Origin of the sequence: Silvimonas amylolytica (assembly GCF_014645555.1) — a bacterium.
Taxonomy (GTDB): Bacteria; Pseudomonadota; Gammaproteobacteria; order Burkholderiales; family Chitinibacteraceae; genus Silvimonas; species Silvimonas amylolytica.
On the sequence record NZ_BMLY01000006.1, the window covers coordinates 230,687 to 288,357 of the forward strand.

General features: G+C 57.6%; 52 protein-coding genes (2 of these 52 running past the window's edge). 31 read left to right on the top strand and 21 right to left on the bottom strand.

All coding sequences use genetic code 11. The features are described from left to right. Positions 1-980 carry the 3' portion of an adenylosuccinate synthase gene (locus tag IEX44_RS16865; RefSeq protein ID WP_188696669.1) on the top strand. Its footprint begins 316 nt before the window's first position, so only the last 980 of its 1,296 coding nucleotides appear in the window; the start codon falls outside the window, past its left edge; it ends in the stop codon at positions 978-980. Between the two features lie 86 nt (positions 981-1,066). Here the strand turns inward: IEX44_RS16865 and IEX44_RS16870 are convergent, their stop codons facing one another. Further along, a complete protein-coding gene (locus IEX44_RS16870; protein ID WP_229679247.1) occupies positions 1,067-5,182 on the bottom strand; it encodes a PAS domain S-box protein in 4,116 nt (1,371 codons plus the stop codon). A 242-nt stretch (positions 5,183-5,424) separates the two neighbouring features. On the opposite strand from IEX44_RS16870, the gene IEX44_RS16875 reads away from it, so the two are divergent. Both IEX44_RS16875 and IEX44_RS16880 read left to right on the top strand, forming a co-directional pair. Continuing rightward, positions 5,425-7,908, top strand: a complete 2,484-nt coding sequence (locus tag IEX44_RS16875) for a two-component system response regulator (protein ID WP_229679248.1) — start codon at positions 5,425-5,427, stop codon at positions 7,906-7,908. Between the two features lie 135 nt (positions 7,909-8,043). Further along, positions 8,044-8,253: a (2Fe-2S)-binding protein gene (locus IEX44_RS16880; RefSeq protein ID WP_188696675.1), complete on the top strand. Its 210-nt coding sequence runs from the start codon at positions 8,044-8,046 to the stop codon at positions 8,251-8,253. A 100-nt stretch (positions 8,254-8,353) separates the two neighbouring features. Here IEX44_RS16880 and bfr (IEX44_RS16885) read toward each other — a convergent pair whose 3' ends face one another. Both bfr (IEX44_RS16885) and bfr (IEX44_RS16890) read right to left on the bottom strand, forming a co-directional pair. Continuing rightward, positions 8,354-8,839, bottom strand: coding sequence for a bacterioferritin (bfr, locus tag IEX44_RS16885; protein WP_188696678.1), 486 nt, complete (start codon positions 8,837-8,839; stop codon positions 8,354-8,356). Positions 8,840-8,850: 11 nt separating this feature from the next. Beyond that, entirely contained in the window at positions 8,851-9,321 is a 471-nt protein-coding gene (bfr, locus tag IEX44_RS16890) for a bacterioferritin (protein WP_188696682.1), read from the bottom strand. A gap of 137 nt (positions 9,322-9,458) precedes the next feature. On the opposite strand from bfr (IEX44_RS16890), the gene IEX44_RS16895 reads away from it, so the two are divergent. From IEX44_RS16895 to IEX44_RS16910, 4 genes are all read left to right on the top strand, one after another. After that, positions 9,459-10,247 (top strand): inositol monophosphatase family protein, encoded by a 789-nt coding sequence (locus tag IEX44_RS16895; RefSeq protein ID WP_188696686.1) that lies wholly within the window; start codon positions 9,459-9,461, stop codon positions 10,245-10,247. Between the two features lie 40 nt (positions 10,248-10,287). Further along, entirely contained in the window at positions 10,288-10,485 is a 198-nt protein-coding gene (locus tag IEX44_RS16900; protein WP_188696689.1) for a DUF3460 family protein, read from the top strand. 171 nt (positions 10,486-10,656) lie between these two features. Next, on the top strand, positions 10,657-11,853 hold the full coding sequence (gene purT / locus IEX44_RS16905; protein ID WP_188696692.1) for a formate-dependent phosphoribosylglycinamide formyltransferase: 1,197 nt from the start codon (positions 10,657-10,659) through the stop codon (positions 11,851-11,853). 2 nt (positions 11,854-11,855) lie between these two features. Further along, complete coding sequence (locus IEX44_RS16910; protein ID WP_229679249.1) at positions 11,856-12,245, top strand: group II truncated hemoglobin; 390 nt, start codon at positions 11,856-11,858, stop codon at positions 12,243-12,245. Between the two features lie 91 nt (positions 12,246-12,336). Here the strand turns inward: IEX44_RS16910 and trmL are convergent, their stop codons facing one another. Then, positions 12,337-12,804, bottom strand: coding sequence for a tRNA (uridine(34)/cytosine(34)/5-carboxymethylaminomethyluridine(34)-2'-O)-methyltransferase TrmL (gene trmL, locus IEX44_RS16915; protein ID WP_188696694.1), 468 nt, complete (start codon positions 12,802-12,804; stop codon positions 12,337-12,339). Between the two features lie 144 nt (positions 12,805-12,948). Between trmL and purU the strand changes: the two genes are divergently transcribed. From purU to gspK, 8 genes are read left to right on the top strand one after another with little or no spacing between them, the layout of a single operon-like run. After that, positions 12,949-13,800 carry a formyltetrahydrofolate deformylase gene (purU, locus tag IEX44_RS16920; RefSeq protein WP_188696698.1) on the top strand — a complete coding sequence of 284 codons (852 nt, stop codon included), beginning with the start codon at positions 12,949-12,951 and terminating at the stop codon, positions 13,798-13,800. A gap of 12 nt (positions 13,801-13,812) precedes the next feature. Further along, positions 13,813-14,382, top strand: a complete 570-nt coding sequence (locus IEX44_RS16925) for a hypothetical protein (RefSeq protein WP_188696701.1) — start codon at positions 13,813-13,815, stop codon at positions 14,380-14,382. Next, a complete protein-coding gene (gspF, locus tag IEX44_RS16930) occupies positions 14,379-15,581 on the top strand; it encodes a type II secretion system inner membrane protein GspF (RefSeq protein WP_188696704.1) in 1,203 nt (400 codons plus the stop codon). Before IEX44_RS16925 ends, gspF begins: the two co-directional genes overlap by 4 nt. An 8-nt stretch (positions 15,582-15,589) precedes the next feature. After that, complete coding sequence (gene gspG, locus IEX44_RS16935; RefSeq protein ID WP_188696709.1) at positions 15,590-16,042, top strand: type II secretion system major pseudopilin GspG; 453 nt, start codon at positions 15,590-15,592, stop codon at positions 16,040-16,042. Positions 16,043-16,066: 24 nt separating this feature from the next. Then, complete coding sequence (gspH, locus tag IEX44_RS16940) at positions 16,067-16,561, top strand: type II secretion system minor pseudopilin GspH (RefSeq protein ID WP_188696712.1); 495 nt, start codon at positions 16,067-16,069, stop codon at positions 16,559-16,561. Then, positions 16,554-16,925 (top strand): type II secretion system minor pseudopilin GspI, encoded by a 372-nt coding sequence (gspI, locus tag IEX44_RS16945; RefSeq protein WP_188696715.1) that lies wholly within the window; start codon positions 16,554-16,556, stop codon positions 16,923-16,925. Before gspH ends, gspI begins: the two co-directional genes overlap by 8 nt. Then, on the top strand, positions 16,909-17,511 hold the full coding sequence (gene gspJ / locus IEX44_RS16950; RefSeq protein ID WP_188696718.1) for a type II secretion system minor pseudopilin GspJ: 603 nt from the start codon (positions 16,909-16,911) through the stop codon (positions 17,509-17,511). Before gspI ends, gspJ begins: the two co-directional genes overlap by 17 nt. Then, positions 17,508-18,452, top strand: a complete 945-nt coding sequence (gene gspK / locus IEX44_RS16955) for a type II secretion system minor pseudopilin GspK (RefSeq protein ID WP_188696720.1) — start codon at positions 17,508-17,510, stop codon at positions 18,450-18,452. The genes gspJ and gspK overlap by 4 nt, the downstream gene beginning before the upstream one ends. A 29-nt stretch (positions 18,453-18,481) precedes the next feature. Here gspK and IEX44_RS16960 read toward each other — a convergent pair whose 3' ends face one another. From IEX44_RS16960 to IEX44_RS16985, 6 genes are all read right to left on the bottom strand, one after another. Beyond that, a complete protein-coding gene (locus IEX44_RS16960; protein WP_188696722.1) occupies positions 18,482-19,873 on the bottom strand; it encodes a sensor histidine kinase in 1,392 nt (463 codons plus the stop codon). Further along, positions 19,863-20,561, bottom strand: a complete 699-nt coding sequence (locus tag IEX44_RS16965) for a response regulator transcription factor (RefSeq protein ID WP_188696724.1) — start codon at positions 20,559-20,561, stop codon at positions 19,863-19,865. The genes IEX44_RS16960 and IEX44_RS16965 overlap by 11 nt, the downstream gene beginning before the upstream one ends. Positions 20,562-20,643: 82 nt before the next feature. Further along, on the bottom strand, positions 20,644-21,762 hold the full coding sequence (hemH, locus tag IEX44_RS16970; RefSeq protein WP_188696727.1) for a ferrochelatase: 1,119 nt from the start codon (positions 21,760-21,762) through the stop codon (positions 20,644-20,646). A gap of 105 nt (positions 21,763-21,867) precedes the next feature. Continuing rightward, a complete protein-coding gene (locus tag IEX44_RS16975; protein WP_188696728.1) occupies positions 21,868-23,871 on the bottom strand; it encodes a transglutaminase TgpA family protein in 2,004 nt (667 codons plus the stop codon). Then, positions 23,868-24,848 carry a DUF58 domain-containing protein gene (locus tag IEX44_RS16980; RefSeq protein WP_188696731.1) on the bottom strand — a complete coding sequence of 327 codons (981 nt, stop codon included), beginning with the start codon at positions 24,846-24,848 and terminating at the stop codon, positions 23,868-23,870. The genes IEX44_RS16975 and IEX44_RS16980 overlap by 4 nt, the downstream gene beginning before the upstream one ends. A gap of 11 nt (positions 24,849-24,859) precedes the next feature. Then, positions 24,860-25,771, bottom strand: coding sequence for an AAA family ATPase (locus tag IEX44_RS16985; protein WP_188696735.1), 912 nt, complete (start codon positions 25,769-25,771; stop codon positions 24,860-24,862). 285 nt (positions 25,772-26,056) lie between these two features. Between IEX44_RS16985 and IEX44_RS16990 the strand changes: the two genes are divergently transcribed. After that, a complete protein-coding gene (locus tag IEX44_RS16990; protein WP_229679250.1) occupies positions 26,057-27,004 on the top strand; it encodes a histone deacetylase family protein in 948 nt (315 codons plus the stop codon). 78 nt (positions 27,005-27,082) lie between these two features. Here the strand turns inward: IEX44_RS16990 and mfd are convergent, their stop codons facing one another. Beyond that, on the bottom strand, positions 27,083-30,487 hold the full coding sequence (gene mfd / locus IEX44_RS16995) for a transcription-repair coupling factor (RefSeq protein ID WP_188696758.1): 3,405 nt from the start codon (positions 30,485-30,487) through the stop codon (positions 27,083-27,085). A gap of 140 nt (positions 30,488-30,627) precedes the next feature. Between mfd and rlmB the strand changes: the two genes are divergently transcribed. Next, complete coding sequence (rlmB, locus tag IEX44_RS17000; protein WP_188696918.1) at positions 30,628-31,374, top strand: 23S rRNA (guanosine(2251)-2'-O)-methyltransferase RlmB; 747 nt, start codon at positions 30,628-30,630, stop codon at positions 31,372-31,374. Between the two features lie 88 nt (positions 31,375-31,462). Here the strand turns inward: rlmB and mltB are convergent, their stop codons facing one another. The 3 genes from mltB to hrcA form a co-directional block, all read right to left on the bottom strand. Beyond that, the gene (mltB, locus tag IEX44_RS17005) at positions 31,463-32,554 is read right to left on the bottom strand and encodes a lytic murein transglycosylase B (protein ID WP_188696761.1); all 1,092 of its coding nucleotides are present in this window, start codon (positions 32,552-32,554) and stop codon (positions 31,463-31,465) included. A 74-nt stretch (positions 32,555-32,628) separates the two neighbouring features. After that, positions 32,629-33,165 (bottom strand): GNAT family N-acetyltransferase, encoded by a 537-nt coding sequence (locus IEX44_RS17010; protein ID WP_188696765.1) that lies wholly within the window; start codon positions 33,163-33,165, stop codon positions 32,629-32,631. After that, positions 33,162-34,172, bottom strand: coding sequence for a heat-inducible transcriptional repressor HrcA (gene hrcA, locus IEX44_RS17015; protein WP_188696768.1), 1,011 nt, complete (start codon positions 34,170-34,172; stop codon positions 33,162-33,164). Before hrcA ends, IEX44_RS17010 begins: the two co-directional genes overlap by 4 nt. Before the next feature lie 129 nt (positions 34,173-34,301). On the opposite strand from hrcA, the gene IEX44_RS17020 reads away from it, so the two are divergent. The 5 genes from IEX44_RS17020 to IEX44_RS17040 all read left to right on the top strand — a co-directional run bounded on the left by IEX44_RS17020 (position 34,302) and on the right by IEX44_RS17040 (position 40,372). Then, entirely contained in the window at positions 34,302-35,180 is an 879-nt protein-coding gene (locus IEX44_RS17020) for an NAD kinase (RefSeq protein WP_184098405.1), read from the top strand. A gap of 17 nt (positions 35,181-35,197) precedes the next feature. Further along, positions 35,198-36,856: a DNA repair protein RecN gene (gene recN / locus IEX44_RS17025; protein ID WP_188696773.1), complete on the top strand. Its 1,659-nt coding sequence runs from the start codon at positions 35,198-35,200 to the stop codon at positions 36,854-36,856. Continuing rightward, a complete protein-coding gene (tadA, locus tag IEX44_RS17030; RefSeq protein WP_188696776.1) occupies positions 36,849-37,388 on the top strand; it encodes a tRNA adenosine(34) deaminase TadA in 540 nt (179 codons plus the stop codon). Before recN ends, tadA begins: the two co-directional genes overlap by 8 nt. A 290-nt stretch (positions 37,389-37,678) precedes the next feature. Further along, positions 37,679-39,427 carry a glycoside hydrolase family 18 protein gene (locus IEX44_RS17035; protein ID WP_188696779.1) on the top strand — a complete coding sequence of 583 codons (1,749 nt, stop codon included), beginning with the start codon at positions 37,679-37,681 and terminating at the stop codon, positions 39,425-39,427. Between the two features lie 78 nt (positions 39,428-39,505). Further along, the gene (locus IEX44_RS17040; RefSeq protein ID WP_188696782.1) at positions 39,506-40,372 is read left to right on the top strand and encodes a L,D-transpeptidase; all 867 of its coding nucleotides are present in this window, start codon (positions 39,506-39,508) and stop codon (positions 40,370-40,372) included. 2 nt (positions 40,373-40,374) lie between these two features. Here the strand turns inward: IEX44_RS17040 and IEX44_RS17045 are convergent, their stop codons facing one another. Then, positions 40,375-42,300, bottom strand: coding sequence for an AI-2E family transporter (locus IEX44_RS17045; RefSeq protein ID WP_188696784.1), 1,926 nt, complete (start codon positions 42,298-42,300; stop codon positions 40,375-40,377). A 446-nt stretch (positions 42,301-42,746) separates the two neighbouring features. Here IEX44_RS17045 and IEX44_RS17050 point away from each other — a divergent pair, with 446 nt between their 5' ends. Further along, positions 42,747-44,708, top strand: a complete 1,962-nt coding sequence (locus IEX44_RS17050) for an alkyl/aryl-sulfatase (RefSeq protein WP_229679251.1) — start codon at positions 42,747-42,749, stop codon at positions 44,706-44,708. Between the two features lie 69 nt (positions 44,709-44,777). Here the strand turns inward: IEX44_RS17050 and IEX44_RS17055 are convergent, their stop codons facing one another. After that, positions 44,778-45,743 (bottom strand): autotransporter domain-containing protein, encoded by a 966-nt coding sequence (locus tag IEX44_RS17055; protein WP_188696790.1) that lies wholly within the window; start codon positions 45,741-45,743, stop codon positions 44,778-44,780. Positions 45,744-46,076: 333 nt separating this feature from the next. Between IEX44_RS17055 and IEX44_RS17060 the strand changes: the two genes are divergently transcribed. The 8 genes from IEX44_RS17060 to IEX44_RS17095 all read left to right on the top strand — a co-directional run bounded on the left by IEX44_RS17060 (position 46,077) and on the right by IEX44_RS17095 (position 53,406). Next, the gene (locus IEX44_RS17060; RefSeq protein ID WP_188696792.1) at positions 46,077-46,820 is read left to right on the top strand and encodes a GntR family transcriptional regulator; all 744 of its coding nucleotides are present in this window, start codon (positions 46,077-46,079) and stop codon (positions 46,818-46,820) included. A gap of 24 nt (positions 46,821-46,844) precedes the next feature. Next, on the top strand, positions 46,845-48,587 hold the full coding sequence (locus IEX44_RS17065) for a fumarate reductase/succinate dehydrogenase flavoprotein subunit (RefSeq protein WP_188696796.1): 1,743 nt from the start codon (positions 46,845-46,847) through the stop codon (positions 48,585-48,587). After that, positions 48,584-48,832: a 4Fe-4S dicluster domain-containing protein gene (locus tag IEX44_RS17070; RefSeq protein ID WP_184099330.1), complete on the top strand. Its 249-nt coding sequence runs from the start codon at positions 48,584-48,586 to the stop codon at positions 48,830-48,832. The genes IEX44_RS17065 and IEX44_RS17070 overlap by 4 nt, the downstream gene beginning before the upstream one ends. 224 nt (positions 48,833-49,056) lie before the next feature. Next, entirely contained in the window at positions 49,057-50,463 is a 1,407-nt protein-coding gene (locus IEX44_RS17075; protein WP_188696799.1) for an ABC transporter substrate-binding protein, read from the top strand. Positions 50,464-50,473: 10 nt separating this feature from the next. Then, the gene (locus IEX44_RS17080) at positions 50,474-51,307 is read left to right on the top strand and encodes an ABC transporter permease (protein ID WP_188696802.1); all 834 of its coding nucleotides are present in this window, start codon (positions 50,474-50,476) and stop codon (positions 51,305-51,307) included. Beyond that, positions 51,304-52,146, top strand: a complete 843-nt coding sequence (locus tag IEX44_RS17085; protein WP_188696805.1) for an ABC transporter ATP-binding protein — start codon at positions 51,304-51,306, stop codon at positions 52,144-52,146. Before IEX44_RS17080 ends, IEX44_RS17085 begins: the two co-directional genes overlap by 4 nt. A 1-nt stretch (position 52,147) precedes the next feature. Next, complete coding sequence (locus IEX44_RS17090) at positions 52,148-53,110, top strand: HEAT repeat domain-containing protein (protein ID WP_188696808.1); 963 nt, start codon at positions 52,148-52,150, stop codon at positions 53,108-53,110. After that, positions 53,107-53,406, top strand: coding sequence for a DUF971 domain-containing protein (locus IEX44_RS17095; protein ID WP_188696811.1), 300 nt, complete (start codon positions 53,107-53,109; stop codon positions 53,404-53,406). The genes IEX44_RS17090 and IEX44_RS17095 overlap by 4 nt, the downstream gene beginning before the upstream one ends. A gap of 79 nt (positions 53,407-53,485) precedes the next feature. On the opposite strand, the gene IEX44_RS17100 is transcribed toward IEX44_RS17095, so the two are convergent. From IEX44_RS17100 to IEX44_RS17120, 5 genes are all read right to left on the bottom strand, one after another. Then, positions 53,486-54,463, bottom strand: a complete 978-nt coding sequence (locus IEX44_RS17100; protein ID WP_188696814.1) for a TauD/TfdA dioxygenase family protein — start codon at positions 54,461-54,463, stop codon at positions 53,486-53,488. 270 nt (positions 54,464-54,733) lie between these two features. Next, positions 54,734-55,432 (bottom strand): amino acid ABC transporter permease, encoded by a 699-nt coding sequence (locus IEX44_RS17105; protein WP_188696817.1) that lies wholly within the window; start codon positions 55,430-55,432, stop codon positions 54,734-54,736. Positions 55,433-55,434: 2 nt separating this feature from the next. Continuing rightward, a complete protein-coding gene (locus IEX44_RS17110; RefSeq protein ID WP_229679252.1) occupies positions 55,435-56,160 on the bottom strand; it encodes an amino acid ABC transporter permease in 726 nt (241 codons plus the stop codon). 99 nt (positions 56,161-56,259) lie between these two features. Further along, entirely contained in the window at positions 56,260-57,081 is an 822-nt protein-coding gene (locus tag IEX44_RS17115) for an ABC transporter substrate-binding protein (protein WP_188696826.1), read from the bottom strand. 371 nt (positions 57,082-57,452) lie between these two features. Next, a protein-coding gene (locus tag IEX44_RS17120; RefSeq protein WP_188696829.1) for a pectate lyase-like domain-containing protein crosses the window boundary here: on the bottom strand, positions 57,453-57,671 show its final stretch. The gene runs 1,602 nt beyond the window's last position; 219 of the gene's 1,821 nt are visible here — the last part of the coding sequence; the start codon falls outside the window, past its right edge; its stop codon occupies positions 57,453-57,455.

Sequence of the window (57,671 nt, forward strand, 5' to 3'; positions counted from 1 at the left end):
TGATCCTGCCGTATCACGTTGCACTGGATCAGGCGCGTGAAGCCGCCAAGGGTGAAGCCAAGATTGGGACCACTGGTCGTGGTATTGGCCCGGCCTATGAAGACAAAGTCGCCCGTCGCGCCATTCGCGTGCAGGACTTGTTTCATCCGGAACGTTTTGCCGCCAAACTCAAGGAAAACCTGGAGTACTACAACTTCCTGTTGACCCAGTACTTCAAGGCTCCCGCGCTGGATTTCCAGACCGTATATGACCAGACTCTGGCATTTGTCGAACGCATTCGACCGATGGTGTCCGACGTCTCCCGTACGCTGTACGATCTGAACAAAGAAGGCAAATCGCTGCTGTTCGAAGGCGCGCAAGGCACTTTGCTGGATGTGGACCACGGCACTTATCCGTACGTGACTTCCTCCAACTGTGTGGCCGGTGCAGCTGCCCCGGGCGCTGGCGTGGCGCCACAGATGCTGCATTATGTGCTGGGCATCGTGAAGGCTTATACCACCCGCGTGGGTTCCGGCCCTTTCCCGACTGAACTCTTTGACGAAGTCGGTGCCGGTCTGGCCAAGCGTGGTAACGAGTTCGGTTCCGTGACAGGCCGCCCGCGTCGTTGCGGCTGGTTTGATGCGGCTGCACTCAAGCGTTCCATCCAGATCAACGGTGTGTCGGGTCTGTGTGTGACCAAGCTGGATGTCATGGATGGCATCGAAACCATCAATCTGTGTACCGGTTACAAGATTGACGGTAAGGTCGTCGATATCCTGCCCATTGGTGCAGAAGAAATTGCCCGTTGCGAACCGGTGTACGAAGAAATGCCGGGCTGGAGCGAGTCCACCTTCGGGATCAAGCGTTTCGAAGACCTGCCGGCCAACGCCCGCGCTTACCTCAAGCGTGTGGAAGAAGTGTGCGAAGCTCCGGTCGATATCATCTCGACCGGTCCGGATCGCGAAGAAACCATCGTGATGCGTCACCCGTTCGGCGCTTGATCGGCCGAAGCCTCAAAAAAAGCCCCGCAATGCGGGGCTTTTTCTTTCTGCCTGACACGGGCAACGAGGTCTTCAATCAGATGGTTTCAGCTGCGCAGTTGTGCCAGCAATGCCTCGCACTGCGCCCGCGCCCGTTGAAAGTCCAGCTGGTTAATGGCATCGCTGATTTTTGCGCCCTGATCAGGATAGGCTGCGTTCAAGCCGGCTTTGAGCTGATCAAACACACGCATCGCCTCCATATTGGCAGACGCCAGCAATTGCGACAGGGTTTCAAGATCGCTGGCCAGAGCTGAGTCCGGGGCGGCACCAGCGTTTGAATTCTCGCCATTGGCTTCCTGCAGGATCGCCTGCAAGGCTTTGACGTTGCCGCAGGTTTCTTCCAGCGCCGCATTGATCTGCGCCAGCTTTTCTCCCAGCATTTTGTCATCCAGCCCCTCACGCACGTCACCTTCCACCTGACGAACCTGCAAGGCCAGATCCGTTGCGCCGACCGTCCCGGCCGTGCCCTTCAAGGTGTGCAGAAGACGTGCCAATGCATCCTGTGGGCTTCCCGGCCACCACTGCGCCAGTTGTTCACTCATTTGTACGCTGGTGCTCAAAAAGCTCCCCAGCGCCCATTCAAACAAGGGCAGATCGCCACCCAGTCGCGCCAGCGCCGCGGCGATATCCAGTCCACGCTCTCCGGCCAGTTTGAGGGCCGCAGGTGGAATCACACCGCCCGTGCGGACTTGGGCCGGTGGCGGCTGGAGCGCGGGCTCAGCGCTTGTGTGCCGTGTGAACTGGCGAATCACTGCAACCAGCTGGTTCAGATCAAACGGTTTGCCGACATGATCATTCATGCCCGCATCCAGGCATGCCTGGCGGTCACTGGCCATGGCATTGGCGGTCATCGCGATAATGGGCAATTCGCGCAGACCCAGCTTGTGGCGAATTTCACGCGTCGCGGTATAGCCATCCATGTCTGGCATCTGGATGTCCATCAGCACGGCATCGTATTGTGGCTGCGCGTTTTGTATTGCGGTCACACCCTCAATGCCACCACCTGCGACATCCACCTGCGCGCCTTCGTTCTTCAGCAACTCTCTCGCTACTTGCTGGTTGGTCGGGTTGTCTTCTACCAACAACAGACGTAAACCGGTCAAGCGTGGGCCCGCGCCGGACTTGCGCGTCGGGATATTGGCCGGGTTCTGGTTGGCCCGCGCGTCAGCCACGGCATCAAACAGGGTGGAGATGGTAATGGGCTTGACCAGAAAACCATCCAGCAGCGCTTGTTCGCTGGCCAGTCGTTGCGCCAGCATCTCACGGCCGTGGGCGGTGACCATGACGATCAGCGGGCTGGTGCCCGGTGGTGCGATGGCGCGGATGCGCTCTGCGGTTTGCCAGCCATCCATTTCCGGCATGGCCCAATCCACAAAGATCACATCGTAACTGCGGCCACGCTCAATACTTTGCTTGAGCAGGTCGAGTGCTTCGAGGCCGGATGCAGCCAGATCCGCACGCCAACCCAGTGAGTCGACCATGCGCGAGATCACCTCACGCGCACTGGCATTGTCATCAATCACAAGGGCACGTACCCCGCGCAGGTTGGCCAGTGCGGGCAGGCTGTCTTCCAGCGAGACTTCCTCTCCAGTCGCCTTCAGCGTGATTTCGAAATGGAAATCGCTGCCTTTGCCCGCGGTGCTCTCCACGGCCAGTTGTCCGCCCATCAAACGGACCAGACGCTGGCTAATCGCCAAGCCCAGTCCGGTGCCACCAAAACGACGGGTTGTTGAGACTTCTGCCTGAGAGAAACCCTCAAAAATGTGAGTGAGTTGGTCCGGGGTCATGCCAATACCCGTGTCACGCACAGAGAAATCAAGCGTGAGCAGATCATCACGCCGGCGTTTGAGGCGCGCTGACAGGACAACTTCGCCGTGCTCTGTGAACTTGATGGCATTGCCGGAGAGGTTGATCAACACTTGTTGCAGTCGCAAGGCATCGCCAATGACCAGTTCCGGGATGGCAGGATCGATATCAAACAGGATCTCGATGTTTTTCTTGCCCACGCTCGCGGACAAAATGACCCCGATATCCTTCAGCAACTTGTCCAGCATGAATGGATGCGGGTCCAGTTCCAGCTTGCCTGCTTCTACCTTGGAAAAATCGAGAATATCGTTCAGCAAACCCAACAATGCCTTGGCCGAGGATTCGGCTTTCTCGGTGTAATCATGCTGGCGGCTGGTCAGTTCAGTCTGTTGCAGCAGTTGCAGCATGCCCAGGATGGCATTCATCGGCGTGCGGATTTCATGGCTCATGTTGGCAAGGAAGTCCGACTTGGCACGTGTGGCTGACTCGGCACTCTCTTTGGCCTGGCGCAGCACGGCTTCATCACGTTTGTGCAGGGTCAGATCCATCGCAATACCGAGGAAACCAAACACCTGGCCATCAGAGTCACGCAAACTACTCACCGTCAGCAGCACCGGGACACGGCTGCCATCTTTACGAACGTAGTTCCACTCGTTGGCGTCTGGCTTGCCCAGGCGGGATTTAGCCGCGAAGGCCTCAAAGCCCGGCTCGACCAGATAACCCAGTTCATCGGTCAGTTCCCGTGCGCGGCGTTCAACCTCAAGCGTATCGTGCAGGACGCCTGGCGTTTGCAAGTCAATCATTTCATCGGCCCGGTAACCCAGCAAACGCTCGGCTGCAGGGTTGAACAGCTTGATGACGCCGTCTGAGTCTGTGGCGATAATCGAATAGCCAGCGCTTTCCAGAATGGCGGCCTGCAAGGCAGAAAATGCCTGGATTTGCGCGGTACGGTCCTGGACTTGTTGTTCCAGCGTGGCATTGAGTTTGAGGATTTGCGCCTCAGCCTCTTTTTGTTGACTGATATCGCGCACGATTTTGGCGGCACCGTCAATTTGCCCGTTCGCACCGCGAATGGGGGATACGGTGACCGACACGGCGACGGTACTGCCATCTTTGCGTTTGCGCACGGTTTCAAAGTGGGGCACGATTTCGCCCTGGCCCACACGCTGCAGAATGTCGGCTTCTTCGCTGCTCCGGTCTTCCGGAATCACCAGTTCGCGAATGGTGTGGCCCACGGCCTCTGCGGCACTGTAACCAAACATGCGCTCGGCAGCGGGGTTCCACGTCACGACCACGCCTTCCAGTGTCTTGCTGACAATGGCATCGTTGGATCCTTCCACAATCGCAGCCAGCCGCGCCTGGTCAACCATTGCTTTAAGGCGGCGCTCCACGTTGATCGAATACAAGTAGATCACGCCCGCCAGCAACATGGCGCAGGCCAGCACAATCAATGCCGGCTCCAGTGGGGACAACAAATTAAGGTCATCCACAAATTTGGGCAACGCGGCAATTTGCGCGTGCCACACCTGGCCATAGCGATGAATGTCTGCCTCGTAGACGAAGCCTGCTTCCGGCTTGTGATCGCTCAGCGGCGATGCGAAAAAGGTGGTGTTCTTGTCATCGCTGTCTAGCGAAGACAACTTGACTGTGATCTCGCCATCGCGGTAATCGAAGTGTTTCATTACTTCGCTGACCACCAAAGGCGTATACACCCAACCCAGGGTGGCATCTTCCCGATCCGCCGGATTTGCGGGCAGGGCGCCTTCCCGGTAAACCGGCATCACCAGTAAAAATCCCAGGTTGGGTTCGCCCTTGGGCAAAGTGAGCCCGATGGGCCGGGTCAGCGTGGCTTGCCCGGTGGCGATGGATTCTTGCAATGCCCTCAAGCGGCTGGGTTCGGAGGCCAGATCAAGCCCGACCACCCGGTTGGCCACCACCTGCGGCACAAAATATTCCACTACATATTTGTCGCCCTGATGAGGTTGCATCTGAAAGATATGAAAATCCGGCTGGCCGTTGGCGCGATGGTTGATAACAAAAATAGATTCCTGATCGGCTTTGACCCTGCGTACAAAACCGTAGCCTCGTGATCCGGGGAATTCGGTATCCAGATCCAGTGAGTTGCCATATTGCGCAAAGCGGGCCTCGGCCTGGTCTTCGCCCATTGCGCCATATACCGCACCGCGCGCACCGCGTAATCCATATTCGTAAATACGCAGTTGGGTATTGATCTGCTCCACTGCGCGTTTTGAGCGCGACAAAAACCGCTGATGTGCAGCAGCGTCATTTTCTGATTGCTGATGATGAGCGAGCAGGGCAGACAACACGAGGCCCAGCGCAATAATGATTGCGGGCATCCACCGTGGGCTATTGATTTGCAAACGCTTTCACTCCTGATTGAGCCTATCCTGGTGAAGCTGACAGGAGCGGTGATGTGCCCTGTTAGACCACCATGAAAGCGACTCGGTGAAAATTCTGTACTTCCCTGTAATCGGTGCTATCCAGTAATTAATAAGAAGTCACCAGCAAAAAAATTGCATTAGTAAGTGACTGTATAGCAAAGCAATAACCGGACTGCCGCACTGGAGAGAAAACTTACGTGTTTGCTGTCGAAGAACAGTGGCCCCGACCAACCATCCTGATCGTTGACGACGCAATCGAGAATATCAAGCTGATAAGTCATGCACTGTATGGCATGGCTGATCTGCTGTTCGCTACCAATGGCCCGGACGCATTGCGTATCGCCGATTCCAGTCGCCCTGACCTGGTTCTTCTTGATATCGAAATGCCGGGAATGGATGGGTATGAAGTTTGTAATGCGTTGAAGGCCAACCCATACACCAGCGAGTGCGCGGTGATTTTCATCACGGCGCATGAGGGCACGTCTTACGAAACGCAATCGCTCGCCGCGGGTGGTATCGACTTTCTGACCAAGCCGATTAATGTCCCCATTTGCCGGCTGCGCGTCCAGAATCAACTCACCCTCAAGCGCCAGAAAGACGAATTGGCGCAAACCCGCCGCGATCTGGCTGATCTTGTCCACCATTTGCCTTCCTTTGTGGCGTTCTGGGGCGCGGATACCGTTAATCGTTATTGCAATGATCAGCTGGGACACTGGTTCGGGATTTCCGCTGCCCGCATGCTGGGCATGTCGCTGGATGGCGTGCTCAATGAAGAGACCATGACGCAGCTGCGGCCGCATTGGACCGGCGCGATGGAGGGTCGCACGATCTCGGTGGAAATGACCTTGTTTCCATCGTCAGCCCGGCGCCGCATTGCGCAAACCACGCTGGTGCCCAACTGGCAAATGGGGGTGGTGGCTGGCGTGTTGATGGTGCTGACAGACATCACTGACCGGATTACAGCCGAGCGCGCGTTGTGGGAAGAAAAGGAGCGCATGCGCATTACCCTCAACTCCATTGGTGATGCGGTGATCGCCACTGACCAGCAAGGGTTGGTGACCTTCATGAACCCGATTGCCGAGGAAATGACGGGTTGGCATTCGTCCGACGCGATCAGCAAGCCGATCGACAACGTGATGGAGCTGCGTGACGCCAACAACGGCCACGTGCTGCGCAATCCAATCTATCTGGCGCTCAAAGAAGAGCGCATTGTCGGCATGGCGCTCAATTGCAACCTTGTGGCGCTCAGTGGCCAGCAATCGGCCGTGGAGGACTCCGCCGCGCCGATCCGCAACCAGTCCGGTGAGATCTCTGGCGCCATCATTGTGTTTCGGGATGCCAGCGAAGCGCGGGCCATGGCTATCAAAATGAGCTATCTGGCCAGTCACGATCCACTGACTGGTTTGCCTAACCGGCTGCTATTGCAAGACCGGATTTCTCACGGCTTGCAGGTAGCACGCTGGAGTCAGACTCACGTTGCCATGCTGTTGCTGGATCTGGACTACTTCAAGTTCGTTAACGACTCGATTGGCTATACCGCTGGCGACGATCTGTTGCGGCAGGTGGCGCACAGGCTTGAAAACGAACTCTCCGCTACCGGCACCATCGGCCGGCTTGGTGGGGACGAATTTGTGGTTTTGTTGCCTGAATTACGCTCTATTACCGAGGCCGATGAGGTCGCCACCAAGCTGTTGGCTGCCATGAGCGAGCCATTTGAGCTGGATGGCAACCGGTTTGATCTGTCAATCAGCGTGGGGATCAGCCTGTTTCCGGATGACAGCTCTGATGAAGAAACGCTGATGCGTCATGCAGACGTGGCCATGCACCGTGCCAAGCAGGACGGGCGCAATCGCTACCGTTTTTTCTCCACCGAACTGGAAGACCTGGTGCTCAGCCGGCATTTGCTGGAGCGCCACTTGCGCGAAGCGTTACAGGAGAACCGGTTTGAAGTGTTCTACCAGAGCAAGGTCAATGCGCGTGAAGGGCGGGTCATCGGCGCTGAGGCTCTGGTGCGGATGTACAGCACCGAGGGCGAGTTGCTTTCACCGGGGCGGTTTATACCGCTGGCGGAAGAAACCGGCTTGATCGTGCCGCTAGGCAAAATGGTGCTGGAAATTGCCTGTAGACAGGCTGCGGCCTGGCATGAGCAAGGGCACGCGCTGAAAATGTCGGTCAACATTGCGGCCGCCCAGTTTGCTGCCGGTAATTTTCCGGAGGTGGTGGCTGAGGTGCTGGATCACACGGGCCTGAACCCGGACATGCTGGAGCTTGAAATCACCGAGGGTACGCTGATGAGCGAGGCTGACGTCGCCCGTGAGACCTTGATTGAATTGAAGGCGCTCGGTGTCCATGTATCGCTCGATGATTTCGGCACGGGGTATTCCAGCCTGGCTTATCTGAAGCGCTTTCCGCTGGATACGCTCAAGATTGATCAATCCTTCGTGCGCGATATGCTCAACGACAAGAGCGATATGGCGATTATCCAGACCATCATTGCGCTAGGGCAGACCCTGGGTATGGAACTGGTTGCGGAGGGGGTTGAACTGCGTGAACAGGCCGAGATTCTGGCCAGTATGGGTTGCCACATCATGCAGGGCTATCTGTACGACAAGCCCAAGCCCGCCACGGAGTGGAGTTTCATTGAACCGACGGGTGTAGCGCGATCTATTTCTGGCAATTAGCCGCGGTTTCTGGTGATCTTTTCATGTTGTTGTCATGAATATGTGCCGTTTGTCAGCGCCCCCTTTTTGTGACTGGATTGAGAATTGTTCTTGTTAGATAATGAGAACAGTTATCAGTAACGAGGTTGGGCATCGATGTACGTCTGTATCTGTAACGCAGTCACCGAAAAAGACATCCACAAGGCCGTCGAACAAGGTATGCGCACGTTTACGCAAGTGCAGATGGCAACGGGCGCGGGCACATGCTGCGGTCAGTGTACTGGTTGCGCCAAAGACACGATGCTTGATGCAATCGAAGCAGAAGCCATCCGTGGCTGGGAAGAAATGGATGCCATGGCGGCCTGATCGCCACACTGAAACGCACAGATTTCAAAAGAAACGGCCGGGTTTGTCCCGGCCGTTTCTTTTGTGTCACGTTTAACAACACAGCAAACTGCGAAGCTGATCAGCTAGGGCTGCCGCTACCCATCTGCGATTGCAGATAGTTGTGCGTGCCCACGGTGCCCAGCAAGAACAATTGCTGTTCAAGCCAGTGCGCGTGATCGACTTCGGTGTCATCAAGCAAACTCACCAGCATTTCGCGCGTTACGTAGTCTTGCTCGCGCTCGCACAGAGCGATGGTGTCCTTCAATGCCTTGGCGACTTCGTACTCGGTGTCGAGGTCGTTCTTGAGCATGGAAGGTACATCGGTACCGATGCGCAGGCGCGTCCGCGCGGCGACATTGGGCATGCCTTCCAGAAACAGAATGCGTTCCATCAGCCGGGTGGCGTGGCCGATCTCGTCCTGGCGTTCATGGTCAATGCGCTCGAACAGGCGGTGATAGCCCCAGTTCTTGTACATCTGGCTGTGCAGGAAATACTGATCGATGGACGTCAGTTCTGCGGCCAGCAGATGATTGAGTGCATCGATAACATTGGTCTTGCCTTGCATGGTGCCTCCGCTCAATCGCCAATCTGCGATTGCAGGTAGTTGGCCAGACCCACTTCGGGAATCAAGCCCAGCTGGGTTTCCACCCAGTCCACGTACTCTTCTTCTTCTTCCAGCAGTTCTGTCAGCATGTCGCGGCTGACGTAATCCTGGGCCTGCTCGGCGTTTTCAATGGCTCCGCGCAGGGTGGTCAGATAACCCGTGGTCAGCTTGAGGTCACAGGACAGCATCTCCTGCGGGTTCTCACCGATCATCAGTTTGCCCAGTTGCTGCAGATTGGGCAGGCCTTCCAGAAACAAAATACGTTCGATCAGTTCATCGGCACGCTTCATGGCGTGGATCGACTCGTGATACACATGGTCGTTGAGCCGCTTGTAGCCCCAGTTTTTGTACATGCGCGCATGCAGGAAATACTGGTTGATGGCGGTCAGTTCATTGGTGAGCACAGTGTTCAGCGCTTTCACCACATCAGGATTACCCTGCATGATGCTTTCCTCTTGTTGTCGGGCTGACCGTATATTCTAGAACAGCGCCATGGGGATCACTGCGATAATTCATCCGTTTCCTGCCGCCAGCAGATCGTGTTAGGCTGCGCGCCGACGCCAAAAAGGTATAGATCACCATGAGTCAACCCACGATTTCCCCGGATTTGATCGCCCTCGCTCACGAACTGGCGGATATTTCCGGTCAGACCATCCGCAGCTACTACCGCCAGGATGTCTCCATTGTCTCCAAAGCGGATGACAGCCCGGTCACTGTGGCTGACCGCGAAGCCGAACGCGTCATGCGTGAGCGGATTCGTGCCGTACGCCCCAATGACGGCATCATTGGCGAAGAGCATGGTGAAGAAAACACGGACGCCGAATGGGTCTGGGTGCTTGATCCCATTGATGGTACCAAGTCGTTTACGGTAGGCCGGCCGCTGTTTGTCACGTTGATTGGTCTGTTGCACTTTGGCAAACCGGTGCTGGGTGTCATCAACCAGCCCATCGTGAATGACCGCTGGATTGGTGGCGTCGGTGTACCTAGTACGCTCAATGGCAAAGTCATCGAGACGAGCAAGATCAGCGATCTGGGCGAAGCAAAAATAGGCACCACCGGGCCGGAGCACCTTGAGACTTGCGCTGACGTATTCAAAGATCTGGTTAAAACATGCCGTTATCCGGTCTACGGTGGTGATGGCTATTTGTATGGTCAAGTCGCGGCGGGTTGGCTTGATCTGGTGGTAGAAGAGGGCCTGAAGTTGCACGACTATGCCGCCCTGGCGCCGGTGATCATCGGTGCGGGCGGGGCAATGACAGACTGGCAGGGCGAGCCGCTGCGTCTGGGGAGTGCAGGGCGCGTGCTGGCTGCAGGCAATGCAGCGCTGCATGCACAAGTGCTCCCCGCTTTGCGCAGCTTGCCGGTATAATCACTGCATCGCAAAAAAACAAACACGGTGTTTTGCATCCATGGCTCAAGATATTAACTACGTTTCTGAATTCACCCAGTTCATGCGCGGCTACCTGTCCGAGCACAAGGACGTGGCTACGGGCCAGGTCGAAGGCCGTTCCCTGCTGTGGGACAAAGCCCCGATCAATCTGGATGAAAAAGCGCGCAACGACGCTTCGCGTGTGGCGCAAAAGTCTTATCCGTATCAGGCTGACTGATCGCCAGATCACCAGTGTACGTTCATGAAAAAAGGCCGGTTTCCCGGCCTTTTTTCATGTCTGTTGCAGGCGTTGAGCCGCTGGGCAAGTACGCAGCCACCCAGGCTGCGAGCGTGGTAAGATTCGGCCCTTCCAAATTCATGCCCAGTCTGATTGATCCAGGAGTTTGTCATGCGTATCGGAACACCGCTTTCTACCTCTGCCACCCGTGTCATGCTGCTTGGCTGCGGCGAACTGGGCAAAGAAGTCATCATTGCCCTGCAACGCCTCGGGGTTGAAGTCATTGGTGTCGACCGTTACCCGGACGCACCGGGCATGCAGGTTGCGCATCGTAGCCACGTCATTAACATGGCTGACCCGAAGGCGCTGCGTGCGCTGGTCGAGCAAGAGCGCCCGCACCTGATCGTGCCGGAGATCGAAGCCATTGCGACGGAAGAGCTGCTGCGCATTGAAGCCGATGGTCTGGCCGAAGTGATCCCGACCGCGCGTGCGACCAATCTGACCATGAACCGCGAAGGCATTCGTCGCCTGGCTGCGGAAGAACTGGGCCTGCCGACCTCTCCATATCGTTTTGCATCTTCGCTCGAAGAAATGCAGGCCGCGATTGCCGAGATCGGTTATCCGTGCCTGGTCAAGCCGGTGATGTCGTCCTCTGGCAAGGGTCAATCTTTCCTGCGTTCCGAAGCAGACGTCGTGCCAGCCTGGGAATACGCCGCCAGCGGCAGCCGTGTGAATCAAGGCAAAGTCATCGTCGAAGGCTTTATTGATTTTGAGTACGAAATCACCCAACTGACCGTCCGCGCTGTGGGTCAATCCGGCGAAGTGGAAACTTTCTTCTGCGATCCGATCGGTCACGTGCAAGTGAAGGGCGACTATGTGGAAAGCTGGCAACCGCAACGCATGAGCCCGCTGGCGCTGGAGCGTTCGCGAGACATCGCCAAAAAGATCACCAGCAACCTGGGTGGTCGTGGTTTGTTCGGCGTCGAGTTGTTTGTGAAGGGTGATGAAGTCTGGTTCTCTGAAGTGAGCCCACGCCCCCACGATACCGGCCTTGTGACACTGACCAGCCAACGCTTCTCAGAGTTTGAACTGCACGCCCGCGCCATCCTGAAGCTGCCGGTCGATGTATCCCTGCGTGAGCCGGGTGCCAGCGCCGTGGTGTATGGCGGCATGGAAGAAAAGGGCATTGCCTTTGAAGGCGTTGAAAAGGCGCTGGCCGTGCCTCGTGCGGATGTTCGCCTCTTCGGCAAGCCAGAAGCATTTGAGCGCCGCCGCATGGGTGTGGCTGTCGCCGCAGGTGACGACACTGATCAAGCCCGCGAACGTGCCAAGCTGGCCGCCAGCCTCGTCAAACCGGTCAAAGGTTGAGTGTGGAAGACGTCAAGCAACTCACCCCGTACGAGATGCTGGGCGGCGAAACGCCGTTGCGGCATTTGGTAGACCGTTTTTACGACATTATGGATACCGATCCGCGTGTGGTGCCATTACGGAAAATGCACGGACCGGATCTGACCCCTATCAGACAGAAACTGTTTGAGTTTCTGTCGGGCTGGCTGGGTGGGCCGTCGCTCTTTATCGAGAAGTACGGTCATCCGATGTTGCGTGCGCGGCATATGCCGTTTGCGGTGGATGAGGATGCTCGCGATCAGTGGTTGCTGTGCATGTATACGGCGATGGATGAGTTGTCGATGGAGCAGGCATTGCGGGATCACCTGGAAGATGCGTTTTTTCGCACAGCGGATTTTATGCGCAATCGGTAATCCAGTTGTCGCTGTACAAAAAAGCCCCGAAGTGATCGGGGCTTTTTTGTTTTGGCAAGGCGGCGAGCACGTGCACTGAGGTCCGAGTCAGTCAAACTCCACCTTCATACCCAGACTGCCGCCAGGCCTCAAATACGGTCACTGCCACGGCATTGGATAAATTCAGGCTCCGGTTCTGCGGAAACATCGGCAGGCGAATGCGGTTTTCCGGCGCGAATTTTTCCAGAATCTCAGGTGGCAAGCCGCGCGTTTCCGGGCCAAATACAAATACATCGCCAGGTTGATAGACCACCGTCTGAAACAGTGAGCTCCCCTTGGTCGTCATGGCAAACACACGGGCGTCAGCGGGCAGGGCAGCGATCAGTGCATCCCAGCCTTCATGCACCTGCATTTCGGCAAATTCATGGTAGTCCAGCCCGGCGCGGCGCATGCGGGCGTCATCAAGTTCAAAGCCCATGGGCTTGACCAGGTGCAAGGTGCAGCCGGTGTTGGCGGCAAGACGAATGACATTGCCGGTGTTCGGCGGGATTTCAGGCTGGAAGAGGACGATATGAAACATGTTCTGCTTGTTTTGTAATGAGTGAAAACGCGGCATGTGCACAGCAAATCCGGTCAGAATGCCGGCTTCGATGATTGTGCGATGCCATGGCGTGAAGGTTGCTGCTAGAATCACCGGCTGACAAAGTTTCAACCGGATTGCTGCATGAATACCGCCACGCTGCTGATCAGTTGCCCAGACCGCAAAGGTCTGTCGGCTGCCATCGCCAACTTTCTGTACACCTATAACGCCAACATTGTTCATTCCGATCAGCACCAGGACGTGACTGACGATTTGTTCCTGATGCGGGTGGAATGGGATCTGACGGATTTTACGCTGGATATGGCGGCTTTTGCGCCTGCTTTTCAGCCCATTGCAGATCGGTTCAATATGCAATGGAAGGTCGCGTTGACCACACGCCGTCCGCGCATGGCGATTTTTGTCTCGAAGTATGACCACTGTCTCGTGGATTTGCTGCATCGCCATCAAAGCGGTGAGCTTGGTTGCGACATTCCGCTGGTCATCTCCAATCACGAAGATTGCCGCGCAATTACCGAATTCTACGGTGTGCCGTACCATGTCATTCCGGTGACCAAAGACAACAAGGTCGAAGCCGAAGAAGCCCAGCGCAAACTGCTGGAAGACAACGGTGTTGATCTGATCGTGCTGGCTCGCTACATGCAGGTGTTGTCGCATGACTTCACCGCACGCTACCCGCAACGCGTGATCAACATCCATCATAGTTTCTTGCCCGCCTTTGATGGCGCCAAGCCGTACCACCGCGCCTTTGCCCGTGGCGTGAAGCTGATCGGCGCCACTAGCCATTACGTGACTGAAATTCTGGATGATGGCCCGATCATCGAGCAAGACGTGATCCGCATTTCGCATCGTGATGACGTGGAAGAGCTGGTTCGCAAAGGCCGTGATCTTGAAAAAGTTGTGCTGTCGCGCGCCGTCAAATGGCACCTGGAAAACCGTGTGCTGGTGTTTGCCAACAAAACCGTGATCTTCGCCTGAGCCTGACGCCAAGTGCTTGCACGTTTTCTACGGGACGCGCTCGATATTTGCCTGATGCGCGTCAAATCGCTCGAAGAATATAGCTACGCTGCCTGGTTGCCGGCAGTGTGGCTGTGTCTCATCGGCATGGCCGATGCTGCGTCGAGCACCGACCTGGACGCCAGTGCAGGCGCACGCTTGCTGTTCTTTATGGCGTTGAACTGGCTGGAAACCGTGCTGCTGGCCGTGTGGTTAATGCTTTGGTATCGCATTACCGAACGCAAGCCGCTCGAAGGGAGTTTGTTTCCACTGATGGTGCTGTGTTCTACGCCAGAACTGGTTGCGCCAGCACTCGCGCAATTGCCTGTTGGCCTCGGCAATCTGCTGCAATTTGTATTGATGGCCTATGGCATGGCTGTTTCCGTACGCGCACTGATGATTGCCACACGCCAGAAACTTGCCAGTGCCATCATCGCTGTTTTGTCCTTTTTGCCCGTGGCACTTTTGCTGGTGTCCGGGGCAACCGCTGTCGCTAGCCAGATGGGCTGGATTCACGACGAACCCCCAACCAGTGCACCAACCGCCGAGGAGATCGGGTTGTGACCGCTTTTCGCTACGTAGCGACCAGTCAGGACGGCGCCAATAAACGCGGCATGATTGAAGCCGATACCCAGCGCCATGCTCGTAGCATGCTGCGCGAGCAGGGTTTATGGGTGAGTGAACTGGGCGAAATCAGTACGGCTCGCGGTAAAGCCGGTCGCCGCAAGGGCCTGGGAGGGCAACGTCTGGCGGTATGGACTCGTCAGCTCGCCACACTGCTGGATGCCAGCCTGACGGTTGAACAAGCGTTGGCCGTGCTGATCGAACAAAGCGAAGATGAGCATGAAAAACAATTAGCTGGTGCGCTGCGCAGCGAAATCCTGGCCGGCGCCTCGCTTTCCCAGGCGCTTTCACGGCAGGGCAAGGCTTTTCCGGAGCTTTATCGCACGATTGTTGCCGCGGGTGAGGAATCAGGCCGGGCGGCAACGGTCATGCAACGACTGGCCGATTACCTCGAAGCGCGCGCTGCGCTGGCGTCCAAAGTGGCGTTGGCATTTGTGTATCCGGCAGTGGTCATGGCCGTATCCATCATTGTGGTGGTCGGTCTGCTGACTTGGGTGGTGCCACAAATGGTGACGGTCTTTCAAAGTGCCAAAACTGAACTGCCATTTTTGACTCGCGCCATGCTGTGGGCTTCTGCGGCTGTGCGGGGCTGGGGATGGCTGATTTTGCTGGTGCTGATTGGTTTGGGCGTCGGCGGCTGGCAGGCGCTCAAGCAAGAATCAGTGCGTCGGCGTTTTGATGCGTGGCGCTTGCGTGTGCCCTTGTTTGGCCGTTTTGAGCGTGCTGGAAATACGGCACGGCTGGCCTCGACGCTGGCCATTCTGGTCGGAAGCGGGGTGCCGCTACTCAAGGCACTGCAAGCTGCAGTCGGGGTGATCAACAATCTGCCGCTCAGAGAAGCCGTGGAAGAAGCCGCCCGCCAGGTGCGCGAAGGGGTGCCGTTGTCACGTGCGCTGGCCCAAAGCAGTTTGTTTCCGCCGGTGCTGATCCATTTGATCGGCAGTGGTGAGGCCACCGGGCGCCTGGAATACATGCTGGATAAAGCTGCTGCGCAGCAGAGTCTGGAGCTGGAAAACCGGGTCGCCACCTTTACCAGTTTGCTGGGGCCGATCATGGTGCTGGCCATGGGTATTGTTGTGTTGTTGATTGTGCTGGCGATTTTGCTTCCTGTTTTTGAAATGAACCAATTGGTCAAATGAGGATTTCCATGTTTGCAGCAGCATCCCGGCGTGCCGCCGGCGCCGCCCAGCGCGGTTTTACCCTGATTGAAATTCTGGTGGTGATTACCATTCTGGCCATTCTGGGTGCTTTGATTGTGCCCAAAATCATGGATCGCCCCAACGATGCGCGCGTGGTGGCTGCCAAGCAGGACATCCGTTCGGTCATTCAGGCACTCAAGCTCTACAAGCTGGATAACGGCCGTTATCCAACGACTGAACAAGGTCTCAAAGCACTCGTTGAGAAACCCTCCGCAACCCCGGCGCCAACCAACTGGAAAACAGGTGGGTATCTGGAAAAACTGCCGAAAGATCCGTGGGGCAATGATTACGTTTACCTCAACCCGGGTTTGCACGGCGAAATCGACGTGATGAGCTATGGCGCTGATGGCCAGTCAGGCGGTGAAGGCTACGATGCCGACATTGGCTCCTGGCAACAATAACTGACAGCTGCTGCGGTTTCCTGAATGTCTGCTCCCCGGCGTCTTACGCGCGGCTTCACGCTGATCGAAATTCTGGTCACGCTGGCGCTGATTGGCATCATTCTTGGCCTGGCGGTGATCAAGCTGGGCCAGTCTGATGGCCAGATTGCCGAACGTGAGGCTAACCGGCTTGCCGCCGTGCTGGAGGATGCGCGCGACGAAGCCATTGCCGGTGGCCGTACAGTCGGCTGGTCGACCGATGGGCATGGCTACCAGTTCTGGGTCCAGGACGATCAGAACAACTGGCAGGCTATTCCCAATCATGAGGTGCTCAAGCCTTATGAGCTGCCAGGTGATTTGCGCATTACGCGGCAGACCGCCAACTTGCGAGAGTTGCGTCTGGGCGAGCGCATCGTGTTTGAGGCCTCGGGCGTCAATCAGCCGTTCACCGTTGAACTGGAAGTGGGTAGCAACCAATGGTTGCTGGAAGGCGATGTCATGGGGCGGGTAAATGCGCACAAGGTCGAGCCGAATGCTTGAGCGCCAGCGCGGCTTTACGCTGATTGAAGTGATGGTTGCGCTGGCGGTTGTCGCCATCGCTCTTGTTGCGGCACTCAAGGCCACCAGTTTTGCTACTGATTCTGCAATGGATTTTCGTACCCGGATGCTTGCGGGCTGGGTGGCAGAAAACCGGCTGGCCGAGCTCACGGCGCGTCGTGACTTCCCGGAGACCGGGCAATCAAGCGGTGCGGAAGACCAGGCGGGCGAGACATTTACCTGGCGTATCAACGTTGGCCCATCCCCCAACCGTTCTTTCCGGCGGCTGGAAATCACGGTCTATGAACAGAATGATCCGCAGCATGCCGCTGCGACGCTGGTGAGCTACCTTGCGCGCGTTCAATAACCCGACCACCCAACGCCAGTCCGGTTTCACGCTGATCGAAATCCTGATCGCGCTGGCCATTTTTGCGGTGATGTCGCTGATCGCCTTTCGCGGCTTGTCGACCATGGTTGATACCAAAATCAGGCTGGATGCAGAAACCACCCACTGGCGTGATATGACGCTGGTGCTGGGCCGCTTTGATGATGATGTAACTCAGGTGTTGAGCCGCAGTTGGCGCGATAGTGGTGGTGTGACTCAGCCGCCCGTAGAGGGAAACGCCCAGCCAGATAATCCGGACTGGCCGCTTCTGCAACTGGTGCGCGCCAACCGGGATCAGGAGCCTATTCATGTAGGCTATCGGCTTAAGGATGGCCGGCTGGAAATGATGCAGTGGGATAGCCTGGATCAAGCACCAAGAACAGTGCCGCAAATTCATGTCATGTTTGATCACGTGGAGCGGTTTGAAGTCTCGTTCATGGATAGCGCCACAAACTGGCAAAGCAAATGGCCGGTGGCAGGCAGCGCTGATGTCTTGCCACGCGCGGTGCGCATTGTCATCCAACAAACCGGGCAGGGCCCGGTTACCCGGATTTTCGCCCTGCCATGAGACAACCCCGTGTGACTTCTGCCGCGCGCCAACGTGGCATCGCGATCCTTACTGCCGTAGGTCTGGCTGCATTGGTGGCGGCATTGGCTTCGTGGATTGCCTGGCGGCAAGGACTTTGGTTTCGTCAGTTGGAAAACCAGATGGATCAGGCCGAAGCCATGGGGGTGGTTCGTGCCTCGATCAACCTGGGGCGGCTGACGCTCAAGGATGACTACCGGCTCAATCAAGTCGACCATATGCTGGAGCCATGGAATATTCCCATTCCGTCCATTCCAGTCGAAAACGGACGTGCCGGCGGCCGCGTCGTGGAGCAGAACGGGTTTTTCAATCTGAACAACCTGGTGAGCGATACCGGGCAGGCCAATGAAGTGGAAATCACGGCTTGCAAGAAGCTGTTTGCCTCTTTGTCCGTCTCGCCAGACCTCGTTAATGCGCTGGTCGACTGGGAAGATGCAGATTCGGATACCCGCAGTCCTGGTGGCGCTGAGGACAATGAATATCTGCAAGCCACGCCGCCGTATCGTGCTGCCAATCAACGCCTGGTTGATCTTGGGTCTTTGAGTCGGGTGCGTGGTTTCACTCCCGATGTGATCAACGTATTGCGCCCGTTTGTTACCGTATTGCCGATCCAGACTGCGGTAAACGTCAATTTTGCCAGTGCGGAAGTGTTGGCTGCCGTTGTGCCTGGGCTGACGGTGACGCAGGCTCAGGGCGTCGTTGCCAAGCGGGCAGGTTCGTACTTTGCCAACACCACAGATTTCATCAATGCGTTGCCAGATGTGGCCAAACCCACCGTGGTCTCGGCGGATTTGTCTGTGCAAAGTACGTACTTTATCAATGAGATTGACGCCCATTTCGGGCGGGTGAGCTTGCGCTATGCGGCCCTGCTGGAACGCAAGTCTACAGATATTCCGCGGATTGTCTGGTTGCGCCGGGAGTAAAACCTGCAGGGCTAAAGGCTCTTTGCAGGTCAGGCAGAGAGGCGTCGCTGTTCTTTGGGTAATTCCACATGAACGATCAGGCCGTGGGGCTTGGCATCGAGCAGGCTGACCGAACCACCATGGCGTTCAGCAATTTCCTTGACGATAGCCATACCAAGGCCGCAGCCATTGCCGGTTTGCTCCCGCCGGTAAAAGCGCTCAAACACGCGTGGTTTGTCATCATCGGGAATACCTGAACCGCTGTCTTCTACTTCCACGACGTAGCGAGTGTCATCTTCAGTCAGGCGCACGGTGATATTGCCTCCGCGCGGGATGTACTTGATGGCGTTCTCGACCAGATTGACAAAAAGCTCGCGCAGAAGCGCGGAGTTGCCTTCGATGACCGCTTCGTTGAGCGCGGTGTCGCAGCCCAGATCCATCCCTGCGGCCAGAGCCCTGGGAACAGATTCGGCAGTCAGATCGCGGATCAATCGTGCCAGATCAACCTTTACGCGCGGCATGCCACTTTGCGTGCCGGGTTCTGACCGCGCCAGCGTTAAGAGCTGATTGACGAGGTGAATGCTGCGGGTGGCGCTGGTGTGCACCATGTGCAGCCGGGCGCGTAACTGTTCTGGTTCGGTTTCACGCATGGCCAGTTCAGTCTGGGACTTAAGGCCCGCCAACGGCGTGCGTAACTGGTGGGCTGCATCCGCAATAAAACGGCGTTGGCGGGCGACGCTTTCATGAGTGGTCGATAAAAGCTGCGTCAAGGCCTTGGCCAGTGCATGCAGTTCTTGCGGTGCGTGACTGAGTTCGAACGGCGCCTGATCCTGAGGTGAGCGCTTTTCTACAAGGCGCTGCAAACCATTGAGTGGACGCAGGCCGCGGTTGATACCCAGCCAGACCAGGAAGCTCATCACTACCAGCAATCCACCTAACGGCAAGGCGATGGTCAGCATAATCTGGCGTGACAAATGATTGCGGCTGGCCAGACTCTTGGCGGCTTCGATGTGAATCCAGCCCGCTTTGTCGAGCGGGTAATAAATCGAAACCATGCGCACGGGCGAGGGCAGCTGCATCAGATTGCTGAATACAGGCTCGTTACCGGGTTTTTGTTTGATGTCTGCGGCAGCGGGGAAACTGAAATTGCCGAGGATTTTCTGGCCGTCGGAACCAGAAACAGCATAAAGCAACTGGTCGTCCGGTGACGTATCCAGCAACAGGTGCGTCGCTTCGGGAAAGCGGGCAATGGCCTTGCCGCCTTCTACATGAACTTGTCTGGCCAGAGAGTTGGCCAGTTGTAGAAGGCTGTTGTCGATCACTTCATTGGCAAAGTGACTGGCAACCTGGAAACTAAGTAACGCCCCAGCCAGCCACAGGACTAGCTGGGGTATCAAAAGCCAGAGTAGAAGCTGGCGTTTGAGCGAATACTTAGCCTGCATCGAACGCCGAGTGGGGCTGCTGTTTTTCCAGCAAATAACCCAGACCGCGGATGGTCCGGATCACAACACCACACGGCTCGAGCTTCTTGCGCAGACGGTGTACGTACACTTCAATCGCGTTCAGGCCAACTTCAGCGTTGTCCGAACCCAGTTCGGAAACGATCTGTTCCTTGGTGACCACGCGATCGATGTTCGACATCAGGATTTCCAGCACGGTCAGTTCACGTGCAGAGAGATCCAGCGGAGTGTCATTACACCAGGCACGCTGACCGGCACGATCAAGACGCAAATTGCCCAGTTGCTGCACGGACTGCGGCAAGATCTGGCTGCGACGCAAGAGTGCGCGCAGGCGCGCTTCCAGTTCAGCAAACTCAAACGGCTTGGCCAGGTAATCATCCGCACCGGCATCCAGACCCGCAACGCGATCTTCCAGACCATCCAGCGCCGTAAGAATCAAAATGGGCAGGGAAGGCTTGTGCTGACGAATGTTTCGCAACACGGTCAGACCATCCATGTTCGGCAGGCCGATATCCAGCACGACTACATCGTAATCATTGTGAAGAAGAATCTGCAGCGCCAGAGAGCCGTCGTTGACACAGTCGACCTGGAAGTCAGCCTGCGACAAACTGGTTTTCAGAGCATCCGCAAGGATGAGATCGTCTTCGGCGAGAAAGAGCCGAGTGCTCATGAGGGGATTCCTTCCGGTTGTAAGATTAAGCTTACCGTTGAGTGTAACTGGAATTGGCTAATTGCCCAAGAATTATTTTGCATTATTGTTTCGCGCCAAGTTTTTGAGCGCGTAGATTGGCTATTTTCGCGGCTTCCAGCGGGGGCTCCCCGGTTTGACCTGTCGTCGGCCAGTTTGTAAGTTGAATGGCTACAAAGTCAGCTAAAGCAGATATCCAGCCGGAATTATCATTAAGGCAAGGAATGTGGTTGAGTGTCTTGCCGCCTGCGGCGAGGAAGGTCTGCTTGCCTTCCATGGCGATCTCTTCCAGCGTTTCCAGGCAATCAGCGACAAAACCCGGGCAAAACACGTCGACTGTTTTTACGCCACCCCGCGCAAGCTGGGTCAGAGCGACGCTGGTGTAAGGCTCCAGCCAGCGGGTACGGCCAAATCGTGACTGAAAGGCGACGGTGTATTCGCTTTCTTCCAGCTGCAGTGCCGCCGCCAGAAGGCGTGCGGTTTTCTGGCAATGACAGTAATACGGGTCGCCCTGGTCAAGCGTATAGCGCGGCAGGCCATGAAAACTCATCACCAGGTGCTCACCCCGGCCATTTTCTTCCCAGCTTTTGCGGATACGGGCCGCCAGTGCGGTGATATATCCGGGATAGTCATGCCAGGACTTCACCAGCCGTAATTCCGGTGCGTTGCGATAACATGCCATGTGGGCAAATACAGCGTCATAAGCGCTGGCGGTGGTGCTGGCGGCATATTGCGGATACATGGGCATGACCAGAATCCGGTCGCACCCGGCCGCCTTGAGTTCATCCATGGCGCTAGCGATCGATGGATTTCCATAGCGCATGCCCAGCGCGACTGCAGGTGCCGGCGCGCCATAACGCGCTGCACGTTCGCCCAGCAAACCTTTGAGCAATTTGGCTTGCTTGATGCTCCACATCAGCAGCGGGGAACCTTCCCGCGTCCAGATGAGCGCGTATTTGGCAGCAGATTTGGCCGGGCGCGTAGTCAGAACAAACAGATTAAGAATGATCAGCCAGATCAACCGCGGAATTTCTACCACGCGCGGATCAGACAAGAATTGGCGAAGATAACGGCGTACCGCAGCGGGTGTCGCAGCGTCGGGTGTACCCAGGTTGATCAAGAGGATGCCGGTTCTGGCAATGCTGCCATGACGGTATTCTGGCTCTTTGGCAAAGCGAGGCATGCACGGAGTCCCTGGTTGGCGTTGGCGGGGCCTGATGCCCTCTGCGGGGCGCGACGGACAGGCGGCATATCATAACAGCCACGCCCGCTCGCGACGAAGAACCGGTTAAAGTTCCGCTGTCTGCTTCTGCCTGTGAGGTTTGCCGCGGGTCGCCGGATTAAACACTTGAAAGCGTTGAATGGCGCGCGCCAGACCGGGTAAAGCATCCGTGGCAAAACCGTAGCGGATAGCCAGATACTGGCTGGCAATGGCCAGAATCTCGGCTTGTTGGGCTGGCAGATGGGCAGCGGCACGGCGGGCATAGTTGAGCGGCCCCTCGCCAGCGGCAGGAACCACGCCAACCCGGGTCAGCTTGCGCTCAAATGCCAGCCAGTGCTGCTGCGCCGGGTCGGTGCGTCGTTTGCGTCGCCAATCCTGGGTTGAGACCAGATAGATGATCAGCACCACTCCGAAGCCGCCAGCAAGCAAGATCGTAAATTGCGCTGAGACCATATTGTCGATGCCCAACCGGTTCAACACGCGCATTTGTCGTTCCGCGTTGTAACCGACGACCCATTTATCCCAGCCATGCATGATCGCATCCCACTGCAGCCGTACAGAGCCTGCCCAGCCATCTTCATTGCGCAGCAGATAAGGCAGCGGGTCGGTCGCCGGCACGGCACTTTGCAGTCCGCGTGAAATGCGTTCGGGGGCAACCACGGAGGTTGGATCGACCCGTTGCCAACCCTGGCCATCAAGCCAGACCTCCGTCCAGGCATGCGCAGACGCTTGCCGGACAATCCAGTAATTGCCAGTGCGGTTGTATTCGCCGCCGAGGTAGCCGCCGACGACACGGGCAGGTATGCCGGCAGCACGCATCAGGAAGGCGAATGCGCCCGCGTAGTGTTCGCAAAAGCCTGCGCGTGTTTGAAACAACAACTCATCCACGCGGTTTCGGCCGGTCAGCAATGGGGGGCCAAGGGTGTACTGATAGTGTCCTTGCCGCAGGAAATCCAGTGCTGCGCCTACCCGCAGTGCGGGTGGCAGGTCGGCCCATTGCGCAGCGAGTGCACGCGCTTGTGGATTGATGTCTTTGGGTAGTGCCAGATCCCGTTTCAGACGCAAAGCGTCTTCATTCTGAATCTGCCAGTGGGTGGCACTGGTAAAGGTGAATTGCTGCCGTTGGGCGACCGGGCCGCGCGACAAGGCCTGGAGGTTGTTGGACAGCCTCGTATCGGAGGGGATTTGGACCGGAATGTCCATGGCCATTAACCAGTTGCGCTGGGTGGGCTCAAGCGTGATGGTGTAGTGATATTGCAGGCCATGCATGAGAATTTCGGGCTGCACGCGGCCCGGTATGCCTGCGCGCCAACTGACGCCGTCGAACAATTCCATCACTGGCCCGCGCCAGTACATTTGCGCGCGCTGAGGTGTCAGGTTGTCGAAGTCGACCCGGAAGGCCACGCTATCGTCCTGGGTCAGATCGCTGATGCTGCCAGGCTCCATGCTGTCAGACAAGCCGGTGCGGGCCTGCTGGGTATCGTTGGGCATGCGCCAAAGCGGGGTGGCCAGACGTGGAAACAGCACGAACAGAATCAGTGCGATTGGTAGCGCCTCTGCCAGCATGCGCAGTACACGCAAGAAGTCAGGCCACCCAAAGTGCCCGTCCTCACGCATCCAGACCAGCAGTTGCAAGCAGATCAAAACCAGGCTCACCACCGCGTACAGCATCATGAAGGGAGACTGCGATATCAAAAAGCCGGTGCTACATGCGAAGAATGCCAGGAGCGTCAGTACACGCACATCGCGCTGATTGCTGGTTTCCAGAAATTTGACCGCGACGAGGCTGCCCAGCGCCGCAACGCCACCTTCGCGCCCGATCAAGGTGTGGTATTGCAGCAAGATCGGAACAAACAGTGCCAACGCAACGCCAATACGCATCACGGGGCGGGGAACCGGTCGGCCGGCATGTGCCAGCCAGAGGCGCCAGATGATGGGTAGCAAGACCAGCAGGCTATGCCAGACCGGAACCTGCAGTAGCACTGGCGCCAACGCACAGGTCACAGCGGCTGCCAGAATGTAAAACGGGGGCATTAACAAAGGCATGGCGACGATCTGTCGACGTGTCATGACTTGCCCTCGGGCAGGCCAAACAGCGCAAGCGCCCGCAAACAGGTTTCACGATGGCGAGTGCCGCTGGCGGGCTCGATATGTCGGCCTGGGAGTGTCAGCGTATAAGGTCGTCCGGAGGCGTCGGCCAGCAAAACCCAGGCAGTCAGGCGTGATAGCCGGGCTTCAGTGTTCAGGCCTGCGGTGTCTTCCCAGCGCAGGCGCAGCATGGAAGAGTGCGGCGCATCGTGCGTACGGACTGCCAGCCATTCCAGCCGTGCAGACTGTTTCCAGGCAATCTGCCGGAAGGTGTCGCCGGGCTGATATTGCCGCAGTCCGGCAAAGTCTTCTTCGCCAGCGCGAGCGCGCAAGCCGGTTTGTTCTTCGCCAACTCCGTCCGGCCATGCTGGCGGGTTTTTTTCCGGTGCGGGGTAAACCAGGCATTGCGCATGGAGATGAGCGTGTGTCCACGCACGGCACCAGCCCGTGGGGTAACGGGTTTCGACGGTGATGCGAGGCAGGGTTAGCCAGCCGCGCACAGGCGCTGGCACAGGCAGCCAGACTTGGGCTTCCCCACCCGCCGCCAGGCTGGCTTGTACGGCTTCCTTGTTACGACCTGCGTGGATACGCAGGTTGTGCCGGGTGTAAGTACGGGCATCACCCAGTTGAACCGGAAAATGCGCGGCTCCACCTGCAAAGACCGGGGGAGGCATACCCGCCGTGATGGTGAGTCCCAGCAGGTTGCGAAACGACTGGATCAACCCCGCGTGCCCCAGGCCCAGCATCAGAAAAGCAAACATGTACGCCAGACTAAGCTGGTAGTTGATCGCCCCGATCAATACCAGCACGCAAGTGAACGCATAAGCCATGCCAAAGCCACTAGGCAGCACGTAAACGCGGTTCTGTTTGACTCTGACCGTACCGGCAACTGGCGGGTGGCGCCGATCCATCCACTGTTGAGCGCGGTGCTGCAAAGATTGAACAAACGGGATTTGCACGCGTTGTGTGCTCAGGGAATCGCCACGGACGCGAGCAATTCGCGCGCGGTGTGTGCATCGGCTTGACCCTGCAAGCGCGCTTGCAAACGATGGCCAGCGACAGCAGGGAAGACCGCCTGCACGTCTTCCGGAATGGCGAAATCCCGACCATCCAGCCAGGCCCAGGCGCGCGTGGCGGACACCAGATCAAGCAACGCACGGGGCGACAGGCCATAGCTCAGGCGTTCGCTGGTGCGGGTTGCCGCTGCCAGCGCCTGGACGTAATCCAGCAAAGCCGGCGCAATGCGAACGCTGGCCACGGCGGCCTGTGCCGCAAGCAGTTGATCTGGCAGTACCGTGGGTTGTAACTGGGCGAGCAGGGTGCGGCGATCTTCCCCGGCCAGCAAGGCACGTTCTGCCGCGACGCTGGGGTAGCCGAGTTCTAGCCGCATCAGAAAACGGTCGAGCTGTGATTCAGGCAGCGCAAACGTGCCAATCTGGTTTTGCGGGTTTTGCGTAGCGATCACAAAAAACGGCTCGGGCAGCTTCCAGGTTTTGCCATCGGCACTGACCTGGCCTTCTTCCATGGCTTCCAGCAAGGCAGATTGGGTCTTGGGTGGTGCACGGTTGATTTCATCCGCCAGCAATAACTGGCTGAATACCGGCCCGCGGTGAAAACGAAAACTCTCGCTTTCACGGGCATAGACCGAGACACCCAGAAGGTCAGCCGGCAACAAGTCACTGGTGAACTGGACTCGCTGAAACTGCAAACCCAGCGTCGCAGCCAAAGCATGTGCCAGCGTGGTTTTGCCAACACCGGGGACGTCTTCAAACAGCAAATGGCCGCGCGCAAGCAGACAAGCCAGCGCCAGCCGCACTTGGGTTTCTTTGCCCAGAATCAGCGTATTGAGTTGTTTCAGCGTTGCAAGAAAGGGTTGCAGCATCAGTGTTCTCTGCGCAGGGCGGGTTGCATGGTGGGCTTTACCGCTGGAACGGTGTGGTGTTGGCTAGATGGGGTCGATGATCGCCATATGCCAGTAGCATCAGCTTGTATTTAACTTATATAGAACGGCGAGTGCAGTTTATGGCAACGCACAGCGCTTTGCCTGAGCGTGTTGCGAACGCGTAAACTCCGGGGACAAGCGGCGCCACAGAATGACTAGACCAGCGCGCCATTTTGCGATTCTGCATGCAGTCCCGGCATCCGGTAACGGACAGGAGTCTGGCGTTTGTCTTTAGCAGCTACCAGAAACGATGTGACCGCGTATATCAGCGCCAGCGCATGCGCGATGCACGAAATGGGCAAGGGCCATCCCGAGTGCCCCGAGCGCCTTGCTGCCATTCAGGATCGGCTGATGGCCGCAGGTTTGTGGGATACGCTCATGCATGTTGAGTCCGAACCCGCCAGCTATGAGCAACTGGCGCGCGTGCATGATCGGGAATACCTCGACAAACTGGCGCTGATGTCGCCCCTGCATGGTTATGTGCATCTGGACCCGGATACCGCGATCAACTCTTTTAGCCTGCGGGCGGCCTATCACGCTGCCGGCGCCGGTATTAGCGCGGTAGACATGATGATGCGCGGACAGATTCGCAATGCTTTTTGTGCAATACGCCCGCCTGGTCACCATGCTGAACACGCCAGGGCCATGGGTTTTTGCCTGTTCAACAACGTCGCCGTCGCCGCAGCACATGCGATGGCCGAATACGGCGTTGAGCGCGTTGCAGTGGTTGATTTTGACGTGCATCACGGCAATGGTACCGAAGACATCTTCTGCCAGGACCCGCGGGTATTGATGACGGGCTGGTTCCAGCACCCGTTCTTCCCGTACTGCGGTGATGTACCGCGTGGCGAGAACATGAAGAACACCCCCAAGCCGCGTGCGACCACCGGGCCGGATTTTCGTGCCATGGTCAGCGAACACTGGTTGCCCGTACTCCATGAGTTCAAGCCACAGTTGATTGTGGTTTCCGCTGGTTTTGATGCCCACCGGGAGGACGACATGTCTTCCATGGGGTTGGTCGAGTCCGACTATGCCTGGGTAACGCAAGAGATTGTCAAAATAGCCGATGAATATGCGCACGGGCGCGTGGTCTCGATGCTGGAGGGTGGTTATGACCTGTCTTCTCTGGCGCGCAGCGTGGCTGTACATGTCAAGGAGTTGGCGGGCTTGTGAGCCGTGAGCCCGCCAGACGACAACAAAAAACCCGGCCTCACGCCGGGTTTTTTGTCTGAACAAGCTGCGCTTGCCGTCTTATGGCTTGACCAGTTCTGCCAGCAACTCTTTCACTCGCACTGCGCGCAGCGGCGCTTCTGGCCAGTTGCCTTCCAGCCTCAACCGGTCCTGACCAGCCAGGCGATAGTTTTTCTTGCTCTGGATCAGCGTGATGATCTTCATGGGATCAACCTGGGTGTTCTTGGCAAAGCTGATCACAATGGCGCTATCGGCCGCGTCGATCTTGGTAATGCCGATCGGTTTGGCCAGCATGCGCAGTTTATGGCAGTCCAGCAGCACCTTGGCGGCGTCGGGCAACAGGCCAAAACGGTCGATCAACTCTTGCAGCAGATCATCCAGCTCATCGGTGGTTTCGCAGTTGGCCAGTCGCTTGTAAAGGCTCAGGCGCTCGTGCACATCCGGGCAATAGTCGTTGGGCAACAGCGCGGGTGCGTGCAGATTGATCTCGGTGGTGACCCCCAGCGGTTGGGACAAATCAGGCTCGACGCCTTTCTTGAGTGCCTTGACCGCTTCGTTGAGCATTTGCGAGTAAAGCGAGAAACCGATCTCTTGCATCTCACCGGATTGAGAGTCTCCAAGTACTTCGCCTGCGCCGCGGATTTCCAGATCATGCATGGCCAGGAAGAAACCTGAGCCGAGTTCTTCCATCATCTGGATCGCTTCCAGCCGTTTTTTGGCCGACGGTGTCATGCCTTCCATGTCGGGCACCAGCAGATAAGCATAGGCCTGGTGATGGCTACGGCCTACGCGGCCACGCATCTGGTGCAATTGCGCCAGACCGAACTTGTCGGCGCGATTCATGATGATGGTGTTGGCATTGGGAATGTCGATGCCGGTTTCGATGATGGTCGTACACAGCAGCACGTTGAAACGCTGTGCGTAGAAATCACGCATGACGTGTTCCAGATCGCGCTCACGCATCTGGCCATGAGCGACCCCGATGCGGGCTTCTGGTAGCAGCGCGGCCAGTTTTTGCTGCATGTTCTCGATGGTTTCGACTTCGTTGTGCAGGAAAAACACTTGGCCGCCACGCTTGAGTTCGCGTAGCACCGCTTCACGAATTACGCCTTCACTGAACTTGGCGACAAAGGTTTTGACCGCAAGACGGCGTGAGGGCGCAGTGGCAATGACAGAGAAGTCACGCAAGCCTTCAAGACTCATCGCCAAAGTACGCGGGATGGGGGTTGCGGTCAGAGTCAGCACGTCCACGTTGGCGCGCAGTGCCTTGAGTTGTTCTTTCTGGCGCACACCAAAGCGGTGTTCCTCATCGATGATCACGAGGCCCAGTCGAGAGAACACGACATCGGGCTGCACCAGTTTGTGGGTGCCGATGACAATATCCACTTGACCATCAGCCAGGCCTTTCATGGCTGCGGCGACTTCCTTGGTTGACCGGAAGCGGGACAGTTCAACAATCTTCACCGGCCAGTCTGCAAAGCGGTCTGAGAAAGTCTGGAAATGCTGCTCGGCCAAAAGCGTGGTGGGTACCAGCACTGCCACCTGTTTGCCGCCCGCAACCGCAGCAAAGGCGGCGCGCAGTGCGACTTCGGTCTTGCCAAAGCCCACGTCGCCGCACACCAGGCGGTCCATTGGCCGACCAAGGCGCATATCGATCAGCACCGCTTCAATGGCCGCTTCCTGGTCAGCGGTTTCGTCAAAGCCAAACCCTTCGGCAAAGGCTTCGTAATCCTTGTATGACCAGTCAAACGCGTGCCCTTCACGGGCGGCGCGGCGGGCGTAAAGGTTAAGGAGTTCAGCAGCGGTGTCACGCACTTGTTCCGCCGCCCGGCGTTTGGCTTTGTCCCAGGCGCCGGAGCCCAGCTTGTGCAGCGGCGCAGCATCGGGGGAGCCGCCAGAATAGCGGCTGATCACATGCAGTTGAGAGACAGGCACGTAGAGCTTGTCGCTGCCCGCGTATTCAATCAGCAACAGTTCGGTTTCACCTTCACCCAGATCCATTGAGATCAAACCCTGGTACAAGCCAATGCCATGGGCTTCGTGGACCACCGGGTCGCCGATTTTCAGTTCGGACAGATCGCGCAGCATGGTGTCGGTGTTGCTGCGCTTTTGTTGTTTCTTGCCGCGAGCCTGTGCCACTGAAGCGTACAGGTTGCCTTCGGTAATGACCGCCAGCTTTTCTTGTGGCAATACAAAACCGCGATACAAGGCCGCCGGCGCGAGCGTCACGCGCTCCTTGCCATCGATAAAGCCTTGCCAGCTCTCTGCTTGTGCAGGTTTGAGGCCGTATTCGGCAAAGTACTGCGCCATGGTCTCACGACGACCCAGACTCTCGGCGCAGATCAGTACACGGCCCTTGAAGCTATCCAGGAACGAGGTCAGCTTGGCCAGCGGGTTGTCTGCGCGGCGATCGACATCCAGCGCGGGCAGTGACTCTGCAATGTTTTCTTCAACGGCGCCGCTGAACTCCAGTCGTGGCCAGTTCTTGCAGGTGCCGAAAAAGGTGTCGGGGATCAGGTACAAGTCACCCGGTTTCAGAATGGGGCGATCTTTCTCGCCAGACAGATTGCGATACCGGTCTTGCGTATCCGCCCAGAAACGTTGGGCGGCCTCATGCAGATTGCCACGCAGCACCAGGAGCGCGCTGGTCGGCAGATAGTCAAACAGGGTGGCCGTGTGTTCAAAGAACAGCGGCAGATAGTATTCGATGCCCGCAGGGGTGGCGCCGCTGGAAATATCCTTGTACAGACGTGACTTGGACGGATCGCCCTCGAACACCTCGCGAAACCGCTGGCGAAAACGCGTGCGGCCGCCGTCGTCAATCGGAAACTCACGTGCTGGCAGCAAGCGTACTTCGGGCACCGGGTACAAACTGCGCTGTGTATCGACATCGAAAGTGCGGATGGTTTCGATCTCGTCATCAAACAAGTCGATGCGATACGGCAGGGGCGAACCCATCGGGTAGAGGTCAATCAACCCGCCACGAATCGAAAACTCACCAGGGCTATAGACCTGCGTGACGTGGCTGTAGCCTGCAAAGGCCAGATCGGCACGCATTTTTTCAGCGTCGAACTTCTGACCCTTCTTGATAAAGAATGTGTGCCCGGCCAGGTACTCTACCGGCGCCAGTCGCCCCATGGCGGTTTGTACCGGCACAATGACCACGTCTGCCTTGCCCTCACGGATCATCCACAGCGTTGCCAGCCGTTCAGAGATCAAATCCTGGTGTGGCGAGAAATGATCGTAGGGCAGCGTTTCCCAATCCGGCAGCATGACCACGTTTTTTTCAGGCAAGAGCCAGGCCAGTTCTTCTTTCAGGCGCGTCGCTTCATGGGCGGCGTCAGTCAGCACCACCAATGGACGGGCGCGGTCTGCGTAGCGCGCCAGCAAAAGGCTGTCGGCAGAACCGGGCGGAAGGGCAAGTTGCAGGCGGTCGCCTGCGCGGGGAAGAGCGGGAGCGGACACGGGGCGGGTACTTGGCGGGCGGCAAAGACGCCATTATACGTATGAGCGCAACGTGGGGCGAGGCATGTGCGATGGCAGCCTGCCGGACGCCTGCGGGCCAATGCTGTAAACTCATGCGTTCGCCAAGTTTTCGCCAGGTCATCATGGATCACAAAGTCATACACGGTTTTCATGCCGTTACTTCGCGCCTGAAGCGCTTCCCGGATAGCGTGCTGGAGCTGTACCTGAACGCGGGCCGCATGGATCAGCGCTCCAAAGACCTGGCTCGTCTGGCCGAAGGTCAGGGCTGCAAAGTGCATCTGGTTGATGCCAAACGGCTGGATGGCTTGACCAACGGGGGGCGCCATCAGGGCGTGGCCGCGCTGATCGACGCGGGCAAGTCGTACATCACGGTAGATGATGTACTGGACGATCTTGATGAGCCACCGTTCCTGTTGATTCTTGATGGCATCACTGATCCGCATAACCTGGGTGCGTGCCTGCGGGTGGCAGATGCCATGGGCGTACACGCTGTGATTGCACCCAAAGACAAGTCTGTGGGTCTGACTGCGACGGTATCCAAGGTGGCATGCGGTGCTGCAGAGGTGATCCCGTACGTGATGGTCACCAACCTGGCGCGTACGTTGCGTGAACTTCAAGAGCGTGAAATCTGGATTGCCGGTACGGCAGGTGAGGCGGATACCGATCTGCACCACTTCAATCACACAGGCCCATTGGCGTGGGTGATGGGTAACGAAGGCGACGGCATGCGCCGGCTGACGCGCGAACATTGTGATGTACTGGTCTCGATCCCGATGTTCGGCTCAGTGGAAAGCCTGAATGTCTCTGTGGCAAGCGGTATTGTGCTGGCCGAGACGCGTCGTCAGCGAGTGATGGCGGCAAAGTAAACCGCCTGCTGAATCGCTGAATCCGGCATTCAAGCACAATAAAAAAGGACGGTTTCCCCGTCCTTTTTTTGTTGTTGGCGCTGGCGTATTACTTCCAGCGGCCATCACTCTTGGGCTTGACCGGCTTTTGTTTGGTCGGCTTGGGCGTTGGGGTGGGTGTGTCTGACGTATCTTGCAGATCAAGCCCACTGTCGTACGCACCTTTGATGGCCTGGGCCAGTTGCAATACCGCAGTGGCGTAGAGTGTGCTGCGGTTGTAGCGCGTCACGACGTAGAAATTGTTAAAGCCCATGTAGTAACTGGTGGAACCTGGTTCGGTTTCCAGGCTGAACAACACGGCTTGCTGGTTGGGGTCAGTCTCGTCGAGGGGCTGTACGCCTTTTTGCATCAACTCGGCCACGGTGTAGTGGAGATTGAACTTGTCTGCCAGCAGGTCTTCTTCAGCGCCAGTCACGTTCACCGGGACATATGTGTCACCGTTGCGTTGCCAGCCGTGAGCGGCCAGGAAATTGGCCACGCTGGCGATGGCATCATTGGCGGAGCCCCAGATATCGCGATGGTGATTGCCATCCCAATCAACGGCGTACTGTCTAAAGCTGGACGGCATGAATTGCGGCATACCCATGGCGCCAGCGTAGGAACCCATAAAAGTCAGCGGGTTTTCGTTTTCCTCACGTGCCAGCAGCAAGAACTGCGTGAGTTGATCCTTGAAATAGTCTGCACGGCGCGGGTAATCAAACGCGATCGTGGTCAGGGCATCCATCACGCGGAATGTCCCGGTATTACGGCCATAGAGCGTTTCTACGCCAAGGATGGACGTAATGACTTCGGGTGGAACGCCGTATTTGTCGCTTACGGCATTCAGTGTGTCGGCATTGCGACGCATGAAGCGCGCGCCACCTACGATGCGCTGGTTATTCACGAAGTTACCGCGAAACTGATACCAGGGCCGGCTGGTAGAAGGGCGGTCCAGCACGGTAATGATGCTGGGCTTGGTCACGACCTGGCCAAACAGGGTGGTCAGATTGTCGCGGTCAAAATTCTGGGTGTTCACCAGCGTGTCGATATACGCCTGGACCTCTGGCCGCTGCAGCAAGGCATCGTCGGCATGACTGAGGGCAGGAACAAAAAGGGCGGCAAGTGCGGCGCTACACAGCGCGGCGCGAAGCTTTACGAGCATGGGTAATCCGGGTCAGGACAGGGCGGGAGCCAGTGTCAGAAGGCAGTCTGGCAACGGCAAGATCACGGCTGGATTCAGGCCGATGCCAGAATCCGGTTTTCGTACCTTACCGAATCGAGTTCAAAAAACAAGGTGCCATATTGCTCGAACTGCCGGCTGTTGTAAAAAGCCAGTGCAGCGTGATTCTGACTATTGACCGATAACCAGAGCGCGCAATGGCCAGCACGTTCGGTTGCCCGTGTCTCGCAGGCATTGAGCAGAGACTTGCCTATGCCCTGACCCGTAAAGCGCGGCAAGACGTAGAGCGTGTGCAGTTCAATGTCGGTATGCGGTACTGCGGGCTGAGCAGCATCGAAATCCAGCGCGGCATAGCCCACCAGGTGTTCTCCCTGACACGCCACCAGGAGGGCGTAACGGGCGTCGTGCATCAAGCGCTCAAAATGATCTTGTGTATACGTGCTGAATACGTAATTGGCCAACGCGGGGCGGATGCCGACAATGGCATAGGTATTGAGCCACACCGTGATGGCCAGGGCGGCCAGTGTCTGGGCGTCGTCCGGGGTGGCCGGGCGGATAGTGATGGTGTCAGTGAGTGTGTCTGCAAGCGTCATTGGGATAGCGCACTGGAGAGCAGTTTGGCGGTGACATCAACAATGGGAATAATCCGTTCGTACGCCATACGTGTAGGCCCGATGACGCCGAGCGTGCCGATGATCTGGCCATTGGCCCGATACGGCGCTGTAATGATCGAGCATTCATCCAGCGGCGCAAGACCAGACTCGCCACCGATAAAAATCTGTACGCCGTCAGCGCGGTTGCCGAGTTCCATCAATTGCAACAGGGCAGTTTTGCGTTCAAACAACTCAAACAATTGGCGCAACCGGCCCATATTGTTGGCCAGATCGTCGCTTTCCAGCAGATTGCGTTCGCCAGAAATCACCAGATCTTCCGCGGTGTGATCCAGTGCGCTCTGGCCAAACAGTACGGCACTGTTCAATAGCTCTGCCAGCTGACCTTTGACTGAGCGAACCTCTGTCTCGACAAAAATGCGCAACTCTCGCCAGGTCTTGCCAGCGCAATTGGCATTCAGGAAATTGGCCGCTTCGATCAGATCTGCTGTGGGGAAGGCTGTCTGTGTCTGGATGATACGGTTCTGCACATCGCCGTCATCGGTGACCAGAATCAGTAATACGCGTTTGTCAGACAGCGGCAGAAACTCGATTTGCCTGAGCACTGTATCCTGCCGACGCGGCGATACCACCACACCGGCGAAGTGCGTCAGTTGCGACAACAGGTTGGAAGCTGCGGTAATGGTGCGCTGCGGACTATCCAGCGGTAGCGAGCCCGGTGTCAGACCGATATTTTCGAGCGACTGCACCGACATCAGGCCGTCTACAAAGAAACGATAACCCAACGCCGTAGGTACACGACCGGCCGAAGTGTGCGGGCTGGCCACAAAACCCAGTTGTTCCAGATCGACCATCACATTGCGGATGGTGGCCGAACTGATGTCCAGCCCGGAATACTGCGATAGCGCCCGCGAGCCGACGGGTTGTCCATCGGCGATATAGCGTTCGACCAGCGTTTTCAGAAGGATTTGGGCGCGATCACTGAGCATGATCCGATTCTAATGTGGTTTAGGTTTCGGGTTAAAGTCTTGCGGTACGTTGTTGGTAGCGGGAGACGCTTGAAGTGCCAAGTGCCGCCCCTTGTGGTTAAATGCAGCCGTATTTGTCTGGATCAAGCCATGCAGAGTCTATTTAAAACCATTGTGCTGGTCGGCCGTTTCAATACCCCTACGCTGGGCGGGCCGCTGCGCCAGCTTGCAGGTACTTTGCAAGAACTCGGGGCACGCGTGCTGATCGAGGCCGAGGTGGCGGCTGAGCATGGCATTGAAGACATCCCGGTGGTAGATCGTCTGGCCATCGGCAAGCTGGCTGATCTGGTGATTGTACTGGGCGGCGACGGTACCATGCTGGGCGTGGCCCGCCTGGTGGCGCCATACCGGATTCCGGTCATTGGTGTGAACCAGGGCCGTCTGGGTTTCATGACCGATATCCCGCTCAAGGACATGGAGCGCACCATCAGCGGCATGCTGGCCGGGGCGTTTGTGCCGGAAGAGCGGATTTTGCTGGAAACCACCGTCAAGCGAGATGGCAGCAAAGACACGGTCAATGCGCTGGCGTTCAACGACGTCGTATTCAGCCGTGGCTCTACCGGGGCCATGATCGAGTTTGAAATCTTCATTGATCGCCAGTTTGTGTACAGCCAGCGCTCGGATGGTTTGATTGTGTCTACACCGACGGGCTCTACCGCTTACGCGCTGGCTTCGGGTGGCCCGATCCTGCACCCCAGCTTGCCGGCCATTACGCTGGTGCCGATCTGCCCGCAGTCTCTCTCGAACCGCCCGATCGTGATCAACGATACCAGCGAAGTCGAATTTTTACTGACCCGTAACTCTGACGCGCGCGTGTACTTTGATAACCAGTCTGACTGCGAACTGCGTGAGAAAGACCGGGTGATCATCCGCCGCCACCGCAACACGCTGCGTATCTTGCATCCGGTCGGGTACAACTATTACGACATGTTGCGCGACAAACTGCACTGGGGCGAAAAGCTCCTCTAGGCTCAATCAGACTGACCATGCTGCTCTCTCTGAACCTCAAGAATTTCGTGATTGTCGACAAGCTGGCGCTGGAGTTTGCGTCCGGGCTTTCCGTGTTCACCGGTGAAACCGGCGCAGGCAAGTCGATTGTGATCGACGCACTGGGTCTGCTGCTGGGCGATCGCGCCGATGCGGGCATGGTGCGCCACGGTACCGACAAGGCTGAACTGGCGGTCGAATTTGACATCAGCAAGCTCGCCGCCGCACGGGCATGGCTGGCAGAGGCAGAACTGACAGGCGACGATGCTGATGTCGTCAATCTGCGCCGCACGCTCGATAGTCAGGGCAAGAGTAAAGCGTTTATCAATGGCACGGCTGCCACGCTGGCGCAACTGAAAACCCTCGGCGAAATGCTGGTAGACATTCATGGCCAGCACGCGCATCAATTGCTGCTGCGCCCGGAAACCCAACGCGCCGTGTTTGATGCCTTTGCAAGTGCTGGTGATATCGCCGCGACGGTTGGCAGTCACTGGCGAGACTGGCAGCGTGCGGAGGAAGAATTCGCCGCCGCCAGCCGCAATGCGGCTGCCTTTGAAGCCGAACGCGAACGGCTGCAGTGGCAGATCAATGAAGTCGCCGAGCTGGCGCTGGGCGAGCACGAGTGGGAAGAACTGCAGGGTGAGCATCGTCGCCTGCAACACGCCGCCAGTTTGATTGATGGCGTGCAAGCCGCGCTGACCGCGCTGACTGACGGGGACGAAAACTGCCAGGGCTGGCTGGGCAGCGCCACGCGCCAACTACAAGAACTCGCAAGCTATGACGAATTGCTGACCCCCTCTCTGGATTTACTAGCCGGGGTTGAGGCGCAACTGTCTGAAGCGGTGAGTGAACTGCGCCGTTACGCCGATCACCTGGAGCTGGACCCTCAACGCCTCCAGGAAGTGGAAGTGCGGCTGGATGCCATCTGGCGTACTGCCCGCAAATATCGCATTGAACCCCCAGATCGCCTGCCGCAAGCCTTGCAAGACTGGAACGCCCAACTTGAAAACCTGGGCGGTGGCGAAGGCATTGCCCGCCTGCAAAAAGCCGTGGCTACAGCGCGTGCTGCCTATGAAAAAACTGCGGCTCAACTCTCTGCGTTGAGGCAAAAACATGCCGCACCATTTGCCAAAGCCGTGACGGCGCAGATGAAGCCGCTGGCGCTGGCAGAAAGTACATTCACCGTCGCGCTCACGGCGGTTCCTGCGGGTGGCCATGGCCAGGAAGATGTCGACTTCCAGATTGCCCATGGCGAGGCCGAAGCGCGACCCATGGGCAAGATTGTCTCGGGTGGCGAACTCTCGCGCATCAGCCTGGCTATTCAGGTGATCTCAAGCGGTTTGTCCGGCGTGCCCACACTGGTGTTCGATGAAGTGGACGTTGGTATTGGTGGACGTGTAGCTGAAATTGTCGGACGCATGCTGGCGGATCTGGGCAAGGCCCATCAGGTGTTGTGCATTACCCATTTGCCCCAGGTTGCGGCCTGCGGTCAGCAACACTTCCAGGTCAGCAAGGACAAAGGCAACGCAGGCATTGTCAGCCACGTTGCCGCCCTGGATGAGGCTGGGCGCATTGAAGAAATTGCCCGCATGCTGGGCGGCGTTGATATCACGGAAACCACGCGCCGGCACGCGGCCGAGTTGCTAGGCCATGCTTGACCCCGTAGAACTGACACCCCCGGCCATCATTCACGAATGGACCGAGGCGCAAACCGCCTTTATGCATGCGGCACTGGCGGAGGCAGCCAAAGCCGAAGCCCTGGGCGAAGTGCCGGTCGGTGCGGTAGTGGTCCATAAAGGCCAGATCATTGGCGCTGGTCACAACCAGCCTATTACGCGGCACGATCCGTCCGCCCATGCCGAAATGCTGGCGCTGCGCGCTGCTGCAGAGGCACTGGGCAACTATCGCCTCCCGGGCTGCGAGTTATACGTGACCCTGGAGCCATGCCTGATGTGTTCTGGCGTCATGATGCACGCCCGCCTGGCGCGGGTCGTGTTTGCGACCAATGATCCTAAAACCGGCTGCGCGGGGAGTGTGATTAACCCGTTCATGGATCATCGTCTGAATCACCACACCGAAGTATTGGGCGGCTTGCTGGCGCAAGAAGCTGCGGCCCAACTCAAGGCGTTCTTTGCTGAACGCCGGCGGCAGCAGAAAGCCGAACGGGACGCACGCGCAGCGTCTCAATAGCATCTCTTCCCGGATGGATCACGCGCGAAGCACGCCCCCGACGCCGCTGGTTCACAGGCGCTGACATATCCCATCGTTCATGTTGCCGAAATTGCGCGTCGTACATGACGTCCGCATCTTGCGGGCGGCATGCATGTTAGAGTCGCAAGCATGACTGCCGATCAATCGCAGTCGTAAATAAAAGATTGCGAACACGGTGTGCCGTTAAGGGCCGCAGCAGTTGCGCAGCAAAAGACGGGCCGCCGATTGCATCGCAATCAGGCAAAAAAATACCCGAATGAGGATGAAGAATGAGACAGCTATTGTTGCTGCCGCTGATGGCGGCCGCTGCGCTTGCGCACGCCGATAAAGTGGTGTTCCAGGAAGATTTCAAAGGTGACCTCTCGCAATGGGTAGGTCAGAACGGAGATGGCTCCGTGCCCATGCATGGCGTGATCGTGGATGATCCGCTACGCCCCGGCGCCAAGGCGCTCAAGTTCACCAAGAAGGTTTTTGGGGGGGATCTCTTTTCCAAAACCCAGTTTGCCGAAGGCAAGAAATACACGCTGACGTTCGATTATCTGGGCACATGTAGTTCCAGTTGCGGCGGTGTGGTGGGCTATACGGCTGATTTTCCCGGTCGTGATAACTGGCTGGCCGGTGCGGCCAAGCTGGGCGGCGGTGCCGAAGTGCTCAAAGACAACAATCAATGGAACAGCTACAGCATTGATTTCAAGAGCAAGTTCGCGTTTCACCTGGCACTGGAACACTGGGTCAATGGCTCGGGTAATCCGGGTGATTCGCTCTTTGCCAACTTCAAGCTGACAGAAAAAGATGATGCTGGTGGTGGCGATGCCAAGCCAGTCGCTGCAGCGGCTGCGGTGATCGGTGGCGTGCCAGCCCCGGCCAAACCGCAGTTTGTAGCGTATTACCCGGCATGGGCCGCTGGTCGCACACCGCCTTATTTCATCAAGAACGTGGAATCATCCGGCCTTGCCAGACAGCTCACGGTGATCAATTACGCCTTTGCCAATGTGGTCGATAACAAGTGCGTTGTGGGATACCCGGATCAGGATTACAAACTGCCGATTGATGCCGCCAATACGCTGGATGGCAAGCCGGATGCTGGCAGTAATGGTCTGTTTGGGAACTGGAACCAGATCAAACAGCTCAAGCAAAAGCATCCCAACCTGAAGGTCGTGATCTCGCTGGGCGGCTGGACATGGTCCAGATATTTCTCTGATGCCGCGCTGCCCAAGAACCGTGAAGCGTTTGTAAAGTCGTGCGTGGATACCTTTATCAAGGGCAATATCGATGGCAAGGCCGGCCTTGCGGCAGGGGTGTTTGATGGCATCGACATTGACTGGGAGTTCCCGGGCACTGCGGGTAACGAAGGCAATATCGTTCGTGATGAAGATCCAAAGAACTACACAGCGTTACTGGATGAATTCCGCAAGCAACTTGATGAGGCCAAACCGGGTTATCTGCTGACTGTGGCAGCGAGTGCGGCGGCCAATGTGTACGGCAATATCGAGAGCGAGAAGATCCAGAAATCGGTGAACTGGATCAACTTGATGACCTATGACTTTGCCGGCCCGTGGGATAGTCAGACCGGGTATCAGTCCAACCTGTTTGCCGGCCCGAAGGATCGGCTCTCGATTGATATGGCCGTCAAGGATTACATCGACAAGGGCGTGCTGCCAGGCAAGCTGGTATTGGGTGTCCCGTTCTACGGCTATGGTTGGGTGCCGGTCAGCATGGATGCACATGGCATTCACCAGGGTGTGAAAGCCAAAGCCAAGGGCTCGACGGATGAAGGCACCGCAAGTTACGCCGAAATCAAGGCCAGGCAGGGCGATGTGTTCCGCGACGACAAGACGCGCTCTATTGTCAAAGTGTCGGAGGGCGAAGTCTGGGTGTATGACGACCCGCAAGTCATCAAAGACAAGATCGACTACGTGAAAAAGATGAAACTGGGCGGTATGATGGCTTGGGAAGCCTCTCAGGACACGCCGGATGGCGAACTGGCCAGCACCATCTATAACGGCCTGATCAAGTAACCCGCGCATTTGCGTGACCTGAAACGGAGGCTTTGGCCTCCGTTTTCATTTCTGCACCTCTGTTTCTGGTTATATCCCATGCACATCGAGATCGACCTTGCTGCACAAACCCTTTGTTTGCATGACCAGAATCAGTTGATTCGGCAGTACATGGTCTCTACTGCGGCGGCCGGCATTGGCGAACAGCAGGGCAGCATGAAAACCCCGCGCGGGCTGCATACGGCGCGCGCCATGATCGGCCATGATTTACCATCAGGCAGTGTGCTGCGCGGGCGACGTGCGACGGGTGAAATCCATACCGCAGAACTGGGCGCGCAACATCCGGAACGAGACTGGATACTAAGCCGGATTATCTGGCTGTCTGGTCGTCAGCCCGGATTTAACCGGCTGGGGCAGGTCGACACCCTGCGCCGGTATATCTACATCCATGGCACGCCGGATGACCAACCCATGGGTGTGCCAGGTTCGCATGGCTGTGTCCGCATGCGCAATGCAGATGTGATTGATCTGTTTGAGCGCATTCGCCCAGGCATTGACGTGCTGATCCTGGAAGACGCCTCGGCCCGGCTGCGCCACTACACGGCTGAGGTGCCGGTCAGCGCGATGGCCGCATTGCAAGCGCGCCTTGCCGCCCCGCAATTGGCTTTGCCTGCATCGCCGGTCGCTTCTGATGATCATCTGGCGTGGGCGTTGTGGCAGGGCGATGGTCAATTGCTGGCGTTGGCGCATCTGCAAGCGGGCTCAGGTCTGCATATCTGGCAGCAACCCCAGGAAGGGCAGCCTGCGTGGTTTGCATTGTGGCCGCAAGCAGAGCGCGCGGCTCTGGCGCGCGGCTGGCGGGAAGTGCGTCTGCTATTGCCTGCCGACCAAAGTGCACCGGCAGGGTTTGAGGAGATCCGCACGCTGCCAGAGGCCGTTCTGTGGCGCTACTGGCTGGCGGCCTGAACTTATTTTGCAGCGGATACCAGGGCGGGTGCTTTGGGGACATCAATGCACGCCTGCGCCATTTCCTCATAAGCGTAGAACGTCTGATCTGCAGTTTCGACGATCGCCGGCGGGCTGTCTCGCAAATCAAAGGGGCTCGACATCACGGCAGCCATGATCTGTGCATGAGGTAGACGTTCGCGGAATTTGCTGATGAGATCATCGAACATTTCCCGTTCTTTTTCCGGGATCACGCTGATCAGAAACACCATGGCGACGATATCCGGATTGACCTCATCCGGAATGGGTCCCTGCAAATCTTCCAGCGATAAATGACGGCCATCAATGTGCTGCGTGCGCAAAATACGCACGAGGATTTCTGCGGCCAGTTCATCGCCAGCGGACCCCAGGCCGATGGCCAGCACGACTGAACCCAACGGCGCATTGACCGGGCCTTGCCAGCGACCGGTTTGTTGTTCGCGGCGCGCACGCAACTGACGGCCCAGATTGGTTTCTTCCAGCACGGACTGGCGTTGCCGGCGCGGCCCTTTGGTGGTTTTGCCCGAACCGCTCAAGGTTTCGATCACCGTCCCAATCACTGTCCCCACGCGCTTTTGTTCCACATGAGAAATACTCTTGCCCGCGTAATCAATGGCCAGCATATGCAGCGCAGGGAGCAACACGGTATCGCAATACACCGCCAGCGGTTTGCGTTTGAGAAAGGCACGGGCACTGGCAATGATTTCTTCTGCATCGCCAGAGAGTGCGCGCTGGTAGAAGTTCTCTGGCATGGTCAGCGCAGGCACCTCACCCAGCAGGATTTCCAGGAAATTGAGTGCTTTGATGTAGCGACCGGCCACCACCAGACACAGGGTCAGCGGCGTCGACAGCACCAGTCCGACCGGGCCCCAGATCCAGCTCCAGAAAATAGCAGCAATCACCACAGAAAGCGGCGACAAGCCGGTTGTGTGGCCATACAACTGGGGCTCGACCAATTGTGCTACCAGCACCTCGATCAGCAGAAACAAGCCCAGCGTCAACACGGCCATTTCCCAGCCCGGGGTGATCGCCGCCGCCAGCAAAGTGGCGCAGAACGCGGCAATCCACACGCCCACATAAGGCACAAAGCGCAAGACCGCGGCCATCACACCCCAGAGCAATGCCTGTGACAGGCCAATCAGGCTTAAACCCAGCCAGATCAGCGTTCCCACGGCCAGGTTGACCGCAAACTGCGACACAAAAAACCGCGATAAACGCGTACCTGCATCGTTGACTGCAATGGTCGTGGCACGCAGATCGTCCGAACCGATGAGCCGAATCAGCCGGTCACGCAATGCTTCGTGTTCAAGCAGCACAAAAATCAGCACCACAAACACAATGCCTGCGGTTTCCAGCGGGCCCCAGACTGAACCGGCAATTCGCGTCAGCAGGGTAAATGGGCTGGGTGCGCTTTCTTGAATGGTGACGGGGAGGGGTTTAGTCCGGACGTCTGGCGAGACCAGCGCGTTGGCATCTGCATCCGGCGTGGACTCATCATTTTTGGCGAACATCTGGGAGATCACCCGATTGGCCTGCCCGGTGACCAGATTGAGCTTGCCCAGCGTCATTTCATCCAGCGTAACAACTTTGCTGCGGATGGTGTCTTCGTACTGCGGCAGGCTGGCTGCCATGTGAATCACCTGCAGACCAATCACCAGTCCGACGAAAGTGAGCGCGACCGATAAACCCGACACCGCCACGACAATGGAACCCACCTGACCCAGACCAAAGCGACGTAACCGGCGAATCAATGGCGCGATCAACAAGCTAAGGATGATCGCCAGCGTAATCGGAATCAGCACATCGCGGCCAAAGTACAGCAGGCCCAGGACTGTGGCGGAACCCAGAATCTGGGCGAGTTTGTTGGTTGGGGGCGAATCGTTCTTGAACACATTACGGACAGCATTCATTGGGCGGTAATCCGGGTGGAGTTCTGTGCTGCAGATATTGCGGGTATGGCGCAAATCAATACGCGTGCCCGTGAATTTATCGCTTCGTCATGACGGCGGCAAATGCGGAGTGAATCTTTTTGCAGTTTACGGGCTGATCTCATGCACGCGCTGCCCCGGTTGACGGTCAACCCGCTACGTCTGGCGTGTGGCGGGATTCAGCGTTTGAAAAGGGGTGAAACCCCGTCACGGTGTCGTGATTAATTTCAGAAATTGAAAATATACCGTTTGTATTTTTTGGGTGTTTGTCCGGTATGTATGTCAGGGAGGTGTGTGTTAGGTGTAACAAAAACGAAACGCCATGTCTGAACCGGCCCCGCTTTGAGGTTCACGCAAATGGATATGTCCACTCCACATAGCAGGGTCTAAATCCTGGATCAACAGGTTCGATTTTCATGGAGCTCCAAATGAGACCGCTTACGAGAACATTGCTGGCATCAAGCATGCCGCTGGCTTTGGGCACCGCCCTTGCCGAAGGCCCCAAGCCGGCGACCAGCTTTACCAAAGCTGAGAATCAGAAGTTGCTGGACTACCTGCCGTTTGATAACAAGCAAGACTTTGACGATGTCAAACGCGGTTTTATTGCTGATTTGCCTTCTCCAGTGATCAAGGGCGATAAGGGCAATACGGTGATCGATTTGGCGCAGTTCGACTTCCTCAAGCAACAGGGCCCGGCGCCAGACACGGTGAACCCTAGCTTGTGGCGGCAAGAGCAATTGCTCTCGGTGCGCGGCTTGTTCAAGGTGGTCGACGGTGTTTATCAGGTCCGCAACATTGATCTGGCCAACATCAGTTTTATTCGCGGCAAAACCGGCTGGGTGATTATTGATCCGCTGACCTCGGTCGAAACCGCCAAGGCTGCGCTGGATCTCATCAACGCCAAGGTAGAAAAACTGCCGGTAACCGGGGTGATCTTCACCCACAGTCACGTGGATCACTTCGCCGGCATCCGCGGCGTGGTGAAGGAAGAGGACGTCCGCTCGGGCAAGATTCCGGTGGTGGCACCGGAGGGCTTCATGGAAGAAGCCGTGAGCGAAAACGTGTTTGCCGGTAATGTCATGAGCCGTCGCGCCTCGTACATGTACGGCAACCTGCTGCCGAAGAACCCGCAAGGCGCGGTAGGCGCAGGTCTGGGCCTGACCACTGCGGCTGGGACCATTACCCTGTTCGAGCCGAGCAAGTTGATCCAGAAGACCGGCGAAAAGATGACCATTGATGGCATTGACGTGGTCTTCCAGATGGCGCCAAGCACGGAAGCGCCGGCAGAAATGCTGTTCTACTTCCCGCAGTTCAAGCTGATTGATCTGGCCGAAGACGCCACCCACACCCTGCACAACCTGTTGACCATGCGTGGCGCCAAGGTGCGTGATGCCTCCAAGTGGGGCAAGACGCTGGATACCACGCTGGATCTGTGGGGCAAGGATGCCGTCGTATCCATGAGCAGCCACCACTGGCCACAGTGGGGCAATGATCGCGTGGTCAAACATCTGGAAGACCAGCGTGATCTGTACAAGTACATCAACGATCAAGTGCTGCGTATGGCCAATGAAGGCCTGACCATGCATGAAATTGCTGACCAGTTTGTACTACCGGATAGCCTGGCCAAAGAGTTCTACAACCGTGGTTACTATGGCGATCTGAAGCACAATGTGCGTTCGACATACCAGTTCTATCAAGGCTGGTGGGATGGCAATCCGGCCAATCTGAACCCGTTGCCGCCGGTGGAAGAAGGCAAGAAGTATGTCGAGATGATCGGCGTGGACAAGATGATGGCCACCGCCAAGGCGGCCTTTGACAAGGGTGATTATCGCTGGTCGGCCACCGTGACCAACAAGATCGTGTTTGCCCAGCCTGACAACCAGGCCGCCAAAAACCTGGAAGCCGATGCACTGGAACAAATGGGTTATCAGGCCGAGTCTGGCCCCGCCCGGGACTTCTATCTGTCTGGTGCGCAGGAATTGCGTAACGGCATCCAGAAAGCCGCCACACCCAACACCAGTTCACCGGACATCATCCGTGGCATGACCACAGAAATGTTCCTCGACTTCCTGGGCGTACATTTCAACGGGCCGAAGCTGGGCGATCATACCTACCACTTCAACCTGATCTTCCCGGATACCAAAGAGAAGTTCACTTTGTATGCAGAGAATGGCGTGCTGGGCTACAGCAAGGACAAGCAGTATGACAAGGCTGATGCCACCATCACCTTGAACCGCACCACGCTGGACAAGATCGCCCTGGGTCAGTTGAAGCTGGGCAATCTGTCTGAAACCGGCGAAGTGAAATTTGACGGCAGCAAGGCCAAGTTCAACGAACTGGTAACTTACTTCGACAAGTTTGATTTCTGGTTCCCGATTGCTGCGCCGTAATGGGTTGGCGCCGGTGAACCTGCGGTGACGAAAAGGCGGTCAGCCCTGCTGACCGCCTTTTTCAATGCATCAGAAACTCACTGCCAGCCCGACAGACACGCCAGATACATTGTTGCCGAATACATAGCGCGCCACCAATCGGGTACGGGTCACGATGATGTCGTATTTGCTGGAATCCAGCTCGAAACCCGCGCCGAGCGACGTCAGGTAATCAAAGCCCAGCGCGCCGCGTAACTGCCCCAGATATTCCGTGTGGGCAAATTCCAGGACATAACGGATCGGCCGGTCAAGCGCGGTAAAGCCCGTCGGTGCCCGGTAACGCGCCCAGACGCCAAGGCTCTGCGCGACGGCGCGGCCCTGGACCGCAGTATCTGAGTCAAAACTCTGCAAAACGATATTGGAATACCGCAATTCCACTTCTTGCTCGCGCTCCGGCTTGAAGTCTTCGTACACCATCATCAGCGAGCCGCCCAGGCCGTAGGCGTTGAGCGTGCCGCCATCCAGAAACTGGATATCACGGTCAGTCCGGTGATTGACGATCCACTGGCCGGCGTACAAATCGCTGACCACCTTGCCTAGCGCAATATTGAAAATCGGGCGGATCTTGATGTATTCGGACACAGGGAAATCCCAACCGATACCGCCGCTGACGTTGACGGTATTCCAGCGCAGCGGCAGAAAGCGGTCATCACTTCCGTCAGTTGCCACAAACGTCGGATCGTAACGCGTGTAGGCGGCCACACCTTCCAGATAGAGCGGCGTCGTATCACTGATCGTTGCGCCGCCGCCAAGCTGGGTAGACCACAAGCCAGGATTGCCGGTACTGCCATTGCTGATGGAGAGCGAACTGGTTGTGACATCGGGTACGACTGAATAACCAATCAGCGCTACAACGGCATTGGCATTGCGCTCCACGCTCGTACCAATCACCCGGAATGGCGGCGCGGCGCGCACCGGGGTGCTCAACAACGCTGTGGCGATTGCAACAAGTACAACTGAGGACGGCCAGGCTGCGCGGCGAAGCTGCGTAGGCATGAAGGAAGTGCCCCCTGGTGGCGGTGTTGTTGCCGGTGCTCGGCGAGCAGGCACCTCTATCTATAGAAGAGTCGTCAGCGCTGTGCAAACCGGGGTGCGTGGCAACGCGGGCAAGCGTGGTCAAGGGCGTCGGGGAGGTGTGTGAAATCGCGCACATTGTGCTGGATGGTGTTTGATTTCGAGCAATCTGTTTGCCGGGTGAGGTCTGCGCGTCAACGCAAATATAAAACCGGTTTTTTTGCAGGCTTATGAATTCATTGTGTTTTTATGGTTTCTTGGGTGCGTGGCACAGCGCTTGCTATGACATGACCTGTCATAACAGGTTGCTACGTCATGTCGCTGAATCCACAAACTTTTACCCGCCCGCATCTCTCGCTCTACAGCCAGATCAGGGATGAATTGCGTGAGCACATTGTCACCGGACGTTATCAGCCGCATGACCGTGTCCCGTCAGAAAGCCAACTCATGCGCCAATACGGCGTCAGCCGCATTACCGTGCGCCAGGCGTTGGGTGATCTGGAAAAAGAAGCGCTGATTTTTCGCGTTGCAGGCAAGGGCGCGTTTGTCTCACAGCCCAAGCCGTTTCAGGAACTGGGCAGCCTGCAAGGCTTTGCAGAGGCCATGCACGGCCAGGGACATCAAACCCACAACCGCTTGTTGAGCCTGGACACGCTGGCAGCCAGTACCGAAGTCGCCCAGCGTCTGGCGTTGGCAGAAGGCGAACCGGTCACCCGGATTGCCCGCGTGCGGTATCTGAACCGCGAACCCGTATCACTGGATGTGACCTGGGTGGCGGCACGCATCGGCGTACGCCTGGCGCGGGAAGACCTTGCCAGTCGCGACATCTTTGTCATCCTGGAAAACGATTACGACCTGGCGTTGGGTCACGCCGATCTGACAATCGATGCCCAACTGGCAGAGGCCTGGCTGGCCACAGAACTGGGGGTGGCCGAACACGCTGCCGTACTGCGTATCGAGCGCCTGACCCACACCCGTGATGGCACCCCCATCGATTTTGAATATCTCTATTGCCGGCCGGACAACTTCCAGTACCGGCTGCGTCTGAACCGCGCCTGAAGCGCGCATCAACCGAGCGTTTTCATGAACACCATTGAACACTTTGTAGACGTCCTGGTCATTGGCGGCGGCACAGCCGGGCCGATGGCCGCCGTGAAAGCCAAACAGGCCAACCCCGATTTACGTGTGCTTTTGCTGGAAAAAGCCAACGTCAAACGCAGTGGCGCGATCAGCATGGGTATGGATGGCCTGAACAATGCGGTAATCCCTGGCCACGCCACGCCTGAGCAGTATGTGCGTGAAATCACCGCAGCCAACGATGGCATCGTCAACCAGAAAACCGTCATGGCCTATGCGCAAAACAGCTTTGCCATGATTGAAGAACTGGACCGCTGGGGCGTGAAGTTTGAGAAAGACGAAACCGGTGACTTTGCCGTGAAAAAAGTCCACCACATGGGCAGTTACGTCTTGCCCATGCCTGAAGGGCATGACATCAAGAAAGTCTTGTACCGGCAACTCAAGAAAACGCGGGTGGAGATCACCAACCGGCTGGTTGCCACGCGCCTGATGACTGGCGCAGACGGACGCATAGCGGGCACCTTTGCCTTTGATTGCCGCACCGGAGAATTTCATATCATACGTGCCAAATCGGTCGTGCTGGCCACGGGCGCAGCAGGCCGACTGGGTTTGCCGGCATCCGGTTATCTGTTTGGGACCTACGAAAACCCCACCAATGCCGGCGATGGCTACAGCATGGCGTTTCATGCCGGGGCTGAGCTATCGGGTATTGAGTGTTTTCAGATCAACCCGTTGATCAAAGATTACAACGGCCCGGCCTGCGCCTACGTGACTGGCCCATTTGGGGGCTACACCACCAACAGCAAGGGTGAGCGGTTCATCGAGTGTGATTACTGGAGCGGGCAGATGATGCTGGAGTTCCAGCGAGAACTGGCCGGTGGCAACGGCCCCGTTTTCCTCAAGCTGGATCATCTTGCCGAAGAAACCATCAGCACCATCGAGACCATTCTGCATACCAACGAGCGTCCCAGTCGTGGGCGTTTTCATGCCGGACGTGGCACGGATTACCGCGAGCGCATGGTGGAAATGCATATCTCGGAGATCGGCCTGTGCAGTGGGCATTCGGCCTCTGGCGTGTGGGTGGATGAACACGCAGCGACCACCGTGGCCGGGCTTTTCGCCGCAGGTGATCTGGCATGCGTGCCGCATAACTACATGCTGGGCGCGTTTGTGTATGGCAAGTTTGCTGGCGAATCTGCCGCGCGCCACGCATTGGCGCATGAGCACGCCAGGGTTGACGCTGGCCAGATCGAAACCGAGCGCAATCGCGTACTTGCGCCGCTCCTGCGGGAGGCCGGCCTGCCGCCGGCACAAGTGGAGTACAAACTGCGCCGCATGGTGAACGACTACCTGCAACCGCCCAAGGTCACCCGCAAGATGGAGATCGGTCTGGAGCGCTTTGAGGCCATCCGCGACGACCTGGAGCAACTTTCTGCCCGTAACCCGCATGAGTTGATGCGCGCCATGGAGGTCTACGCCATCCGGGACTGCGCAGAAATGGCTGCGCGTGCTTCATTGTTCCGCACCGAAAGCCGCTGGGGCCTGTACCACGCCCGTGTGGACTTTCCTGAGCGCAACGATGCCGAGTGGCTGGTGCACGTGCAAACGCACAAAAACGAACACGGTGACATGGCCTGCTTCAAGCGCGCGCTGGAACCGGCCGTCATCACCATGAACGAGGCCGACAAGGCCGCCTATCACCAGTTGCGCATTCCGGCCAGCCAGACCGCAGAGAGGATTCCCGCATGAGCCTGCCCGTATTCGCGCTTGCCCAGCAGCGCACCACCGTTCCGGTCCGTATTGATGAGGACAAATGCATTGCAGACAAAGGCTGCACCGTCTGCGTAGACGTTTGCCCGCTGGACGTCCTGGCCATCGACCTGACCAAAGGCAAGGCTTACATGGCTTTTGATGAGTGCTGGTACTGCATGCCGTGCGAGAAGGATTGCCCGACCGGGGCAGTGCAGGTGGATATCCCGTATTTATTGCGATGAGGCAGTTGGCCGCAGCGGGTGGCCTTTGCCAGCAAGCGCCAAAGATCGCGCCTGACGGCGCCCCCAAAGAGGGCGAAAGTCAAAAGCACCGGCGATTTGCAGGGTGAGTTCGGCGCGTAATGGCAGTCCCCCAGCGCGTTCCTGCAAACACGCCCGGACCCACAAAGACAGACCAGAACACGATTTACCAGATAAGCAGAAAACTACTACTCCGGAGCAACACCATGCATTTGTTCAAAGCACTCCCGTTTTTGATGGCGCTCACACTGGGCATGGCGAACGCCGAAACCATCCGCGTCGCCATTGGCACGCAAGACACCACAATCAACTGCGCCACCGGTGGCCTGATGATCCGTGAACTCAAACTGCTGGATAAATATCTGCCGCATGACGGTAAGTACAAAGACGTAACGTATGACATCCAGTGGAAAAACTTCACCTCTGGCGCGCCGTTGACCAATGAAATGGTCGCCGACCGGCTGGATATCGGCGCGATGGCCGATTTCCCCGGTTCGCTCAATGGTGCAGCGTTTGATAAAGCGGGCAAGAAAAGCCTGTTTATCAGCGTGTTGTCCGGTAGCACACAAGGTAGCGGTAACGGCATTGTCGTACCCAAGGATTCGCCCATTCAGTCGATTGACGAACTCAAGGGCAAGACAATTTCTGTTCCGTTTGCTTCGACCTCTCACGGCATGTTGCTGCGGGCGCTCAAGGCGCGGGGTATTGACCCGGACAAAGACGTCACCATCCTGACGCAAGCGCCGGAAGTGGCTGCACCCGCGCTGCAAACCAACAAGATTGATGCGCATGCGGATTTCGTCCCGTTTGCCGAGTTGTTCCCGTATCGCGGCTTTGCCCGCAAGATTTATGACGGCTCACAGGCCAATGCGCCGACCTTCCATGGTGCGTTGGTGAGTGCCGAATACGCCCGCAAGTATCCGGAAGTGGTGGTGGCCTATTTGCGGGCGGCCCTGGAGGCCGATCGCCTGTTTGCGGCTGACCCGGAAAAATACAGCGAGCTGATCGAGAAAACCACCGGTGTGGAGGCTGAGGTGGCGTACTTGTTCCATGGCCCATTGGGGCTGCAAACGCGCGACTTTACCTGGAAGCCGGAATATCGCCAGGCACTCAAGACGTCGATTGATACGCTGCACTACCTGAAAAAGACGGACGCCAACCTGGACGTCAACACCTTTGTCGATGACCGTTATCTGCGCGAAGCCTTCAAGCTCTCTGGCAAGGATTACGACGCGGCCCTGAAGGACTATGACCGTTTGCCGCTCAAGGCCAACGATGCGCTCACGGGCAAACCCATCACCAATATCAAGCGTGTGGCGCAGGTATGGGTGGCAGGGGAAGCGCATGTGCGCAGCTATGCCTCGCCGGAAAACGCCTTTGCCGACGCACGCAAGCTTGAGGGTGAAAACAAGAAGATCCGCGTGATCTACACCCAGGATTACAACAGCGGCATCAAGCTTTTTGCCAGCCAGGCCTGGTTTGTACGGGATACCAAGGGTCAACTGGCGGCGTTCCTGGCGAAAGACGCGGCTACGGCCTGGGCCAAAGCCAACAACGGCGCCGTGGTGGATTATGCCGCTGCCCGCCAGAGCGCCAAACTGGCCAGCAACTGAGGAAGCGCGCATGACCACCGCCACGGGCCTTGCCCTGTCCAACCCACCCAAACCATCCTGGGCATTGCGCTGGCCCGCGGCGGGGCGTTATGCAGCGCAAGCGGGTTCTTTGCTGGCGTGCGTGTTGCTCTGGCATCTGGCCAGTACGCGCCACTGGCATGCGGGTTTTGTCACCTTTGCCAACGTGCCCGCACCGCTAGAGGTACTGGATGCCGCGCATGAGCTGCTTGAATCACCCAAACTGTGGCTGCACCTGCGCGCCAGTCTGCTGCGGGTGGGCGCCGGCTTTGCCATTGCCAGCGTGCTGGGCGTGGCCGCCGGGTTGTTGATTGGCCGTTTTGAATGGGCGCGGCGCGTACTGCTCACCCCGCTGGAAGTATTGCGGCCGATCCCGGCCGTGGCGTGGATTCCGCTCTCTATTCTTGTTTTTCCCTCGTCTGAAGCCAGCATGATTTTCATCACCTTTGTTGGCGCGGTATTCCCGATTTTGCTCAATACCATTCACGGCGTAGAGGGCGTGGACCCACGTTTGACGGCCTCTGCCCGGAGTCTGGGAGCAGGGCGCTGGCGGGTTTTCCCGGAGGTGATCTTGCCCGCTGCCGCACCTGCCATTGTGACCGGCCTGTCGATTGGCATGGGTACGTGCTGGTTTTGCCTTGTCACGGCGGAGATGATCTCCGGCCAGTTTGGGATCGGCTATTACACGTGGGAGTCTTATACCTTGCAGAACTACGCCAGCATTGTGGTGGGCATGCTGTTGATTGGCGTACTGGGCATGGGTAGCAGTGTGCTGATTCGTGTCATCGGCCAGTGGCTGATGCCTTGGCAAAAGGGGCGTGTATGACAACACGTGATCATCCTGCCGCTATTCGCCTGCGGCAATTGTCCATTCACCTGGGGCGTGGCCCGGCCGCATTTGAGGCGGTTCAAAATGTCAGTCTGGACATCGAACCCGGTCAATTTGTTTGCCTGCTGGGGCCCTCCGGTTGCGGCAAGTCAACCTTGCTGGGTGCGCTGGCCGGTCATCTGAATCCGGCTGCCGGCCAGGTCTTGCTGGATGGTGAAGAGGTAGCCGGGCCAGATCCGGAAAGGGGGCTGGTGTTTCAGCACCATACGCTGTTTCCCTGGAAAACCGTGGGCCAGAACGTGGCGTTTGGCTTGAAGATGAAGGGCACCGATGCCGCGACGCGTCAGCGCCAGGCGCAAGAGTTCCTCGATCTGGTGGGCCTGGCCGGCTTTGCCCGGCACTACCCCGGCCAGTTGTCTGGCGGCATGCAGCAACGGGTAGAAATTGCCCGGGTATTGATCAACCACCCGCGTGTCCTGCTGATGGATGAACCCTTTGGCGCGCTGGATGCACTTACGCGGCTCAAGATGCAGGAACTCTTGCTGGAGATCCGGACGCGCATTCACACCACGGTCCTGTTTGTGACGCATGACATTGATGAAGCGCTGTTGCTGGCCGATCGCGTACTGATCATGAGCCCGCGCCCCGGCCGCATTATTGAAGATCTGCCGGTAGATTTACCGCGTCCGCGCTTTGACACCACGGGCTCTGCGCGCTTTGCCAGTTTGAAGCAGCATTGTCTTTCACTGTTGCGCCATGACGAACCGGCCACCAGCCTGCCGCGGCTGACGCCTTTAGGCGCGCCGCCCGCACATCAACTCCAGTTTGCCATTTGATATGACCGATACCTTGTTTGCACCCCTTGATCCGGCACTGGCTGCTCGCTTGCAAAGCACAGATGCCGCCATCCGCCGCGTGGCCCTGTTTGAACTGGCGGATGAAGAAAACGAAGACAATCTGCCGCTGTTGATAGCCGCCTTGACTGACACCGCCGCCGTGGTGCGCGCTGAAGCTGCGCGTTTGCTGGCTGGCTGGGAAACACCCGATGTAGTCGATGTATTGCTTGGTGCGCTGCTCGACACGGATGAAGACACACGTCATGCCGCCGCGCAAAGCCTGTCTGAACTCAAAACCGGAGCAGCTGCCGACACATTAATGGCATGGGCAGGGCATTCAGACCCTTTTGCGCTGGCTGCCGTGTTGCGCACCTTGCGGGAACTGCGCTTGCCGCAAGCCGCTGGGCCAGCCTTGCTTGCGTTGACGCATGCCGAAGCGCAAGTCCGGCGTGAAGCCGTGGGCGTGCTGGGCTGGCTGAAATCCACGTCTGCCTTGCCTCAATTGGGTCAGCTGGCCAGGGAGGACGAGGACGCCGAAGTGCGGCGTGCCGCCAGTGGCGCCCTGGGTTTCGCACAGGGGGATGAAGTACTGGCTGACTTGCTGGCTGCGCTGACAGACCCGATCTGGCAAGTGCGCGAGGAAGCCGCCGGCACGCTGGGCAAGTTACGGTTGAAGTCTGCACTCCATGCGTTGATTGGCGCGCTGGAAGACGATTTCTGGCAAGTGCGTCTGCGTGCGGCCCGCGCGTTGGGACGGGTTGGCGAGCCTGCGGCTATCCACCCTTTGCAGGCAGCCTTGACGCATCCTGCCGGTAATCTGCGCAAAGAGGCAGCCATTGCCTTGGGCGAGATCGGCGATCTGGTCGCCGCCCCGGCACTGGCACTGGCCGCCGCTGACCCAGACCCGGAAGTGCGCAAAGCCGCGCGTCTGGCACTGGTGCGTTTGCACGGCGCTACACCTTGACGCCGCAGCAAGTTGTCCTTACACCAACCGCGCTGCTTCTGGATTGGGGCGATGGCGCAGTGCGGCTGACTCACGCCGCGTTACGCGGTGCTTGCCGTTGCAGCCAATGCGAATCCGCGCGCCGGCAGGGGCATCCACTTGCGTTGTCGCAAGATGTGCGCATTGTCCGGCTGGAAGCGTTGGGACATTACGCGGTGCAACTGGTATTCAGTGACGGACATGATCGCGGTATTTATCCGTGGGAAATGTTGGCACGGCTGAGCGCTTTGGCATTGCAGGTGTCTGCCAGCACCTGAAGCGAGGGTTTGGGGCCCACAAACAAAACCGCCACGTCGAACCACGTGGCGGTTTTGTTTTACCCCTGCAGACCCAACATCAAACAGCCTGGACTTGAGCCTCGCCCCGCGCCGCAAGCTCCAGCGCCGTGGGTACGCGCGTACCAAAGATTTCGCCTTCCACCAGTTCTGAATGAAAGCCATCCGGCCCGACCGGGATGTCGCCGACCAGTGTGGTTCGGTAAAGCACGCGTTCTACCTCGATATGATCGAGATCTTGCGGTGCCAGGTGTGAGGTGGCGCGGTTGTCCCAGAACGCAATATCGCCATTGTTCCAGTGGAAACGCACGGTGTAGGCCGGGCGGGTGATCTGCTCGAAGAAGAGTTCCAGCAGCTTGCTGCTTTCCGCAGGAGACACATCAACGATATGAGACGTGAATCCAGGATTAACAAAAAGTGCGCGCTCGCCCGTTTCAGGGTGTACGCGTACAACCGGGTGGATCGCGACCAGGGGGTTCTGGGCAAAACGCTGCGCCAGCTTGCTGCCGGCCGGCAAACGCAGATTGGCCGCAAAGCGGTGTTCGGCCCGGAGCGTATCAGCCAGGGCGCGCAGGGGCGCAGACAAGCCCTCATAGGCGGCAACGAGGTTGGTCCACTGGGTGTCGCCACCAAACGAAGGGACGTTGACTGCCCGCAGTATGGATGCAGCTGGCGGGTTTACTGCGGCTGTGACATCGGTATGCCAGCGGTTTTCATAACTGGCGCGGCGCAGACCGTTGCGGCGTTCATAACGGCTGCGGTCAATCGGCAGGATTTCCGGATGCCCATCAATGGGCTGGTCTTCGTGCGGGTGGGCGTAAGTGACTTCACCAAAACGGCGGGTAAATGCCACCTGAGCGGCATGGTCAATCTGCTGACCGCGAAAGAACACGACCTTCCACTTCAGCAATGCCTGGCGAATGTCATGAATGGCCGCATCACTGATCGGGCCGGCCAGATTCACATTGCCGATTTCGGCGCCGATATGGCCCGCGAGTTGTGTCACCGTAATGCCAGAAGGCGCAGTTGTCGTAGACATGTTGTCATTCCTCATCAAGCGCAAAGCGCATAAGAAGGCCCGCAAACCGGGCAAGAAAAGCCGCGTCAATTCAGGTTGTGATGTCAGCCTGTGACGTCATCGGGTACTTGCAGAAAGCGTGCCAGCCCTGCACGCCAGAAATACGCACCGGAGCTGACGGTTTGACTGGCCTGGTTGTCCCGTTTTGCACTTTGCCTGGGGCAAACTGTTGCAATCGGGCCAGTGCGGGCGCTGACCCAAAAAAGCCCGCGTCGGCGGGCTTTGAAGAAGTCAAACCATGGCAGGAGAGGCGTGTTGGTGACTTCGACCCAGATAGCTGGCCAATGCGCTCAGGCCAGCGCACAAGACGAAATACACCAGACCCGCAAACAGGAATACCGGCACCGGGTGGATCATGACGCGGTTGCTGACCTGGCTGGCGACGGTAGAGAGTTCGTTGATGCCCACCACATAAGCGAGTGAAGTGTCCTTGATCAGGGTGATCCACTGGTTCACAAAGCTGGGCAACATCATGCGCAGCGCCTGCGGCAGGATGACATAACGCAGCACCTGCCACCGTGTCAGCCCTAATGAATACGCGGCATTCCACTGGCCCTGCGGGAGTGCGGCAATTCCGGCGCTGACAGCGTGAGCCAGATAAGCTGCGCTAATCAGCGAGAGCGCGCAGACCACCGGTACCAGCCCGGGGACGTTCAGGCCAAACAGAATGGGCAACAGGAAATACACCCAGAAAATCAGCATGAGTACAGGGATGGCCCGCAAAAAGCCGAGCACCAGGAGCAAAACCTGACGTGACCAGCCCCGCAATACCGCCAGCAATACGCCCAGCAGCAGCCCCCCTGCGGCAGAAGCCAGGCCGGACACTACGCTGAGTACCAGTGTGAGGGCTGCGCCACCCAGTGGGCCATCTGGCCAGGTTCCCCACAGCAGGTAATCCAGGTTGGCGTGAATGACTTCAAGCGCTTCCATGGTCAGTTTCCCGCCGGCAGGGCAACGCGTTGTTGTACCTGGCGCGCCAGGACATCCAGTATCGCAATGAGGCCGATATACCCCAGGGTAGCGACTCCAAATGCCTGAAAGGTCAGAAAACTGGCCGCTTCGACCTGGCGGGAGGTGTATGACAATTCGGCCAGCCCGATGCCCATGGTCAGCGACGAATTCTTGACGATATTCATGTACTGCCCGAACAAGGGCGATAGGGCATGGCGCAAGGCCTGGGGCAGGATCACATGGCGCTGCATTTGCCAGCGCGTCAGCCCGCTGGCGGCGGCAGCTTCGTACTGCCCTTTGGGGACGCCGCGAATACCAGAACGAATGTCTTCAGCCACAAACGCTGTGGCATAGAGGGTCAGCCCGAAAGTACCCGCCAGAAATTCGAACGATGGCCAGCCCAGTGTGCAACCGGCCAGATTGAGAGGGTGTGGCGTGTTCAACCAGAGCATGGTGTTTTCGGGCAACAGATTGGGCGCCGCGAAATACCAGAAAAACAGCTGGATCAATAACGGTGTGTTGCGAAACACCAGCGTGTAGCACCGTGCCAGAAGGCGCCACACCGGTTTTTTTGCATCCCGCGCCAGGGCAAGGGTAAACCCTGCCAACGTTGAGAACACAATGGCGATAACCGCGATCCATGCGGTCATGAGCAAACCATTGGCCATCCAGGTCAGATATTTGGGGGCAAGCAACTCAACAGTCATGATGCAGTTGGGCATTCCAAAAAAAACGCGCCATCAAGATGGCGCGGTGTCTTTGCAAGACAAGTGGATGGAGAGCTCGAAGAAAGTACCGGGATCGGTTTACTGCGCGCGGATGTGCGCGTCGCCGATCTTGAATAGCCGTGGCAGCGGCGCTTTGGTGTCCGGGCCAAACCAGCGATCGTAAATCTTGCTGGCTGTGCCGTTCTTTTCCAGATCCTTGAGGGTGTCGTTCAGGTAGGCCACAAGACGGGTTTCACCCTTGGGTACGCCCACGCCTTCCAGTTCTTCAGAAATGGAGAACCCCGGGATTTCGTATTTATCCTTGTCCGGCAAGTTGCCCAGGATGGCCACCAGCTTGGAGCCATCTTGTGTGATGGCCTGGACATTGCCGTTGCGCAGGGCCGTCAGCGCGAACGGGGTGTCGTCATACAGCACCACCGTGGCATTGGGATATTTCTCACGCAGCGTGGCTTCCATTGTCGTGCCTTTGTCGGCACCTACCCGCAGGCTGGCAATCTGGTCTGGCGATTTAAGCGCACCCTTGCGCGCCAGAAATTGCTGCCCGGAGGCAAAATAGGGAACGCTGAAATCAATGACCTTGGCACGTTCAGGGGTGATTGTGAAGTTGGCAAAGACCAGATCGACTTTATTGGCGGTCAGCAGCGGAATGCGATTGGCCGGGTTGGTCGGGACAATCTCAAGTTTTACGCCAAGGCGTTTGGCCACTTCCTGAGCGTAATCGACATCCAGACCGATGATCTTGTGGGTTTTTTCATCCACAAAGCCAAATGGCGGGTTACCGTCAAATGCGGCCACGCGGAGCACACCCGCTTTTTTGATGTCATCCAGTTTATCGGCCATGGCAACGCCTGAGGCCAGACCAAGCAGTAGCAGAGCAAGTACCTGAGTTTTGATTTTCATGATGTTGTTCCGACAGGGTAAAAGAGTGCGGTTTGTTGTCCTGCTCGGGCTGGTCAGGATCGCTGAGCAGCCGCTATGCACCGCATCTTAAGCAATTCATTAAATTTATATAAATTATATAAAATACTGTTGATATAACAAACTGTGTTGTTTTGGGGGCCAAAACAGCAAGAGTCATGTGTAGAGCTGTACAAGTTTTTGATCTGCCGGGCTAATTTTCTGGCGGAGTGGGCCAGAGATGAGCGACCAAAACGCGAGGGTTTTCAGCTCATCCGGCTCAATGCCTGGCATGGATCGGCGCGTGGTTCCTCAACGCCGGGGCGAAAAAAAGCCCTGGGTGATTCCCAGGGCTTTTTCATGAGCGCTCGCGGTTATGGATAACTGGCTACCGCGCCGTTTTGCCCGATATTGCTGCCACCGGTATTGTTGATCACGTTGCTGATCAGACTGGTGCCATCCAGCGAGACAGTGATCAGATCAGTGAAGCTCACACCGGGTTGCTGCGGTGCTTCAATGGCATTGGCCAATGCCACGTTGCGGCCGGTGGTTACAAAGTTGAAGCTGTAGATCCCGACCCCATAGGCCTTGTG

Coding starts and splice junctions, on each gene's coding strand:
- IEX44_RS16870 (WP_229679247.1), bottom strand. CDS start 5,182: ATGCCCGCAATCATTATTGCGCTGGGCCTCGTGTTGTCTGCCCTGCTC.
- IEX44_RS16880 (WP_188696675.1), top strand. CDS start 8,044: ATGTACGTCTGTATCTGTAACGCAGTCACCGAAAAAGACATCCACAAG.
- bfr (WP_188696678.1), bottom strand. CDS start 8,839: ATGCAAGGCAAGACCAATGTTATCGATGCACTCAATCATCTGCTGGCC.
- bfr (WP_188696682.1), bottom strand. CDS start 9,321: ATGCAGGGTAATCCTGATGTGGTGAAAGCGCTGAACACTGTGCTCACC.
- IEX44_RS16895 (WP_188696686.1), top strand. CDS start 9,459: ATGAGTCAACCCACGATTTCCCCGGATTTGATCGCCCTCGCTCACGAA.
- IEX44_RS16900 (WP_188696689.1), top strand. CDS start 10,288: ATGGCTCAAGATATTAACTACGTTTCTGAATTCACCCAGTTCATGCGC.
- purT (WP_188696692.1), top strand. CDS start 10,657: ATGCGTATCGGAACACCGCTTTCTACCTCTGCCACCCGTGTCATGCTG.
- trmL (WP_188696694.1), bottom strand. CDS start 12,804: ATGTTTCATATCGTCCTCTTCCAGCCTGAAATCCCGCCGAACACCGGC.
- purU (WP_188696698.1), top strand. CDS start 12,949: ATGAATACCGCCACGCTGCTGATCAGTTGCCCAGACCGCAAAGGTCTG.
- gspG (WP_188696709.1), top strand. CDS start 15,590: ATGTTTGCAGCAGCATCCCGGCGTGCCGCCGGCGCCGCCCAGCGCGGT.
- gspH (WP_188696712.1), top strand. CDS start 16,067: ATGTCTGCTCCCCGGCGTCTTACGCGCGGCTTCACGCTGATCGAAATT.
- gspI (WP_188696715.1), top strand. CDS start 16,554: ATGCTTGAGCGCCAGCGCGGCTTTACGCTGATTGAAGTGATGGTTGCG.
- gspK (WP_188696720.1), top strand. CDS start 17,508: ATGAGACAACCCCGTGTGACTTCTGCCGCGCGCCAACGTGGCATCGCG.
- IEX44_RS16960 (WP_188696722.1), bottom strand. CDS start 19,873: ATGCAGGCTAAGTATTCGCTCAAACGCCAGCTTCTACTCTGGCTTTTG.
- IEX44_RS16965 (WP_188696724.1), bottom strand. CDS start 20,561: ATGAGCACTCGGCTCTTTCTCGCCGAAGACGATCTCATCCTTGCGGAT.
- hemH (WP_188696727.1), bottom strand. CDS start 21,762: ATGCCTCGCTTTGCCAAAGAGCCAGAATACCGTCATGGCAGCATTGCC.
- IEX44_RS16975 (WP_188696728.1), bottom strand. CDS start 23,871: ATGACACGTCGACAGATCGTCGCCATGCCTTTGTTAATGCCCCCGTTT.
- IEX44_RS16985 (WP_188696735.1), bottom strand. CDS start 25,771: ATGCTGCAACCCTTTCTTGCAACGCTGAAACAACTCAATACGCTGATT.
- mltB (WP_188696761.1), bottom strand. CDS start 32,554: ATGCTCGTAAAGCTTCGCGCCGCGCTGTGTAGCGCCGCACTTGCCGCC.
- IEX44_RS17010 (WP_188696765.1), bottom strand. CDS start 33,165: ATGACGCTTGCAGACACACTCACTGACACCATCACTATCCGCCCGGCC.
- hrcA (WP_188696768.1), bottom strand. CDS start 34,172: ATGCTCAGTGATCGCGCCCAAATCCTTCTGAAAACGCTGGTCGAACGC.
- IEX44_RS17020 (WP_184098405.1), top strand. CDS start 34,302: ATGCAGAGTCTATTTAAAACCATTGTGCTGGTCGGCCGTTTCAATACC.
- recN (WP_188696773.1), top strand. CDS start 35,198: ATGCTGCTCTCTCTGAACCTCAAGAATTTCGTGATTGTCGACAAGCTG.
- tadA (WP_188696776.1), top strand. CDS start 36,849: ATGCTTGACCCCGTAGAACTGACACCCCCGGCCATCATTCACGAATGG.
- IEX44_RS17035 (WP_188696779.1), top strand. CDS start 37,679: ATGAGACAGCTATTGTTGCTGCCGCTGATGGCGGCCGCTGCGCTTGCG.
- IEX44_RS17040 (WP_188696782.1), top strand. CDS start 39,506: ATGCACATCGAGATCGACCTTGCTGCACAAACCCTTTGTTTGCATGAC.
- IEX44_RS17045 (WP_188696784.1), bottom strand. CDS start 42,300: ATGAATGCTGTCCGTAATGTGTTCAAGAACGATTCGCCCCCAACCAAC.
- IEX44_RS17050 (WP_229679251.1), top strand. CDS start 42,747: ATGAGACCGCTTACGAGAACATTGCTGGCATCAAGCATGCCGCTGGCT.
- IEX44_RS17055 (WP_188696790.1), bottom strand. CDS start 45,743: ATGCCTACGCAGCTTCGCCGCGCAGCCTGGCCGTCCTCAGTTGTACTT.
- IEX44_RS17060 (WP_188696792.1), top strand. CDS start 46,077: ATGTCGCTGAATCCACAAACTTTTACCCGCCCGCATCTCTCGCTCTAC.
- IEX44_RS17065 (WP_188696796.1), top strand. CDS start 46,845: ATGAACACCATTGAACACTTTGTAGACGTCCTGGTCATTGGCGGCGGC.
- IEX44_RS17070 (WP_184099330.1), top strand. CDS start 48,584: ATGAGCCTGCCCGTATTCGCGCTTGCCCAGCAGCGCACCACCGTTCCG.
- IEX44_RS17075 (WP_188696799.1), top strand. CDS start 49,057: ATGCATTTGTTCAAAGCACTCCCGTTTTTGATGGCGCTCACACTGGGC.
- IEX44_RS17080 (WP_188696802.1), top strand. CDS start 50,474: ATGACCACCGCCACGGGCCTTGCCCTGTCCAACCCACCCAAACCATCC.
- IEX44_RS17085 (WP_188696805.1), top strand. CDS start 51,304: ATGACAACACGTGATCATCCTGCCGCTATTCGCCTGCGGCAATTGTCC.
- IEX44_RS17090 (WP_188696808.1), top strand. CDS start 52,148: ATGACCGATACCTTGTTTGCACCCCTTGATCCGGCACTGGCTGCTCGC.
- IEX44_RS17100 (WP_188696814.1), bottom strand. CDS start 54,463: ATGTCTACGACAACTGCGCCTTCTGGCATTACGGTGACACAACTCGCG.
- IEX44_RS17105 (WP_188696817.1), bottom strand. CDS start 55,432: ATGGAAGCGCTTGAAGTCATTCACGCCAACCTGGATTACCTGCTGTGG.
- IEX44_RS17110 (WP_229679252.1), bottom strand. CDS start 56,160: ATGACTGTTGAGTTGCTTGCCCCCAAATATCTGACCTGGATGGCCAAT.
- IEX44_RS17115 (WP_188696826.1), bottom strand. CDS start 57,081: ATGAAAATCAAAACTCAGGTACTTGCTCTGCTACTGCTTGGTCTGGCC.